This window comes from Nesterenkonia sphaerica, assembly GCF_005771565.1.
GTDB classification, from domain to species: Bacteria; Actinomycetota; Actinomycetes; order Actinomycetales; family Micrococcaceae; genus Nesterenkonia; species Nesterenkonia sphaerica.
Genome location: NZ_VAWA01000001.1, coordinates 227,018 through 283,602, shown reverse-complemented (window position 1 = coordinate 283,602; position 56,585 = coordinate 227,018). Strand labels below are relative to the sequence as shown.

The 56,585-nt window shown below is 63.9% G+C and carries 53 protein-coding genes and 2 tRNA genes (1 of these 55 cut by a window edge); 31 read left to right on the top strand and 24 right to left on the bottom strand.

The annotated features are described in order from the left end of the window. Positions 1-377: 377 nt before the first annotated feature. Together FEF27_RS01350 and FEF27_RS01345 are read left to right on the top strand one after the other, a co-directional pair. Positions 378-2,213 (top strand): DEAD/DEAH box helicase, encoded by a 1,836-nt coding sequence (locus tag FEF27_RS01350; RefSeq protein ID WP_243728907.1) that lies wholly within the window; start codon positions 378-380, stop codon positions 2,211-2,213. 125 nt (positions 2,214-2,338) lie between these two features. Then, complete coding sequence (locus FEF27_RS01345) at positions 2,339-2,815, top strand: pyridoxamine 5'-phosphate oxidase family protein (protein ID WP_138169008.1); 477 nt, start codon at positions 2,339-2,341, stop codon at positions 2,813-2,815. A 202-nt stretch (positions 2,816-3,017) separates the two neighbouring features. Here FEF27_RS01345 and FEF27_RS01340 read toward each other — a convergent pair whose 3' ends face one another. After that, a complete protein-coding gene (locus FEF27_RS01340) occupies positions 3,018-4,574 on the bottom strand; it encodes a TIGR01777 family oxidoreductase (protein ID WP_138169007.1) in 1,557 nt (518 codons plus the stop codon). 200 nt (positions 4,575-4,774) lie between these two features. On the opposite strand from FEF27_RS01340, the gene FEF27_RS01335 reads away from it, so the two are divergent. Then, a tRNA-Thr gene (locus tag FEF27_RS01335) sits at positions 4,775-4,849 on the top strand. A 203-nt stretch (positions 4,850-5,052) separates the two neighbouring features. Continuing rightward, a tRNA-Met gene (locus FEF27_RS01330) sits at positions 5,053-5,126 on the top strand. A 107-nt stretch (positions 5,127-5,233) separates the two neighbouring features. Here FEF27_RS01330 and FEF27_RS01325 read toward each other — a convergent pair. After that, entirely contained in the window at positions 5,234-5,533 is a 300-nt protein-coding gene (locus FEF27_RS01325) for a hypothetical protein (RefSeq protein WP_138169006.1), read from the bottom strand. A 273-nt stretch (positions 5,534-5,806) separates the two neighbouring features. Between FEF27_RS01325 and FEF27_RS01320 the strand changes: the two genes are divergently transcribed. Next, positions 5,807-6,649, top strand: coding sequence for a formate/nitrite transporter family protein (locus tag FEF27_RS01320; protein ID WP_138169069.1), 843 nt, complete (start codon positions 5,807-5,809; stop codon positions 6,647-6,649). 116 nt (positions 6,650-6,765) lie between these two features. On the opposite strand, the gene FEF27_RS01315 is transcribed toward FEF27_RS01320, so the two are convergent. After that, a complete protein-coding gene (locus FEF27_RS01315; protein ID WP_243728906.1) occupies positions 6,766-7,242 on the bottom strand; it encodes a winged helix-turn-helix domain-containing protein in 477 nt (158 codons plus the stop codon). 149 nt (positions 7,243-7,391) lie between these two features. Between FEF27_RS01315 and FEF27_RS01310 the strand changes: the two genes are divergently transcribed. Further along, positions 7,392-8,702 (top strand): ISL3 family transposase, encoded by a 1,311-nt coding sequence (locus tag FEF27_RS01310; RefSeq protein WP_138169004.1) that lies wholly within the window; start codon positions 7,392-7,394, stop codon positions 8,700-8,702. Here the strand turns inward: FEF27_RS01310 and FEF27_RS01305 are convergent. From FEF27_RS01305 to FEF27_RS01295, 3 genes are read right to left on the bottom strand one after another with little or no spacing between them, the layout of a single operon-like run. Beyond that, positions 8,682-8,954 (bottom strand): metal ABC transporter permease, encoded by a 273-nt coding sequence (locus FEF27_RS01305; RefSeq protein WP_243728936.1) that lies wholly within the window; start codon positions 8,952-8,954, stop codon positions 8,682-8,684. The genes FEF27_RS01310 and FEF27_RS01305 overlap by 21 nt on opposite strands. 12 nt (positions 8,955-8,966) lie before the next feature. Continuing rightward, positions 8,967-9,674: a metal ABC transporter ATP-binding protein gene (locus FEF27_RS01300; RefSeq protein WP_138169002.1), complete on the bottom strand. Its 708-nt coding sequence runs from the start codon at positions 9,672-9,674 to the stop codon at positions 8,967-8,969. 17 nt (positions 9,675-9,691) lie between these two features. Then, on the bottom strand, positions 9,692-10,678 hold the full coding sequence (locus FEF27_RS01295) for a metal ABC transporter substrate-binding protein (RefSeq protein WP_138169001.1): 987 nt from the start codon (positions 10,676-10,678) through the stop codon (positions 9,692-9,694). A gap of 139 nt (positions 10,679-10,817) precedes the next feature. Between FEF27_RS01295 and FEF27_RS01290 the strand changes: the two genes are divergently transcribed. Both FEF27_RS01290 and FEF27_RS01285 read left to right on the top strand, forming a co-directional pair. After that, positions 10,818-11,537 carry a hypothetical protein gene (locus tag FEF27_RS01290; RefSeq protein ID WP_138169000.1) on the top strand — a complete coding sequence of 240 codons (720 nt, stop codon included), beginning with the start codon at positions 10,818-10,820 and terminating at the stop codon, positions 11,535-11,537. After that, a complete protein-coding gene (locus FEF27_RS01285) occupies positions 11,537-12,133 on the top strand; it encodes an OmpA family protein (RefSeq protein WP_138168999.1) in 597 nt (198 codons plus the stop codon). Before FEF27_RS01290 ends, FEF27_RS01285 begins: the two co-directional genes overlap by 1 nt. 32 nt (positions 12,134-12,165) lie before the next feature. On the opposite strand, the gene FEF27_RS01280 is transcribed toward FEF27_RS01285, so the two are convergent. Next, positions 12,166-13,269, bottom strand: a complete 1,104-nt coding sequence (locus tag FEF27_RS01280; protein WP_243728901.1) for a diaminopropionate ammonia-lyase — start codon at positions 13,267-13,269, stop codon at positions 12,166-12,168. 108 nt (positions 13,270-13,377) lie between these two features. Between FEF27_RS01280 and FEF27_RS01275 the strand changes: the two genes are divergently transcribed. Further along, complete coding sequence (locus FEF27_RS01275; RefSeq protein ID WP_138168997.1) at positions 13,378-14,001, top strand: methyltransferase; 624 nt, start codon at positions 13,378-13,380, stop codon at positions 13,999-14,001. Positions 14,002-14,013: 12 nt separating this feature from the next. Here FEF27_RS01275 and FEF27_RS01270 read toward each other — a convergent pair whose 3' ends face one another. The 3 genes from FEF27_RS01270 to FEF27_RS01260 all read right to left on the bottom strand — a co-directional run bounded on the left by FEF27_RS01270 (position 14,014) and on the right by FEF27_RS01260 (position 16,081). Beyond that, complete coding sequence (locus tag FEF27_RS01270; RefSeq protein ID WP_138168996.1) at positions 14,014-14,250, bottom strand: CDGSH iron-sulfur domain-containing protein; 237 nt, start codon at positions 14,248-14,250, stop codon at positions 14,014-14,016. Further along, positions 14,247-15,188 carry an iron-containing redox enzyme family protein gene (locus FEF27_RS01265; RefSeq protein ID WP_208009559.1) on the bottom strand — a complete coding sequence of 314 codons (942 nt, stop codon included), beginning with the start codon at positions 15,186-15,188 and terminating at the stop codon, positions 14,247-14,249. The genes FEF27_RS01270 and FEF27_RS01265 overlap by 4 nt, the downstream gene beginning before the upstream one ends. 173 nt (positions 15,189-15,361) lie before the next feature. After that, positions 15,362-16,081, bottom strand: a complete 720-nt coding sequence (locus FEF27_RS01260; RefSeq protein ID WP_138168995.1) for a FadR/GntR family transcriptional regulator — start codon at positions 16,079-16,081, stop codon at positions 15,362-15,364. 202 nt (positions 16,082-16,283) lie between these two features. On the opposite strand from FEF27_RS01260, the gene eat reads away from it, so the two are divergent. The 7 genes from eat (at position 16,284) to FEF27_RS01225 (ending at position 23,829) form a co-directional block, all read left to right on the top strand. Beyond that, on the top strand, positions 16,284-17,717 hold the full coding sequence (gene eat / locus FEF27_RS01255; protein ID WP_138168994.1) for an ethanolamine permease: 1,434 nt from the start codon (positions 16,284-16,286) through the stop codon (positions 17,715-17,717). 82 nt (positions 17,718-17,799) lie between these two features. Then, the gene (locus tag FEF27_RS01250) at positions 17,800-19,146 is read left to right on the top strand and encodes a glutamine synthetase family protein (protein ID WP_138169067.1); all 1,347 of its coding nucleotides are present in this window, start codon (positions 17,800-17,802) and stop codon (positions 19,144-19,146) included. Then, a complete protein-coding gene (locus FEF27_RS01245) occupies positions 19,127-19,891 on the top strand; it encodes a gamma-glutamyl-gamma-aminobutyrate hydrolase family protein (protein WP_243728897.1) in 765 nt (254 codons plus the stop codon). The genes FEF27_RS01250 and FEF27_RS01245 overlap by 20 nt, the downstream gene beginning before the upstream one ends. Then, positions 19,888-21,246 carry an aldehyde dehydrogenase family protein gene (locus FEF27_RS01240; RefSeq protein WP_138168992.1) on the top strand — a complete coding sequence of 453 codons (1,359 nt, stop codon included), beginning with the start codon at positions 19,888-19,890 and terminating at the stop codon, positions 21,244-21,246. The genes FEF27_RS01245 and FEF27_RS01240 overlap by 4 nt, the downstream gene beginning before the upstream one ends. Before the next feature lie 61 nt (positions 21,247-21,307). Further along, positions 21,308-22,084 (top strand): 3-oxoacyl-ACP reductase, encoded by a 777-nt coding sequence (locus tag FEF27_RS01235; protein ID WP_138168991.1) that lies wholly within the window; start codon positions 21,308-21,310, stop codon positions 22,082-22,084. A 201-nt stretch (positions 22,085-22,285) separates the two neighbouring features. Beyond that, entirely contained in the window at positions 22,286-23,122 is an 837-nt protein-coding gene (locus FEF27_RS01230) for an alpha/beta fold hydrolase (RefSeq protein WP_138168990.1), read from the top strand. Continuing rightward, positions 23,119-23,829 (top strand): alpha/beta fold hydrolase, encoded by a 711-nt coding sequence (locus FEF27_RS01225; protein WP_138168989.1) that lies wholly within the window; start codon positions 23,119-23,121, stop codon positions 23,827-23,829. The genes FEF27_RS01230 and FEF27_RS01225 overlap by 4 nt, the downstream gene beginning before the upstream one ends. Positions 23,830-23,861: 32 nt before the next feature. Here FEF27_RS01225 and FEF27_RS01220 read toward each other — a convergent pair whose 3' ends face one another. Beyond that, positions 23,862-24,269 (bottom strand): hypothetical protein, encoded by a 408-nt coding sequence (locus FEF27_RS01220; protein ID WP_341805547.1) that lies wholly within the window; start codon positions 24,267-24,269, stop codon positions 23,862-23,864. 90 nt (positions 24,270-24,359) lie between these two features. Between FEF27_RS01220 and FEF27_RS01215 the strand changes: the two genes are divergently transcribed. From FEF27_RS01215 to FEF27_RS01205, 3 genes are all read left to right on the top strand, one after another. Then, positions 24,360-25,625 (top strand): phospholipase D-like domain-containing protein, encoded by a 1,266-nt coding sequence (locus tag FEF27_RS01215; RefSeq protein WP_138168988.1) that lies wholly within the window; start codon positions 24,360-24,362, stop codon positions 25,623-25,625. A 12-nt stretch (positions 25,626-25,637) separates the two neighbouring features. Next, positions 25,638-26,297: a cyclodeaminase/cyclohydrolase family protein gene (locus tag FEF27_RS01210; RefSeq protein ID WP_138168987.1), complete on the top strand. Its 660-nt coding sequence runs from the start codon at positions 25,638-25,640 to the stop codon at positions 26,295-26,297. 95 nt (positions 26,298-26,392) lie between these two features. Next, the gene (locus FEF27_RS01205) at positions 26,393-27,439 is read left to right on the top strand and encodes a universal stress protein (protein ID WP_243728896.1); all 1,047 of its coding nucleotides are present in this window, start codon (positions 26,393-26,395) and stop codon (positions 27,437-27,439) included. 59 nt (positions 27,440-27,498) lie between these two features. On the opposite strand, the gene FEF27_RS01200 is transcribed toward FEF27_RS01205, so the two are convergent. From FEF27_RS01200 to FEF27_RS01185, 4 genes are read right to left on the bottom strand one after another with little or no spacing between them, the layout of a single operon-like run. Next, positions 27,499-28,344, bottom strand: coding sequence for an alpha/beta fold hydrolase (locus FEF27_RS01200; RefSeq protein ID WP_208009557.1), 846 nt, complete (start codon positions 28,342-28,344; stop codon positions 27,499-27,501). A gap of 4 nt (positions 28,345-28,348) precedes the next feature. Next, a complete protein-coding gene (locus tag FEF27_RS01195; RefSeq protein ID WP_138168986.1) occupies positions 28,349-31,237 on the bottom strand; it encodes an FAD-binding and (Fe-S)-binding domain-containing protein in 2,889 nt (962 codons plus the stop codon). A gap of 14 nt (positions 31,238-31,251) precedes the next feature. After that, positions 31,252-32,829, bottom strand: coding sequence for a GMC family oxidoreductase (locus tag FEF27_RS01190; protein ID WP_138169063.1), 1,578 nt, complete (start codon positions 32,827-32,829; stop codon positions 31,252-31,254). A gap of 32 nt (positions 32,830-32,861) precedes the next feature. Then, complete coding sequence (locus FEF27_RS01185) at positions 32,862-33,443, bottom strand: hypothetical protein (RefSeq protein WP_138168985.1); 582 nt, start codon at positions 33,441-33,443, stop codon at positions 32,862-32,864. 199 nt (positions 33,444-33,642) lie between these two features. On the opposite strand from FEF27_RS01185, the gene FEF27_RS01180 reads away from it, so the two are divergent. Next, positions 33,643-34,395, top strand: a complete 753-nt coding sequence (locus FEF27_RS01180; RefSeq protein WP_138168984.1) for an IclR family transcriptional regulator — start codon at positions 33,643-33,645, stop codon at positions 34,393-34,395. 143 nt (positions 34,396-34,538) lie between these two features. Next, positions 34,539-34,868 carry a putative quinol monooxygenase gene (locus tag FEF27_RS01175; RefSeq protein ID WP_138168983.1) on the top strand — a complete coding sequence of 110 codons (330 nt, stop codon included), beginning with the start codon at positions 34,539-34,541 and terminating at the stop codon, positions 34,866-34,868. Positions 34,869-34,892: 24 nt separating this feature from the next. On the opposite strand, the gene FEF27_RS01170 is transcribed toward FEF27_RS01175, so the two are convergent. Next, a complete protein-coding gene (locus FEF27_RS01170) occupies positions 34,893-36,296 on the bottom strand; it encodes an APC family permease (RefSeq protein WP_341805568.1) in 1,404 nt (467 codons plus the stop codon). Positions 36,297-36,524: 228 nt separating this feature from the next. Between FEF27_RS01170 and FEF27_RS01165 the strand changes: the two genes are divergently transcribed. The 4 genes from FEF27_RS01165 (at position 36,525) to gabT (ending at position 41,203) form a co-directional block, all read left to right on the top strand. Continuing rightward, the gene (locus tag FEF27_RS01165) at positions 36,525-37,253 is read left to right on the top strand and encodes a GntR family transcriptional regulator (protein ID WP_138168982.1); all 729 of its coding nucleotides are present in this window, start codon (positions 36,525-36,527) and stop codon (positions 37,251-37,253) included. A 128-nt stretch (positions 37,254-37,381) separates the two neighbouring features. Continuing rightward, positions 37,382-38,575 carry a CaiB/BaiF CoA transferase family protein gene (locus FEF27_RS01160; RefSeq protein WP_138168981.1) on the top strand — a complete coding sequence of 398 codons (1,194 nt, stop codon included), beginning with the start codon at positions 37,382-37,384 and terminating at the stop codon, positions 38,573-38,575. Continuing rightward, positions 38,576-39,733, top strand: coding sequence for an acyl-CoA dehydrogenase family protein (locus FEF27_RS01155; RefSeq protein ID WP_138168980.1), 1,158 nt, complete (start codon positions 38,576-38,578; stop codon positions 39,731-39,733). A gap of 159 nt (positions 39,734-39,892) precedes the next feature. Continuing rightward, positions 39,893-41,203: a 4-aminobutyrate--2-oxoglutarate transaminase gene (gene gabT, locus FEF27_RS01150; RefSeq protein WP_138168979.1), complete on the top strand. Its 1,311-nt coding sequence runs from the start codon at positions 39,893-39,895 to the stop codon at positions 41,201-41,203. Between the two features lie 32 nt (positions 41,204-41,235). Here the strand turns inward: gabT and FEF27_RS01145 are convergent, their stop codons facing one another. Next, positions 41,236-42,045 carry an alpha/beta fold hydrolase gene (locus tag FEF27_RS01145; protein ID WP_243728891.1) on the bottom strand — a complete coding sequence of 270 codons (810 nt, stop codon included), beginning with the start codon at positions 42,043-42,045 and terminating at the stop codon, positions 41,236-41,238. Between the two features lie 144 nt (positions 42,046-42,189). On the opposite strand from FEF27_RS01145, the gene FEF27_RS01140 reads away from it, so the two are divergent. The 6 genes from FEF27_RS01140 to FEF27_RS01115 all read left to right on the top strand — a co-directional run bounded on the left by FEF27_RS01140 (position 42,190) and on the right by FEF27_RS01115 (position 48,200). Next, positions 42,190-42,924 carry a GntR family transcriptional regulator gene (locus FEF27_RS01140; RefSeq protein ID WP_138168977.1) on the top strand — a complete coding sequence of 245 codons (735 nt, stop codon included), beginning with the start codon at positions 42,190-42,192 and terminating at the stop codon, positions 42,922-42,924. A gap of 30 nt (positions 42,925-42,954) precedes the next feature. After that, positions 42,955-43,899: a 5-deoxy-glucuronate isomerase gene (gene iolB / locus FEF27_RS01135; protein WP_138168976.1), complete on the top strand. Its 945-nt coding sequence runs from the start codon at positions 42,955-42,957 to the stop codon at positions 43,897-43,899. An 18-nt stretch (positions 43,900-43,917) separates the two neighbouring features. Then, a complete protein-coding gene (locus FEF27_RS01130) occupies positions 43,918-44,925 on the top strand; it encodes a Gfo/Idh/MocA family oxidoreductase (RefSeq protein ID WP_424991659.1) in 1,008 nt (335 codons plus the stop codon). 195 nt (positions 44,926-45,120) lie between these two features. Beyond that, complete coding sequence (locus FEF27_RS01125) at positions 45,121-46,164, top strand: substrate-binding domain-containing protein (protein WP_138168975.1); 1,044 nt, start codon at positions 45,121-45,123, stop codon at positions 46,162-46,164. A gap of 19 nt (positions 46,165-46,183) precedes the next feature. Further along, positions 46,184-47,257, top strand: a complete 1,074-nt coding sequence (locus FEF27_RS01120; RefSeq protein ID WP_424991658.1) for an ABC transporter permease — start codon at positions 46,184-46,186, stop codon at positions 47,255-47,257. A 10-nt stretch (positions 47,258-47,267) separates the two neighbouring features. Continuing rightward, positions 47,268-48,200: an ATP-binding cassette domain-containing protein gene (locus FEF27_RS01115; protein ID WP_138168974.1), complete on the top strand. Its 933-nt coding sequence runs from the start codon at positions 47,268-47,270 to the stop codon at positions 48,198-48,200. 649 nt (positions 48,201-48,849) lie between these two features. Here the strand turns inward: FEF27_RS01115 and FEF27_RS01110 are convergent. From FEF27_RS01110 to iolD, 7 genes are all read right to left on the bottom strand, one after another. Continuing rightward, positions 48,850-49,857 carry a sugar phosphate isomerase/epimerase family protein gene (locus FEF27_RS01110; RefSeq protein WP_138168973.1) on the bottom strand — a complete coding sequence of 336 codons (1,008 nt, stop codon included), beginning with the start codon at positions 49,855-49,857 and terminating at the stop codon, positions 48,850-48,852. A gap of 13 nt (positions 49,858-49,870) precedes the next feature. Further along, entirely contained in the window at positions 49,871-51,061 is a 1,191-nt protein-coding gene (locus tag FEF27_RS01105) for a Gfo/Idh/MocA family protein (protein WP_138168972.1), read from the bottom strand. 66 nt (positions 51,062-51,127) lie between these two features. Then, positions 51,128-52,558 (bottom strand): sugar porter family MFS transporter, encoded by a 1,431-nt coding sequence (locus FEF27_RS01100; RefSeq protein WP_138168971.1) that lies wholly within the window; start codon positions 52,556-52,558, stop codon positions 51,128-51,130. A 42-nt stretch (positions 52,559-52,600) separates the two neighbouring features. Next, complete coding sequence (locus FEF27_RS01095; protein ID WP_138169059.1) at positions 52,601-53,500, bottom strand: sugar phosphate isomerase/epimerase family protein; 900 nt, start codon at positions 53,498-53,500, stop codon at positions 52,601-52,603. 30 nt (positions 53,501-53,530) lie between these two features. After that, complete coding sequence (locus tag FEF27_RS01090; protein WP_138168970.1) at positions 53,531-54,547, bottom strand: Gfo/Idh/MocA family protein; 1,017 nt, start codon at positions 54,545-54,547, stop codon at positions 53,531-53,533. Between the two features lie 99 nt (positions 54,548-54,646). Beyond that, positions 54,647-56,149, bottom strand: a complete 1,503-nt coding sequence (locus tag FEF27_RS01085) for a CoA-acylating methylmalonate-semialdehyde dehydrogenase (RefSeq protein ID WP_138168969.1) — start codon at positions 56,147-56,149, stop codon at positions 54,647-54,649. Next, positions 56,149-56,585: the 3' end of a 3D-(3,5/4)-trihydroxycyclohexane-1,2-dione acylhydrolase (decyclizing) gene (iolD, locus tag FEF27_RS01080; RefSeq protein WP_138168968.1), read on the bottom strand. Its footprint extends 1,555 nt past the window's final position; only the last 437 of its 1,992 coding nucleotides appear in the window; its start codon lies beyond the right edge, outside the window — the gene reads right to left on this strand; its stop codon occupies positions 56,149-56,151. Before iolD ends, FEF27_RS01085 begins: the two co-directional genes overlap by 1 nt.

The window sequence follows — 56,585 nt, the reverse complement described above, 5'->3', positions numbered from 1 at the left end:
GGGGCGAAGTGACCTCCCCCGCCCGGATCCTGCGCGCCAGTGGCCCCACTGTGCCCAGCTTTTCGAAATCCCGCCGCCGTAGCGTAGACTGGGTGAGCACACTCCGGATAATCCCGTTTATCTGTGCAGACTCCTGGCTCGCCCGGTCTCCGGTCGGTAGGTCCAGTTGAGCGTTGATTTCGTCACGGGTCGATTCCGGAAAACCCTCGTGGTCCGTCCCCGTGAACTGTCCAGCGTGATATCACATGATGAATCCTGCTGTGCCCCTGCACGGCTGCGCGAAGCGCCAGCCGTTCGAGCACCAGTGGTCTGAAGACTCATGCACTGTTGAGACAGGCGGCGGGGACGTCGCCGCACCAATGTGACAAGGAGTCACCGTGACCGAAACCACCCAACCTGATCTGCCACCATTCAGCGCCCTCGGACTCTCCCCACACGTGCTGGGCACCATCGAGAAGATGGGCTATGAGACCCCGTCCCCCATTCAGGCGGAGACCATTCCGCACCTCGTGGCGGGCCGGGACGTCGTCGGTCTCGCTCAGACCGGCACCGGCAAGACGGCAGCGTTTGCGCTGCCGGCCCTGACCCATATGGCAGAGGACCACGCCGCCGGAGACCTCGGCCCCCTGCCCAACACGCTGGTTCTGGCGCCCACCCGGGAACTGGCCATCCAGGTCGCAGAGGCGTTCTCCTCCTACTCGGCTCAGCTTGAAGGCATCTCGGTGCTGCCGATTTACGGCGGGGCCCCCTACGGTCCGCAGCTGCAGGGGCTTCGCCGAGGCGCGAACGTGATTGTGGGGACCCCAGGACGGGTCATCGATCACATGTCCAAAGGCTCACTGGACCTTAGCGAGGTCAAGCACCTGATCTTGGACGAGGCCGATGAGATGCTCCGCATGGGCTTCGCCGAGGAGGTCGACAAGATCCTCGCCCAGACCCCTGACAACAAGCAGGTGGCGCTGTTCTCAGCGACGATGCCCAAAGCCATTCGCAGGATCTCGGAGGACTACCTCAACGATCCGGTGGAGGTGTCGGTCAAGGCCAAGACCACCACAAGTGCGAACATTCGCCAACGGTTCGTCTTCATCAAACACCACGCCAAGCCCGAAGCTCTGGTCCGCATTCTGGAGACCGAACCGCACGATGCCGCGATCGTGTTCGTCCGGACCCGATCAGCCACTGAAGAGGTCGCCAATAAGCTCACCGCCCGTGGGTTCCGCGCCACCGCCATCAACGGGGACATCCCGCAGAACCTCCGGGAGAAGACGGTGGAGTCGCTCAAAGACGGACGGATCGACCTGCTCGTGGCCACCGACGTGGCTGCCCGTGGGCTGGACGTGGAACGCATCAGCCATGTCTTCAACTACGACATCCCTCTGGACACTGAGTCGTATGTGCACCGCATCGGCCGCACCGGCCGCGCCGGCCGTTCCGGGGAGGCCATCCTGTTCGTGACGCCCCGGGAGCGGCGCATGCTGCGGTCGATCGAGAAGGCCACACGCCAGCCGGTGGAGCAGATGAACCTGCCCACTGTCGCTGACGTCAACGCCTCCCGGCTGGACCGGTTCTCGGAGCGGATCACACAGACCCTGGCCACCGAGGATTTGGAGGACTACAGGGACCTGGTGACCAGCTATGTCGCTGAGCACAATACTCCGGCTGAGGATGTTGCGGCAGCACTGGTGGCGGTCGTCCACGACGGCCGGCCGCTGTTGTTGGATGAAAAGGCAGAGGATGAGCTGGCTCGCGCCGCACAGAACTTCGATCGGGAAGACCGCACCGCGCGTGATCGCGGCCCCCGAGACGGCGCTGCCCGGGAGCGGGCACCGCGTGCCAAGGGAGCCCCTGCCGTGGCGGGCCCCGGAAACGCCATGTACAAGATTGCTGTCGGCCGGCAAGCAGGTGTCGCCCCCGGCCACATCGTCGGCGCCATCGCTAATGAGGCAGGACTCTCGGCACGCCAAATTGGAAGCATCGACATCCGTCCCACGCATTCATTGGTGGAGCTTCCCGAGACGCTGACCAAGGACCAGTGGGCTGCGCTGTCAAAGACTCGGATCGGCGGTGAGTTGATCAGGCTGGAACGTGACTCGGGTCCGCACGGAACGTTCAGCGGTGGCAGGAAGAGCGACGCGGGAAAGCGCCGCACCGGGTTCGACAATGACCGACCCGCCAAGAAAGGCCCGAAGAAGCCGCGGTGGCGCGACCGATAGGGGCGTCACTGCCGAGGCCGTCCTGGGGAGTCCGTCGAGGCGCTCCAGGGCGCCTTTGGAGCTGCTGACCAGATGCGTCTGAGTACACTGCATCGGTACCCCAGCACCGAGGGAAAGGACCAGTGATGACTGACCTCACCGCTCAGGACCTCATCACCCGACTCAACGACATCGGCACGTGCATGTTCACCACGGTGGACTCCGCTCAGCGGCTGGTCTCCCGGCCCATGGCGGTGAGCCACATCGATGACCAGCATCAGCTATGGTTCTTCACCCCGGCCGGGTCTGAGAAGAACGAGGAGGTGCTCGGCGACGGGCACGTCAACCTTGCGTTCGTTGCTGACAAGACGTGGATCTCTGTCACCGGCACGGCCACTGTGGTCGACGACGCGCAGAAGAAGCTGGAGCTGAAGGACCTCGGGGCGCAAGCCTACTTCGCCGAGGGGGCAGAAGACCCCGAGGCTCGACTGCTCCGGGTGGAACCGGACAACGCTCACTATTGGGAGGGCCCCGGCAAGGCGGTGGCGCTGGTGAAGCTTGTGGCCTCTGCCGTATCCGAGGGCACGCCCCATATGGGGGACAAAGGCCGCGTCGGCCTCTGAACCACGGATCCCGTCGATCGGCGCAACATCCGGTAGGACACCGGCGTGACATACGCGGGAAGTCCCACCGGATGTTGCGTTTAAGCCACTTCTCGCGCCTGAAATGGGACATTCTATGGGACAACTGCGCATTGCCGCCCCTGACATCCCATTCCATGTAGCAGTGAACCAGCGGCCAGTCGCGTGACCGTGCGGGAGTCGTTCAGCTGCGGCCCAGACTGTGCCGCAGCGCGGTCTCCAGGTGCGGATGGCGGAAGCCGTAGCCTAGCTGCACCGCGCGCTCAGCGCTGACGTGCTGGTCAGCAAGCACAATCTCGTGGGCACCTTCGCTCCCCAGCAGGAGCTTCGGCCCGAAGGCCGGCACGGGAATAGCCGAAGGCCTGCGCAACACATTGCCCAGCGTGGTGGCGTACTCACGCGCGGTCACCGGGTGGGGCGCCACACCGTTGACCGGACCTTCAGCATCGGGGTTCAGCAGCAGGTGCACAATCAGTGCCGCCAGGTCATCGAGGCTGATCCAGCTCTGCACCTGATCCCGGCCCAGCGGGCCGCCGGCGCCGGCTGCGAAGAGCGGAAGCAGCTGCTGCAGCGCACCGCCGGAGGGGGACTGCACAATCCCGGTGCGGATCATGGCCACCCGCACACCAGACGCTTCGGCCCGGCGCGCCGCCTCTTCCCAGGCGTGACACACCCCTGCCAGGAAATCGGTGCCCACCGGGGTGGTCTCCTCCAGCACCGTCTTCCGGTGAGTTCGGTCAACCGGGCTTGCGCCGTACCATCCGATGGCCGAGCCGCTGATCAGCGCCCTGCCACGCCCGTCCTGGCGTTCCGCACGTGCGAGTGCATCGGCGATCACAGTGGTGCCCGCAATCCGGGAGTCGCGGACCCGGCGCTTGTGTTCAGCAGTGAAGCGGGAGGCCAGTGGGTGCCCAGCGAGGTGAATCACGGCGTCCACCTCAGCAAGTGCGACCTCGTCAATTCGCCCGCCCGCCGGGTCCCACCGGATGTCTGTACTGGCCCCAGGTCCGGCGCCGGGACTTCGGCTGGACTCGCCGCTGAGGTCCCGGCGCACCAGGCGCCGCACCTGAATGCCTGCTCCGCCGAGGAGGGCGCACACCTGGGTGCCGATCAACCCCGAGGCGCCGGAGACCGCCACCACACGGGGCACCTGTCGCGTGGGGGCGGGGCCGTCCTGGCGCGTGTATTGCTGCGTGGCGAGGGTTCCATGGCTCTGGTGGAAGGCCAGGTCCTCAGTGGTCTGCCGGGTGCGGAAGTCGAAGATGCGCCGCAGCTCGTCACTGAACAGCCTGTCGATGAGACTGCCCACCCCGTGGGGCAGCCGCGGAAGGAGGGGGAACTCGTAGGTGACCGTCTCCTGCAATATGGTCCCGGCGCCCTCGTCGCTGAACCGCCGGTCATGCTGCCAACGGCGCATCGGCCCGGAGACCATGACATCACTGAAGCTGCGACCCTGCTCAAAGTCCTCATGGCGTGAGGTCCAGGTCAGGCTGCTGGGTATCCGGAAGGGCAGCACGGTACTCAGCGACGCCGCGGCAGCGGCTGCACTCGTCCCCAGAAGTCCGGGGAGGTTCAGCCTGATGACTGAGCCTGCACCATTGACCGGTCCGCCGACGGGCTCCTCGACGACTGAACCTGCAAACGGAGGGTGGAGCCGTGTCAGCGCGCCGGGTCGGGTGTACCAGGTGAAAACGTCCTCACGTGGGAACGGCAGATACGTCTCGTACTGGAACTGGGGCATCAGAACTCCTGAAAGTCTCGCCGAGGACCCGTGACCGCAAGAAAGCGGTGGGCCAATTGGGAAGACCGTAGCACCGCCGCGCGAGTGTGCGCTGAAGACGCCTCTCCTTTGGGGGAGCCGGAGACCTTTCAGGACCTCGACGCAACGGCGGTGACGAATTTGAGGGAGAGTCGGCACCAGTGCTAATGTTTACTGCCGTTGCCCCAATAGCTCAGTGGTAGAGCGCAGTCTTGGTAAGACTGAGGTCCCGGGATCGATTCCCGGTTGGGGCTCCACCGTATGGCCCGCGGCACAGCAATCCTTCCCCCACCAGTGAGGTGCGAGGATCCTGCGCCCGGGCCATACTTGTCAGAAATGTGAGCGCCTACGCACCGCCTGAGGCGCTTTGACCAGGTGAAGCGCGTGTGGAAAAATAGCTCCTTGGACATTTCCGCACTGAAAGCTCCCTCCGGTGCTTCTCAAGGGCGGATATGGTCGTGGCGGTGTAGCTCAGCTGGTTAGAGCGCACGACTCATAATCGTGAGGTCGGGGGATCGAGCCCCCCCACCGCTACAGGGGAACTGTTCCCGCAACTATGACAATGGGTCTCCAGCTGGTACGCACCAGCAGGAGGCCCATTTCACATGCAGCGGCTTGTCTTCCCGTCCGGCGAGGGGCACTCAGGCGCCACCGAGGCCGTTGAGCAGGATCCAGAAGATACCTAGCCCGACCGCCGCCGCAAGCAGGCCCAAGCCGGTACCGAAGAGTGCGCGGACTGGGGTGGAGGCACCGGCCGGCACCATGGCCGGCAATGCAAGACCGCACACCGCACCGATGACCGCCATGGCCCCCATTTGTGCGGGGACGATCCAGTTGTCGGTGCTTGGGCCGTCCAAGAACGACGCCGCCACCGGGAGACTCAGGGCTCCCGCGCCGAGCAATATCGCCACGCCGATCACGCGTTGGAAGGTCTTGGCCATGATGTCCTCCTTGCGGAAGAGGCATAATCCCGGGCGTCACACGATTGGCGCCTGTGGTACCGCAACATTACTCCGGTCGGCACGCAATGACAGGTTCTCCCGGCCGACCCACCTCGACCACGCTGGTATTGATCTCACATACCTGGGCACGACTTGTGAGATGAGCGTTGCACCGACTTAATGGCGACACAATCCCCCGGAAACGCCGCCCAGACACTCTGGAAGGACTCGTCCCCGCATCCCGGGGTGGTTCTTCAGGAGGAAGAGAGTCCCATGTCCTATGTGAAACCTTCAGACTTGGCCGTCCGCATGATCGACGCCGGTGCCCAAAAATCATTCATGTCCACTCGCGACACCATCATCCGGGCCTATATGGGCGGAGCCATCCTCGGGCTCGCCGCCGCATTCGCCATCACTATCACTGCGCAGACCGGCAGCGCACTCGTGGGAGCGATGCTGTTCCCCGTCGGATTCGTGCTGCTTTACCTCATGGGTTTCGACCTACTCACCGGTGTCTTCACACTGGTCCCACTGGCGCTGTTGGACAAGCGCCGCGGAGTCACCGTGAAGTCCATGTTCCGCAATTGGGGTCTGGTGTTCCTCGGTAACTTCTTCGGGGCGTTCACCGTGGCGGTGCTCATGGCTATCTACTTCACGACCGGGTTCGCCACTCCACCCGATGCGGTAGGGGTGGCCCTGATGGAGATCGGCCACGGCAGAACCGTCGGATATGCAGAATACGGAGCAGCAGGCATGTTGACGCTGTTCGTCCGGGCCATTCTCTGCAATTGGATGGTCTCCACCGGCGTAGTGGCCGCCATGATGTCAGACAGTGTGCCAGGAAAAGTGATCGGCATGTGGCTGCCCATCATGCTTTTCTTCTACATGGGATTCGAGCACTCGATTGTGAACATGTTCCTCTTCCCCGTCGCTCTCCTGATGGGCGGAGATTTCACCGTCATCGACTACCTCATATGGAATGAGATCCCCACCGTTCTGGGGAACCTGATTGGGGGACTGACATTCGTGGGACTGACCATCTACATCACTCACCGGCGCACCCGGCCCAGCAGAGAAAACCCGGCGATGAACGAAGCACAGCCAGCAGGTGTCTGAACCGGTTCACCCCACCGCGCGGAACGGCCGACATGGATGACTATGTGGCGCCCGGGCCCGGGGTGGGGTTTCTGGCGTCCGCACCGGAGCCGCCCAAAGATGCTCTCCGAAAAGGTTCAGACCGCGAGCTTGTAGCCCCGCTTGACCACCGTCTGCACCACAGCAGGGGCCTGAAGCGATTTCCGGAGGCGCGAGACCAGCATCTCCAAAGCGCGTTCGCTGTCGCAGAGGGGCAACATCTCCAGCAGCTCTTCTCGGCTGAGGACCGTACCGTCCGCCATCACCAGTTCGCGCAGCAGAGCTAGGGGAGCCGGCGAGAGGCGCACAGGTGCGGTGGGAGTGTGCGGAAATCGCACCTGGTGTCCGCGGATCTCCATGGTGCCATGGGCAGTTTCAGCCCTGACGATGTGATGGGACTCCAAATGGTCACAGACCTTCTTGATCAGCGCACCAAGACGCCACCGGTGTGGAACAATCGCCTCCACGCCCGCCTCGGCTAAGGGGTGCGCGGTCACCGCACCTACTGCAGCGGTGAGGACATCCGTCTGAAGAGCAGCGATGAGTTCCTCGCGCTTGCCATACTGCTGGGCCACGCCGAGAAAAGCTTCCACTGCCGGCGCCGCGGTAAAGGGGCTCTTCGCAGATGAGGGTGTAGTAACCGCTGGCGTGGCGATGCGCAGATAGACGTCGAGGCCTTCCGAAGATGGAAGTTCTCACACTGCCCATCTAGAAAGACCTCGACGTGGCCAAGCCTACTTTCACCACCCCGGACATCGATAGTTTCTGCCTGGTCGATCAGCTCGGACTCACCATCACCGGCCAACGCCTCGAAGAACACCGAGCCGTGTTGGAATGCCGAGTCCTCCACCACGACCCCTGGTGCCGAGAATGCGGCGCCGAGGGCGTCTCCATCGGCACCGTGGTGCGCCGGCTGGCGCACGTTCCGCTGGGATGGCGGCCCACCACCCTCCTGGTTCGAGTGCGCCGCTACCGGTGCGCTGACTGCGCCCGAGTCTGGCGCCAAGACACCAGCAGCGCCGCCCCGCCCCGAGCGAAGCTCAGCCGCCCTGCGGTGCTCTGGGCGCTGAAATCACTGGTGATCGACCGCATGTCAGTCACCCGAATCGCCGCCGGACTCGGGGCCGCCTGGCACACCGTCAACGACGCGGTCCTCACCGCCGGAACCAAGCTGCTGATCAATGATCGGGCCCGGTTCCAGGGGGTCAAGGTCTTAGGAGTCGATGAGCACTGTTGGCGCCACACCGGTCGCGGCAGTCACTTCGTGACCGTGATCATCGATCTGACCCCGGTCCGCAACGGCACCGGGGCGGCACGGCTGCTCGACATGATCCCGGGCCGTTCCAAGCAGGTCTTCAAGACCTGGCTCGACGCCCAGAGCGCAGACTTCCGAGACGGGATCGCTGTGGTGGCCATGGACGGGTTCACCGGATTCAAGACCGCCGCCGCCGAAGAGCTGCCACAGGCGACCGCGGTGATGGACCCATTCCACGTGGTCGCCCTTGCAGGTGATGCGCTGGATCGGTGCCGCCAGCGGGTTCAACAGGACACCCTGGGGCACCGGGGACGTTCCGGTGACCCGCTCTACGGGACCCGGAGGACGCTGCGGACCGGCGCTGATCTGCTCACCGAGAAGCAGCATCAGCGGCTGCAGAAGGTCTTCACAGAGGATGAACATGTCGAGGTCGAAGCGACCTGGAGGATCTATCAGAAGATCGTCGCCGCTTACCGCAACCCCTCGAAGATCGAGGGCAAGAACCAGCTGGAGGATGTCATCGCTTCGCTGCGGCGGGCGGTGCCGCGCCGATTGCACGAGTTGATCAGTCTGGGTCGGACCTTCAATCGCAGGGCTGCGGACATCCTGGCCTACTTCGACAGGCCTGGCACTTCTAATGGGCCCACAGAAGCGATCAACGGCAGGCTCGAACACCTGCGGGGAACTGCCCTGGGGTTCCGGAATCTCGCTCATTACATCACCAGATCGTTGCTGGACACTGGCGGCTTCAGACCGTTGCTACACCCTCATCTGCGATGAGCCGGATAAGTCCCCTCCCCCTTGCCGGTTCGACATGCGCACGAGTGCCACAGCTGCAATCACGGTGAGCCCGAGGGCCCCGACAAGGGGGTGCACACCCGCCAGCAGGGCGAGGCCGACCCCGGAAAAAGCTACGTGGCCCATGCCGTCACCAATGAGGGACTGCCCGCGCTGCACGACGAAACTCCCGACGAGGGGCGCCGTAGCAGCAATCAGGGTGCAGGCAATCACTGCCCGCTGCATGAACTCCATCTCAAGCACGGCTCACGCCACCGCGCCCAAGGCAGAGGACACTTGTGGGGGGCCGGGGGCGGGTCTCACGTGTCCGTCACGAACTTCAAGCACCCGCCGCGCCAGGCCTTCGAATCCAGCTGGATCATGGCTGATATAGACCACGGCGAGACCCTCAATGCTGACCAGATGTTCCAAAGAATCCCGTAGCGCGGTTCTTGCCTCAGTGTCTACTCCACTGGTGGGTTCGTCGAGAAACAGCAGGCGCGGTGTGGTGACCAGGGAACGGGAGATCAATGCCCGTTGCTGCTGCCCGCCGGAGAGCTGGGAGAACCGGCGGCGACGCAGCTGCTGCAGTCCCATGAGGTCCATGACGTGCTCAATACGTTCCTCTTGCGTTGATGAAGCACGTCGCAGGGGCCGCAGCTGACCTGCCAATCCACTGCGGACGACTTCCTCAACGCTGATCGGCAGAGCAGCGGCAACTGCCACCTGCTGGGGCACGTAGCCGATCAAGGACCAGTGACGGAACCGGTGCACCTGCGTGCCGAACAGCCGGATGACACCGTGGGTGGGCTGGATCAGACCCAATGCCAAACGCGCCAGAGTGGACTTACCATTACCGTTGGGACCGACCAGGGCAGTGCACTCTCCTGCGCAAATGCTCAGTGAGATTCCGCTCAGGATGGGCTGGCGCTCGTAGGCAAATCCCACGCGGTCAAATTCCAGAACCGGGGTCATCGTGTGGCTCGACCCAGTCAATTGCAACCTAGCGCCGTGGCAAAGGTTTCCGCCTGGGCGCGCAGCAGAGCTGGATAGCCCTGTGCTTCGTGTTCCTCGACCACCACGTCAAGCGGGTAAATATCGAGTACTTCGGTTCCCGTTTCGCGGGCGACAGCTTCGGTATCAGCGCGGCCGTCCACCGGCTCGGCCAGCACGGACTCGAATCCGTTCTCCTCGATTTCCGTGACCAGTTTGGCCAGCTCACCACCGGATGCCCCGCCCTCACCAGAGGCAAGGCTGTCCACCGCATGTTGGGTGTGACCGTATGGTTCCAGGAGGTACCCGTAAGCAGCATGGCTGACGATCGCTTCGTCGAAACGGCAGTCCTGGTCGAGCAGTTCCTCGATGTCATCCCGGGTTCCCAGCAATGTTTCTCCAACGCCCCGGGCGTTGGCGCGGTATGTCCCGGCCTTATCAGGATCGGCGGCAGCAAAGGCTTCTCCGGTCTGCATAGCGACCTCTGCCATGATCCAGGGGTCGAACCATACATGCGGATCAAACACCGCCTCTGCGTGGGCATGCGCATTATCTTCGTCCTCATGAGCATGCGGGTCCGCGGAAGTGGCCGGTATTCGGTCGTCACCCGCGATCGCGCTGGTATTGACGATTTCCCCTCCGGCAGCAGCAGTGGTCTCCTCCACTTGGGCCTGGTAACCGATATCACCCAGATACAGCACCACGTCTGACCCCTCGATAGCTTGTCGCTGTCCCGGCGTGAGCTCCAGGTCGTGGGCCTCTGCGCTGCCTGAACCGAGGAATTCGACGTCGGCTTCGGGAGCGACCTGTTGGGCCACCCATGCCAACGGATAGACCGCCGCCACCGCGCTCACCGCCTCACCGCCGGGCTCTTCCGAACCGGGCTCTTCCGAACCGGGCTCCGCATCGAGGTAGTCGTTGTCGCCGCCACCGCACCCGCTGAGGGCAAGAGCCAGAACGGCAAGGCCGGGCAGGACCAAACGCATGAATCATCCTCTTTCACCACCGGAGACTGTTGATAATGCGTCTCAATATTATATGGAGTATCCGTAGTCACGCGCCGTGATACAACCTACAATCGAGCTGAGCGCAAGGCTCAGCAGCCACGGTGAGAGGTGGAGGGATATGAGACCGCGACGTTTGAACGCTTGGATGTCCACAGGGTGCGTGGCGGCGTTGCTGCTGAGCTCCTGCGGCATGTTCGATGACGCAGACGAGGACTCCCCCGAGGAAAATGAGGCGGAGGCCGGTGAGGATCAGGACGACGTCGAGGAAGCCTCAGACGCCACCGATGGTGCACCGGAGACGGAGACCCATGAGGATGGTGAGGAGCAGGCCTCAGCATCCGGGGAGATTGCTCAGGCCCAGGACGGCAGCCGGGCGGTCCCGCCAGAGGAGGCGATCGCGTCCATCGAGTATGAGCTCAGTGAGGATGACTCGGTCATTGTCAGCGTGGCGACCTTGGAGGAGACCGAGGAGTTCCTCCTGATGGAGGTCTATTACTGGCCGCAATTGGAGCGCAGCGGTGAGGGGCTGACCATCCACGCCATGCTCGGGGAACAGGCTTCGAACACACCGGGCCCGCTGCCGCGGATCTATGACCGGGAGAACCTGAAGATCTACCGGCCATTCCACCACAATGACACCACCGGGGCTTTCGGGTCACCTAGCGCCGGCGACGGGGAGGCCATCTACTGGTGGGGGTTCTTCCCCCTACTGGAGGACAGTGTGGACAGCGTTGACATCGAGTTCGCCAGCGAACGCCCCCGCCTCGAGGACGTCCCTTTCCCTGACGCCTCCGGTGAGACCGGCGACGGCCCCCAGGGTGAGGAGGACGGGAACTGATGGCAGCCAGGGTGCCACCGGCTCTGGGCGCGGCGGCGGTGCTGGTGCTGCTCCCAGCAGTTCCCGCCCTGGCGGACGAGATCCAGGAGCGGCACGTGTGGGAAGAGGTCGACCGGGGCGAATTTGATGCATCAGATGCCGAAGGGCACGTCACTCGCCTGGACCCGGAGGGACACATCACCCGTCTGGACCCGGAAGGGCACGTCGACACTCTCGAGGACACCCGAGAAGAAGGAGGAGAGACGGTTATCTCGCTGTCGACAGATGTGCTCTTCGACGCATATGAGTGGGAGGTTCCGGATTCGGCTGCACACCGCCTCGAGGAGCTGGTCGAGGATGTGCCCGATGGCGCCGCGGTGTCTGTGACCGGACACACTGATTCCCGGCCCACCGGGGACCACGTGGACTTCGACAATCAGGAGCTCTCTGAGAACCGGGCCGAGGCGGTCGCTGAGGTCCTTCAGGCGGTGCGGCCGGATTTGGACTTGGAGGTCTCCGGCGTCGCAGACCAGGAGCCTGCGGTCCGGGAGGTTGAGGACGAGCCGGAGACCTTCGCGCAGAACCGCAGGGTGGAGATCGCCTACGACAGTGGATGAGCGCTACCCCGAACGCGAGCGCGCCGTACGCCTCATTGCCGGCCCTTGGGGTTCGCGGCCGTACCCTCAGTGCTCAGCAGCACCACCACGGAGTCGTCGGACAGTCCGACCAGATGGCGCCGCTGCGGATCGGCAGCCACCTCGCGGAGAGCCGCCAAGGTCGCTGCGCCACAGGGGCCAGAATCCACCCCGAGAGCCCCGAGCTGCTTCACTGCGGCCAACGCCTGCTCCTCACCCACTGTCACCGCAGCGTCGACCCCCTCGCGCAGAACTGGCCACGCGATTCCGGAGACAGTGCCGCAATTCAGCCCCATCATCGAGGTCTCACCGGTGCCCACCGGGACCACTCGGCCGGTGTGCAGAGCGGTAGTCAGCGACGGCGCCACCACAGGTTCGGTGACCAGCAAGCTCGGGGCGTGCTGTGTGGAGCGGTAGTGGTGGACCACGGCCTGTGCCAGGGACCCCACCCCGGTGGGCACCACGACCATGTCCAGCCGTTCCAGGCCCCACTCGCTCAGCTGCGCATCCACCTCCTGAACCAGGGTGGAATACCCGTCCACGATCCATTGTGGGACGTCCTGGTAGCCCTCCCATGAAGTGTCCTGGATCAGCACCGTGTGCTCGCCGGCCTGGGCTGCGCAGTGGGCGACGACGTCGTCATAGGGCAGAGCCATTTCCACCAGTTCTGCGCCCTCGGAGACGATCGCCGCCTGCGCTTCCGCAGCGACTCCGGGCGGGATATAGATGGTGGCTGGAAGGCCCAACAATCGGGCGACGTGGGCGACCGCCCGGCCATGGTTTCCGTCTGTGGCCGCCACCAACGTAAGCGTCGCAGCAGCGCCCAGTTCCTCCCGCAGCCTCTCCAGGGGCAGGGCTTCCTCAACACCCAGGCGGCGGGATAACGCGCGGGCAATGGCGTAAGAGGCACCCAGAATCTTGAAAGCTGAGAGCCCCAGCCGCTGTGACTCGTCCTTGACCAGCACTTCCCCGACCCCGAGCTCGTCGGCCAGCGTCGGCACCGGAGTCAGCGGGGTGGGGGCGTAACCAGGCAGCGACCGATGGAAGGTGACCGGTGCCTCCCGCAGCGGCTGGGTCCGCCAGGAGCGGGCGGCGGGGTTGAAGTACGGGCTCGTCATCGCAGTGTTCATATGGCGCTCGATTCGATAGTCAGTCGTGACCGATGCTCTCATACTGGCGCTGACCCGGAGCCGGCCCGCAGCAGCCTGGGGGTGAGGTGAGCGAGAATGGAGACCATGCCTGAAGCCACCTTCTGCGAACTGACCATCTCCTATGACGAGCGGGTGCTGGAGCCCCGGTCATGGACCCAGGCACAATCGGCATGGGCGGCGGAGCTGTTGGCCGAGCTGCCGCCGGGACCGGTGCTGGAACTCTGCGCCGGCGCCGGGCACATCGGGCTCGCAGCGGTGCGCGAGACCCCACGAGAGCTGGTGATGGTCGACCTCAACCCGGCTGCCGAGCAATTCGCCCTGAAAAACGCCGCCGCCAACGGGATGGGCGCACAGGTGGAGTTCCGGCTCGCTCGGCTCGACGCCGCGGTGGCCCCGCAGGAGCAATTCGGCCTGATCATCGCAGATCCGCCGTGGGTGCGTTCGGCGGAGACCTCGAGGTTCCCTGCGGATCCTCTGCTGGCGATCGACGGCGGCGCCGACGGCCTGGCTTTGGCGCGCACGTGTGTGGATGTCATTGACCGCCACCTCTCCCAGGAGGGCTCCGGGCTGCTTCAGCTGGGCACCACCTCCCAGGCGGAGGCTGTGGCCGCCTATGCCGCCGACGAGCTGGACGGTTCCCTGCGGCTGTCGGAAACCCGGGTCTACGGCCGCGGTGTGCTGGTGCGGCTGGTGCGCTGACTCTGGAACAGGCTAGTCGCGGGAGCTTCTGCGCAGGAGCTTGTGGGTGCCGTCGCACCACGGCTTGATCATCGAGCCGCCGCACCGGCAGACCGCGCTCACCGGGCGGGTGGTCCGGTGAGCGTTGCCGTCCTCATCCTCAATGACGTGATCGCCACGCAGCAGCATCGGGCCGTCCGGGCAGAAGATCACATCGGGGTGCTCGACCTGCGGCTCCGGTTGCGGCCCCGGCTGAAACTCGCCGGTCATGCCGCCCACTCCTTCAGCATCCGTGCCGCGTAGCGGGCTTCAAGGTCCATGGAGGTCCATGCCCCGAAATAGACGTCATCATGCAGCTGTGGTTCCTCCTCCAAGAAAGCTCCGCAGATGGTGCGCACTGCCAGCTGCTCATGCACCGCATCCGCCTCGACGTGTTCGGTGTAGTACTCCACCATCGATGCCGGGAAGCCCAACCGTTGCAGCCCCGCCGCCATCCGCCGGGACGGCGCGGAGCTGGTGGTTTCGAAGGCGGCCAGAAAGCCCAGCGAGGCTGCCCGCAGGCGGCGGTTCAGCCCGAACAGTGACATCGCATTGTTCTCCTCCAGGATCTCCAGTGGCGCCTCATTGATATACGCCCCGTACTCGGAGTCCAGGCCGCTGTCTTCAATCCCGCGGCGGAACAGGTGGGCGTGCAGGCGCTGCGGGTCACCGGCGCCGTATTCGTCGAACTGCAGCTCCATCACCGCCGCCTTGACCCGGTCGGACAGCCGCGGGATCAGCCACGTGGTGTGGTCCGATTCCTTCAGGTGGTAGACCGTGCGGTGCCGCAGCAGCTGACACACCTGCTCCTTGGTGGCTTTGCGCTGCACGTGGCCCGAGAGCGAGGCTCCGTCAAAGTCGGCCACGAAGCCGAAGAAATCTTCTGCGAAGTTCCCCGGGGCCGGGAACTGCGGAATCCGGGCACGCAAAGTCTGCTCAAAATCTTGTTCGAGTTTCCGCCGGATGCTGAGCAGCAGGGGGTCCCATTCCAACTCTCCAGCGACGTCGTCGAACCCTCGGTAGTGCTGTTCGTAGAGCGCCCATAAGGTCAGGTGGGCATCCTGAGCGCTCTCAGCCTGCGGGGCCTGGGCGAGTGTGGAGGTGTCGGCGCTGCGCATGGCGGTCAGCACTGCGTGACTGAGTGCGCCCCGGGCATGTGGGGTCAGCACTGGCCACTGCCTGTCCGAGGCACCCACTGGGCAACGGTGGGTCCTGTGGCAGAATCCGGCATGACAGTCCTCATCTCAGGCGTACGGGCAACGGCTCAGTCGATTTTAGTGGCAGAGGCACCCGGCGACTGCCGTGGTCTTTTGTTGCACCATTGGCTGTGCCGGCTATCGGGTCATCCTTCGAGGAAGCCGCGCAGCAGAGCGGCAGTGCCCTCGAGGTGGTCGGCCATCAGCGTCCGTGCCTGTGCCGCGTCTCCGCGCAGGATGGCCCCGGTGATCGCCTCATGCTGCTGGTTGGAGTGCTCCAGGTTGGCTGGCAACAGCGGAATCTTATCCAGCAGCGCGCTGGTCCGGGCGCGCGTCTCCGCCACCGCGGTGATCAGCGTCGGAGAGCCGGTCAGTTCGGCCACCGCAATGTGGAACCGGGCATCCCGCGCGCGGTAGCTGCCCTGCTCGGCCGCCTGAAGGTCGGTCAGGCACGCTTGCAGGTGCTGCCGGGCTGAGGCGGGCAAGTCTGCCTGCGCGGCCACCTCTGCGGCAGCTGGCTCGATCACCGCACGGAAGGTCAGCACATCGCGGAGCTCCTCGGGATCGATGCGCCCTTCCTCCGCGCCGGTGGAGGCCGCGCTTTCCAGGATGTACGTCCCGCCGTAGCGTCCGCGACGCACCTCCAGGTAGCCGGCCTGCTGGAGTTCAGCCAGCGCCTCGCGGAGGGTAGCCCGGGAAACACCCAAGTGCGCCGCCAGGTCCCTCTCGGACGGCAGCTTCTGCCCCGGTGGAAACAGCCCGACCCGGATCGCCTGCAGCAGGTGCTCGATGGTCTCCTCAAACGTATTGCCCGAGCGCACGGGGCGCAGCACTGCGTAGGGGTGTCCAAATCCCTCGCTCGTCATCCAATGTCCTCCCGTCCCGCTCTCCCCCAGTCAACCACGGCCCGCGCTGCCCGGGTGGGGGACGACGCCGCAAGCGGTTGGCTCTTGACGGCTCTCATGTGAGATGCCACACTTCCAGACAACGCCATGGACTGAAACTAGTCCATTGGAGTTCTCTCCGTCGATCTCATCTGACAAACTCCTCTGACAAAGGTGGACCCCCATGCTTCGCAACAAGACCACAGCAGTCGTTGCCGATCAGAGCTACCTGGAGCACCGGCGGCTCAAATCAGGTGCCGCAGGGTGGATTCTCCTGGCGGGGCTGGGCGTCTCCTACGTCATTTCAGGAGACTTCGCTGGGTGGAACCTCGGACTGGCCCAGGGCGGTTGGGGAGGGATGCTCATCGCGTTCGTGCTGATGGGCCTGATGTACACCTGTATGGTCTTCGGCCTCGCCGAGCTCTCCTCCACTCTGCCCACCGCAGGTGCCGGATACGGCTTCGCCCGCCGCGCGCTGGGTCCACTGGGCGGCTTTGCCACGGGCGTGGCGGTGCTGATCGTCTTCGCCGTGGCACCGGCGGCCATCGCGACCTTCATCGGCGGCTACATTGAGGCCCTGGGGCTGTTCGGCATCACCAACTCCTGGCCGGTGTATCTGATCACCTACGCGATCTTCGTCGGCATCCACCTCTACGGTGTCGGCGAGGCGCTGAAACTGATGTTCGGCATTACCGTGATCGCCTTGCTGGCCCTGGCGGTGACCGTCTTCGCACTCGCCCCGCACTTCGACGCCGCCAACCTGTTCGACATCGTCCCCGAAGATGCAGCCGGTGCCAGCCGGTTCCTTCCCATGGGGTATGCCGGGGCGATGGCCGCACTGGTCTACGGCATCTGGTTCTTCCTCGCAGTGGAAGGCGTGCCCCTTGCTGCGGAGGAAACCACCAACCCGAAGCGGGATATGCCGCGCGGAATCATCGTCGCCATGGTGATCCTGCTGGCCACGGGGGCGCTGATGCTGGTCTTCGTTCCCGGAGCCGCAGGGTCGGAGCTGATGAGCACCTCGGACAATCCGCTGCCGGAGGCCATCCGAGCAGTCAGCGGATCTGAGAGCATCATGGCCAGCATCGTCAACTACGGCGGACTGGCTGGGCTGGTGGCCAGCTTCTTCTCCATCATCTACGCCTACTCCCGGCAGCTGTTCGCCCTCTCCCGCGCCGGGTACCTCCCCCGCTGGCTGTCGGTGACCGGACCCCGCAAAACCCCTTGGGTGGCGCTGATCGTGCCCGGAACCATCGGCTTTCTCCTCGCCGCCGCCACCGGTGATGGCGGGCTGCTGATCAATATCGCCGTCTTCGGCGCCACCGTCTCCTACGTGCTGCTGAACCTCTCGCACATCGTGCTGCGGGTGCGGGAACCACACCTGGAACGGGGCTACCGCACCCCCGGAGGGGTCTACACCACCGGAATCGCCTTGGTGCTGGCGCTGGTGGCGGTAGTGGCCACGTTCCTGGTCGATGTGCTCGCCGCCTCCATCACCGCCGGCGTCTTCCTCGCCTTCCTCGCATACTTCTGGTTCTACAGCCGCCACCGTCTGGTGGCCAATGCCCCGGAGGAGGAGTTCGCCCTGGTAGAAGACGCCCAAGCCAGACTGCACTAATCTTCCACTACACGCGCCATCACCTGCTAGCCAAGGATCTGATCCCGTGACCACACCACCCACGCATCCTCGCAACGACCGCATGCTCACCGTGGAGCAGCTGCGCCACGAGATCACCGGCGGGAAGATCGACACCGTGGTGCTGGCCTTCACCGATATGCAGGGCCGGCTCCAGGGCAAGCTGTGCCACGGCCAGTTCTTCTTGGACCACATGCTCGATGAGGGTGCCGAGGGATGCAACTACCTGCTGGCGGTGGATACGGAGATGAACACCCCGGCCGGTTTCGCGATCAGCAGCTGGGACTCCGGTTATGGGGACATGAGCTTCGCCATGGATCTGGACACCATCCGGTACATGCCCCACAATCCGGGCCAGGTGATGATCCAGTGCGACCTCGCCAGTCATGACGGTGAGCTGATCCCCATGTCGCCACGGACCATGCTGCGCACCCAGCTCCAACGGGCCCAGGAAATGGGATACCAGATGCTCACCGGGACAGAACTGGAGTTCTGCATCTACAACACCAGTTACGAGGACGCCTGGGAGGCCAACTACCAGAACCTCGACCCGGCCAATAAGTACAACGTGGACTACAACATCCTCGGCTCCCAGCGCGTGGAACCGCTGCTGAGACAGATCCGCAATTCCATGTACACAGCGGGAATGACCGTGGAAAGCGCCAAGGGCGAATGCAATCTCGGGCAGCACGAAATCGCCTTCCGATTCGCTGACGGCCTGGTCACCGCCGACAACCACGTGGTGTACAAACTCGCCTCCAAACAGATCGCTCATCAGCAGGGGAAGTCCATCACCTTTATGGCCAAACCCAATCAGCGTGAGGGCAGCTCCTGCCACATTCACATGTCGCTGCGCGGGCTCGACGGCGAGCTCAGCTTCTGGGACCGCGAGCGCGGCACCCGCAGCGCCACCTATGACTGGTTCATCGCCGGGGTGCTGAAGGGGATGCGAGAGCTCTCCATCTTCTACGCCCCGACCATCAATTCCTATAAGCGGTTCGCCAAGGGCAGCTTTGCCCCCACCGCGGTGGCCTGGGGCATCGACAACCGCTCCTGCGCGGTGCGATTGGTCGGCACCGGCCCCTCGGCGCGGATGGAGAACCGCCTCCCCGGCGGGGACGTGAACCCCTACCTGGCGCTTTCAGCAATGTTGGCCTCCGGCCTCTACGGCATCGAACACCAGCTGGAGCTGGAGCCGATGATGGAAGGCAACGCTTACGAATCCGGTGCGCAGGTCGTCCCTTCGGCCATGCGCGAGGCCCGCGACCTTCTGGAAGGCTCACAGTTGGCCCGCGAGCTGTTCGGGGCTGAGGTCGTGGAACACTACGTCCACTACGCGGATGTGGAGCTGGAGGCCTTCGAGGCCGCCGTCACCGACTGGGAGCTGCGCCGTGGTTTCGAACGCCTCTGAGGCCCCTCATCCTGCACAGTACCGGCCGCGCATCGGGCTGACCACCTACTACCAGGAGGGCTCGTGGGGGGTATGGAACTCCGTGGCGGCGATTATCCCAGGGTCCTACCTGGAGGCAGTCGCCGCAGCGGGCGGGACCCCATTGCTGCTCCCCCCCGTGGGCACCGACCCTTCGGTGCTGGAGTTACTCGACGGGCTGATCGTGGTCGGCGGGGTCGACGTCGATCCGAAGTTCTACGGCGCCGCGCGGCACCCCAAGACGTCCTCCCAGCCCGCACGCGATGAGCACGATATTGCGCTCACCCGCCGGGCCCTTGATCTGGGCCTGCCGCTGTTCGCCATCTGCCGGGGAGCCCAGATCCTCAATGTGGCCCTCGGGGGGACGTTGATCCAGCACCTGCCTGACGTTAACCCCGCCGCCCACCAGTATCAGCCGGAACCAGGCCGGTTCGGCACAGTGGAGTTCACCGTGGAGCCGAACAGCCGATGCGCCCAGCTGCTCGGCGGATCCGCAGAATCGCCCTGCTATCACCACCAAGCCCTGGACACCGTCGCCGAGCCTCTGGTGGTCACCGCCCGGGCAGCCGACGGCACCATCCAGGCGGTGGAACCCCTCACTGACAGCTGGGTCCTGGGTGTCCAGTTCCATCCCGAGGAGAACCGGAAAGATACCCGTCTCTTCGACGGATTTATTGACGTCGCCCGGCGTTTCGCCCACGACCGAAAGGACGCGCTGCTGCCATGACCAGCACCGAGATCATCAACCCGGCCACCGAAGAAGTCATCCAGACCGTCGAGCTGGCGGACGAAGCACAGACCGACGCCGCCATTGTGCGCGCCCAGCGAGCGTTCGAGACCTGGCGCGCGGTGGATCCGGGTGACCGAGCCCGCCTGCTGCGCCGCTTCGCCGACGCTGTGGACAACGACCTGGAGAACCTGGCGGAGCTGGAGGTCCGCAACGCCGGGCACACCATCTCCAACGCACGGTGGGAAGCTGGCAATGTCCGCGACGTGCTCACCTATTACTCCGGCGCCCCAGAACGCCTTTCGGGTCGCCAGATCCCGGCACCCGGAGGGATCAATGTCACCTTCCACGAGCCCCTGGGTGTCGTCGGGATCATCGTCCCTTGGAACTTCCCGATGCCCATCGCCGCCTGGGGTTTCGCCCCCGCACTTGCTGCTGGAAACACAGTGGTGCTCAAACCCGCCGAGCTCACCCCCCTGACCGCGCTGCGGCTGGGCGACCTGGCCCTTGAGGCTGGGCTCCCGGCGGGGGTGCTGACCATCCTTCCGGGAAAAGGCTCGGTGGTCGGGCAGCGCTTCGTGACCCACCCCCGTGTGCGCAAAGTGGTGTTCACCGGTTCCACAGCAGTGGGCAAATCCATCATGGCAGGGTGTGCAGACCAGGTGAAACGGATCACCTTGGAACTCGGGGGGAAGAACTCCAATATCGTCTTCGCCGACGCCGACCTCGAACAGGCTGCCACCGCCGCACCCGGTGGGGCGTTCGACAACGCCGGCCAGGACTGTTGCGCCCGCTCCCGGGTGCTGGTGCAACGTTCGGTGATGGACCGTTTTCTGGAACTGCTTGAACCTGCGGTGCAGGCCTTCAGCTGCGGGGACCCCCGGGATCCGGAGACCCAGATGGGGCCGCTGGTCTCCGCCGGCCACCGGGATTCGGTCGCCTCCTTCATCGGCCAGGACACGCCGGTGGCGTTCCGAGGCTCCGCGCCCTCAGGCCCAGGGTTCTGGTTCCCTCCCACTGTGGTCACTCCGGCCACCGACTCCCGGGTCTTCCATGAGGAAATATTCGGGCCGGTGATTGCCGTAGTGCCTTTCGATGATGAGGCTGATGCGGTCTGCTTGGCCAATGCCACCGACTACGGGCTCTCCGGTTCACTCTGGACCCGCGACGTCGGGCGCGCCCTGCGCGTCTCCCGCGGGGTGGAAGCCGGAAATCTCTCCGTCAACACCCACGCCTCAGTGCGGTACTGGACTCCATTTGGTGGATTCAAACAGTCCGGCTTCGGCCGGGAGCTGGGGCCCGACGCCGTCGAAGCCTTCACCGAGACCAAGAACGTCTTCATATCCCACACTTGACCCGCTCCGCTCACGCCCCGCAACATCGACCAGCACAGAAACCAAGACTAAGGAGACTCCCATGGAGGTCAACGCTCGCCGACTGGTGGACCGCAGCGCAGTCATCACTGGTGGTGCCAGTGGCATCGGGCTGGCCACAGCTCGCCGGATGGCGGCCGAAGGCGCCAAGGTGGTCATTGCCGATATCGACCCGGCCACAGGAGAAGCCGCAGCCTCCGAGGTCGGCGGGTTGTTCGTCAAGGTCGATGTCACCTCCGCTGAACAGGTAGAGAACCTCTACGCCGAGACGCACCAGCGGTTCGGCAGGGTAGACATCGCCTTCAACAATGCCGGCATCTCTCCTGCTGACGATGCCTCCATCCTGGAGACGGGCCTCGAGGCATGGCGGAAGGTGCAGGAGGTGAACCTGACCTCTGTCTATCTGTGCTGCAAGTACGCCCTTCCTTATATGCAGCAGCAGGGGAAGGGGTCCATCATCAATACGGCCTCCTTCGTCGCGGTCATGGGGGCGGCCAGCTCGCAGATCTCCTACAGCGCCTCCAAGGGCGGGGTGCTCTCCATGAGCCGTGAACTCGGTGTGGAGTTCGCCCGGCAGGGCATTCGGGTCAACGCACTGTGCCCGGGGCCGGTGAATACCCCGCTGTTGCAGGAGCTCTTCGCCAAGGATCCGGACCAGGCCGCCCGGCGCCTGGTACACGTGCCCATGGGGCGGTTCGCCGAACCGGAGGAGCTGGCTGCCGCGGCGGCGTTCCTCGCCAGCGACGACTCCTCCTTCATGACCGCCTCCACGTTCCTGGTCGACGGCGGAATCTCGGGAGCGTACACCACTCCGCAGTGATCGGCACCAGAGACACGGGTTGACTCTCGTTGCTCGCGGGCGCTGCGATGCTGTGCTGGGCAACGGGACAGCGGGCAGCGGACATGAAACCCGATTTTCGGACGTTAGCAGGACTTCTATTCGGACGTTAGCATGACTTCTATTAGGACAATGGCAGGATTCGGACCAGGTGGAGTGACGGGCCGCTGACCGCCCCACCACATGGAAGAGGCCAACGTGCCGCCGAGGAAAATGCTCAGCGCAACACCCCAGGACCGGCGTGTGCAGGTGGGGGGTCACACGGTGGATGTCCGGGGCACCTTCGCACCGGAGCGTCCGGCTGTGGTGCTGGTCCATGGGATCGGGATGTCGGGCGAGTATTTTCTGCCCTTCGCTGAGGTGCTCGCCGCTGATTTCGACGTCTACGCGGTGGACCTGCCCGGTTATGGCAGCACGCCCAACCCCTCGCGCGCTCTGACCATCCCGGAGTTGGGCGAGGTGGTCGCCGGGCTGTGCGCGGCGTTGGGTCTGCAGTCACCAGTTCTGGTGGGTCATTCCATGGGGTGCCAGATCGTGACGCACACGCTCGCCAACCACCCCCGCCTCAGCGCCGGCTACGTGCTGATCGGTCCCCCCGCCGACCCGGCTGCGCGCAGCTTCGGCGGCCACGCATGGCGCCTGTTCCGAGACACCCTGGCCGAACCTTTCACCACCAATGCAGTAGTGTTCCGCAATTACCTGCGCATGGGCCCGCTCCGATACTTCCGGACTGCGCGGTATATGCTCGCCGATCGCCCGGAGGAGACCATCCTGCGCTGCCCGGTGCCGGGACTGATAGTCCGCGGGAGACGTGATCCCATCGCTGCTGCCTCCTGGGTGCGCCAGCTGGCCCGGCTGGCCCCGCAGGCCAGGGTGCGCGAGGTTCCCGGCGGCCCACACGCGCTGCAGCACCATCAGCCGCAGGCGCTGGCGAAAGCCTGTGCACCGTTCCTGACCGCCGTGACACGACCCGGTGACGGATCCACTGCGTCGCCCCCGGAGAAGTGGCCAACTCCATGACCATCCGCCTCCCGCAGCACCTCTCCGAGGCCGGTGCCAATCTTGTCGCCTGGGTGCGGGACTACAGCTACGCCCTCCGCTGGCAAGCCAACGGCGTGGTGCGCTCACCGGATCCTGCAGCCTATCGGCTGCCCGGCGCTGGCGAGCCGGCAGTCGTTCTGCTGCCCGGGATCTACGAAACCTGGGCTTTCATGCTGCCGGTGGCAGACGCCCTCCGCTCCCAGGGCTACGATGTGCGCGCCGTCGTCGAACTGGGATACAACGGCGGCACCATCACAGACATGGCGAACCTGGTCCAGCAGCACCTGCGCGAGTACAGGATCGGGGAGTGCATCCTGGTCGCCCACAGCAAAGGCGGACTCATCGGCAAACACCTGCTCAGCAGCCACAATGAGGCTGGCCTGATCCGCGGGCTGGTGGCGCTGAACACTCCGTTCGAAGGCTCACCGCTGGCCCAGCTGCTGCCGGTGCCAGCAATCCGCGCCTTCCTGCCGCGTTCAGCCGAGCTGAACGCTCTCAGAGCTCTTCACCACGTTCATGCCGACATCGTGTCCATCTACGGGCGGTTTGACCCGCACATCCCCGGTGGCAGCCACCTCCCCGGGGCGCACAATATCCAACTGGACACCCGCGGGCACTTCCTGCCACTGGGGGACCCGGCTGTCCATGAGGCGATACTCCGCGGGGTCGGGCTGCTGACCCGGTGATCGGACACCGGTGATTGGAGACTGCGCCCGAGTCAGTCCTTCGAGCGCTTGGCCACCAGCGCAATGGCAATGGCCGCCAGCCAAATGTCCTTGGCCAGGGGTGTGCCGTCCTGGGAAGGCCGCACGCCGTCGGACTCAGTCATATCGTCATTGCGGAAGTACATGCTGAGCATCCCCGCGGAGAACCCACCCAGCGCCAAGCCGGCCAGCCGGTTGCTGACAAAGGGAGTCAGCAGCGCAGTCCCCAGGGCGATCTCTCCCCAGGCCAGGGCTTTGCCGAAGGTTTCCGGCGGCAGCTTCTCCACCGCCGGCACACCTGTGGCGGCCATGCCCTGCAGGCCTTCTGCTGAATCACGGTCCAATTTCAATTTGCTGATCCCCGCATTGAGGATGAAGGCACCAGGAAGAGTGCGCAGGGCCAGTGTGGAAAGGTTCATCATGTTCTCCGACCTAGGTTGAACGCATGTCTCCTCCGTCAACCCTGCAAGGCGGCGCATCATTCCTCCTGTGGCGCACATTAGGCTGGGGCTATGAGCCGTTCCCGCATCAGCAGGCGCTTCAAGCCCCGCAAGAGTTCACGAAAGACGCTGAGCCTGGCTGTGGCAGGCACCGCAGCAGGGATGCCGCTGACCGCGGCAGTCTCGGTGGTCACTTTGGACCTGTTGAAGGAAAGCAAACGCAAGCAACGCGACGCGCCGCGGCCCGGGACCTTCGAATCACAGGTGGAAGAGTCGCCGCTGACCATCTATACCGACGGTGACGCCCTCTACGGGGACATGCTGCAGGCCATTGATGCGGCCGAGCACTCCATTCTGATGAAGACTTACATCTGGAAGAACGACGAGGTGGGCCAGAAGTTCATAGATGCGTTCAACGCAGCTGCCCGCCGCGGCGTCGATGTCTTCATCATTTATGACGGGTTTGCCAACCTGGTGGTGCCACCGTCCTTCTACCGTCAGCTCAGCGGCGACATTCACCTCCACCGCATGCCCGCTGCAGGAAGAAGCTTCTGGAAGGCGCCGCTGCGCTCTACCGGATTCAACCACTCCAAAATCTTGGTGGTCGACGACGAGGTCGGGTTCGTCGGCGGGTACAACATTGGCAGTCTCTACGCCAAGAAGTGGCGGGATACTCACCTGCGTGCCGCCGGCCCGGCGGTCTGGGGGCTGCGGCAGACCATTGCCCGGCTCTGGAATGAGAACCGCGACCCCGCCGAGCAGGTGCCGTGGACACCCCCGCACAGCTGGAACCCCACCGTGCGGGTGGTGGCCAACATGCCGGTGGACCTGGTCTACCCGGTGCGGAATATGTACCTCAAAGCCATTGAGCGGGCACAAAAACGCATCTGGATCTCCACGCCGTACTTCATTCCCGACCAACAGATTCTCCGAGCCCTCATCCTCGCAGCCCAACGCGGCGTCGATGTCCAAGTGATGGTGCCCAAGGAGTCGAATCACGTCATCGCCGACTGGGTCTCCCGAGGGTTTTTCGGCCCGATGCTCAAGGCCGGCATCACCATCCTGCTCTTCACCAGCAGCATGATGCACTCCAAGACCGCCACCATTGATGGCGAATGGTCCACTATCGGCACCGCCAACATCGACCGGCTGTCCCTGTCCTTCAACTACGAGTCCAATATTGAGGTCGTGGACCCCGGGTTCGCCGCCGAAATGGAGAAGGTCTTCCGTAGCGATCGGGAGCACTGTGAGGAAGTCAACCCTGAGAGGTGGAACTCGCGGCGCCGCATGGCCCGAGTGACGGAATTCGCGCTCAAACCGTTCCGTCCGGTGCTCTGAGAGACTGGCACCATGACCACCTCTGCACAGCACACCACCCAAGAGTCGACAGTCGCGGCGTGGACGCACGCCCTCGGAGAGCCCATCGGCGCTCCCGGTGGCGGGGCCGGAGCCGGCGTCATGCTCGCCATTGCGGCGTCGCTGACCTCCATGGTGGCCGGGTACACCGAGCCGAAAGCTGACCAGGACCAACAGCTCCACGGTGTGCTCACCAGGGCCCAAAAACGGCGGGAACTGGCGCTGCAGCTGGCTGATGACGACGCCGCCGCTTCCCAGGCCTTCGGAGCAGCGTTCAAGCGGGAGCGGGGCACAGAGCGTGACAAGGCGATCCGCCAGGCCTCCGTGGAGGCAGCCGAATCCTCCGCGACACTGGGCGAACACGCCGTCGCCGCCATCGATGACCTCACCTGGCTCTCCGAGCACGGCAACCGCGCCCTGATCGCAGATGTGGTGGTGGCCTTCGGCGCGCTGCGCGCCGCTGTGGCAGGCGCGCGGACCAATGTCAGCTTTGACCTGGGTACCCTGCGTGCCTCCGGACTGAACATGGATGAGATCCGGAAGCAGCACCCGGACCTGTGGGCCACGGTTCACCGGTTCGACGACGCACTGGCCCGCATCGATGCCGCCACCCGCGCGATCGATGATCGGGCCGCCCCCACCAACGAACGCTGAGAGCCGAAGCTCCACCTCGGCCCTCACCACAAGTCTCATCCGGGAATGGGCCGAAGACTCTACCCCGCACCCCTGGCTGAGTCGTATGGTTAGGTATGGCACACAATCAGGAATCGGGCGAAGAATACACACCAGGGGTCCTCGTGGGACTCGACGGCTCAGCCGGTGCTGAGCGTGCTTTCTCTGTGGCATTGATGGTGGCGCAGAAGCGCGGTTGGCCGCTGCGCCTGGTCGAGGCCTTCACCAGGCCGGTGATGGTCGATGACTACAACGCCCAGGCTATTGAGTACTACCTGCACGGTGCCGCTGAGGAGGTCCAGGCTCGGCTTGACCGTTATGCCGAGCGAGCCTCCGATGCGGGGGTCACCGCCACCACCCGCACCTTTGACGGCGATGCCAGTAAGGTGCTTGTCGAGGAAAGCGAGACCGCGCACCTGGCTGTGGTGGGCAAACGCGGACGCAATCGTTTCGCCGGCCGAGTCTTGGGCAGCGTCTCAGCAAAGCTCGCCGCCCATGCCCACTGCCCGACTCTGGTAGTCCCCGAGAAGTGGGTCAGCGAGTCAGCCGAGGTGCTGCTGGCACCAGCTCAGCACGTGGCCAGTGGGGATGCGGCCGAACAGGAACCTCTGACCGTGCTGGAACAGTCCGCCCCGGCGCAGGATCACCGCCGGTCCTTCCGCAACGTCGCCGATGAGCTCAACTTCGATTCCGAGATCGTCGTCGGCGTCGATGTCCGTGCACCCGCCACTGAGATCGCCCATCTGGCTGCTGAGGCTGCGGCGCTGACGGAGCGCCCACTGACCCTGGTGGCGGCAGAGACGCTCAACGCCCAAGGGTGGTACCCAGACGCTGAGCAGCATCACACCGAGTTGGCGAATGTGCGCCGCGGATACATCGAGCACCTAGAAGGGATCGCTGCCGAGCTGTCGGAAAAGACGCCCGACGTCCCTGTGCGGTGGCAGTTTTTCCACGGCTCTGCCGCCGGGGTGCTGGCAGAAGCCTCCCGCACGGCGGCGCTGATCACCGTCGGCACGCGCGGTCACGGTGGCTTCACCGGATTGCTGTTGGGGTCGGTCAGCCAGGCGGTGCTCAACCGCTCCACTTGCCCTGTACTGGTGATTCCGACCTCCCCCGAAGTATGAGTGAACCCGTAGGCGGCCCGGGTTGCCGCCAGCCAGGTGGTGTGCGCGCCCTGTCCCGATCACCCTGCCCTCCGCACGTGGTCGCTGAGTGCGGGCACGACGACGTCCCACACCTGCGGCGGAGGGACCTCGTGACCGATGCCGTCGAGCCTCACGAGAGTGGAATCGGGGATCATCCGGGCGAGCGCCTCCCCGTGCGGCAGCGGGAACAGGGGGTCAGTGTCGCTGTGGAAGATAAGTGTGGGCGCCGTGATCAACGAGGGGTCGGTCTCACCAGTGGCCTCCACCAGGAAGTGGTTCCTCATTGAGGATTCCATGTTCCGACTGCGCCGGGCTTCCTCCGTGGCGATCGCGCGAAAACGCTCCTCGTCAAAGCCGAACGAACCTGCATAGGGACGTTCCGCCTCCACGCGGTAGTCGACCACGGCTAAGGTGTCCGTCCAGTCCTCCACCTCCGGAAGGGCACTCTCCGCCGCGACCAGCGAGGCCGCCGGTGCAGGGAGGTCCCCCGGCTCCCCTCCGGCTGGTGAGGACTCGATGAGCGTGAGAGTCCGCACGCGTGCAGCAGCATAGACACCGAGGTACTGTGCAATCCCGCCGCCCATCGACAGGCCCACCATGTGTGCCGACTCGAGCCCAAGCGCATCGAGTATCCGCAGCGGATCGGTCGCCAAATCGCGACCGGTGTAGTCTGGCCGAGCTGGTGGGCTCGTGGTCGACTCCCCTGTGTCCCGTTGGTCGTACCTGATGACGTACAGCCCTTCTCCGGCGAGAGCCTCACAGAGCTCCCGTGGCCACCAGTCCTTCGACTGCGTGGCACCAGCGATGAGCACAACCGGCGGGTTGCCCCGGTCCCCGAACTCTTCGACTGCTAACGAGACATCATCAAAGGTGATGATATTCACCCCTTCACCCTTGCGCATCGTCAGGCTCAAGCGCGGAGCTCAGCAGGTCAAGAATATGCCGATACGGCATACCGGTGGCACGCGTCATTCCGATCTCGCAGGTGCGGTTGGTCGAGGCATGCGCAGCGGAGCCGACGGCCTGCACCTCTGCGGCCTGAGCGTGGGTGGCTGAAGCTGTCAGCTCCGGATGGAGCATCCCCCGGTCACCAGCGAAGGCACAGCAGCCCCACTCCACCGGCACGTGCACTTTCTGGGCCACAGCTTCGGCCACAGTCATTAGTGCTGAATTTATTCCCAGTCGAGTGGAGGAACACGTGGGGTGCAGCGTCACCGAGGGCAGCCGGGGTGCGGACAAGAGTCCCCGGGCACGCACCTCTGGCAGGATCCGCTGCGCCGCGAAAGTTACTGCGTCAACCACCTCCAAGGAGTCTCCGCTCTCATCTGACCCGGCCAGGAGTTCCCGGAGACCCTCGGTGCACGAGCTGGCGTCACTGACGACAGGCAGCCGACCCGCTTCTGAGGCGTCCCACACAGCGGCGTACACTTTCCGTCTCATATGCTCATAACCGGCGCTGAGTCCCTTGGACTTCCAGGGGGTCCCGCAGCACAGTGCGGGCATCGACTCCGGGGTACGCACCCGCAGGCCCGCTGCAGCACAGAGACGCCGGAACGCCTGGGAGACTCCGGCCGCCCCAACCTCACCGTCGCTGGGGCTTGCGCCGAACATGGTGTGCGTACAGCTGGAGAACCAGACCACCTGTGCTGACTCGTCACGGACAATCTCACGACGACGCCCCCCAGCGGGCAGGTCAGCGCTCCAGCGCGGCACGACCTCCGCGCCCAGCACACGGCGGGCAAGCTGGGAACCCGTTCGCGGCAGCGCCGGGGGCAGGCGATCAGCCACAGTCAGCGCCACCGCGCCGGCCCGAGTCGCGGCATCCCATCCTGCCGCCACCGTTTTCCCCACGCCCTGCTGAACTCTCGGCTTGGCCTCGGCACGCAGCCGGCGAACCAGCTCCCCGGTATTGATGAACACCGGGCAGGCTGTTTCACACATACCGTCCACTGCGCAGGTCTCCACGCCGTCGTACTGGTACTCACGCTGAAGTGTCGCAGCCAGGGCGGAGTCTCCGGCCTGCTCTGCCCGGGCGATCTCACGGCGCAGGACAATACGCTCCCGAGGGGTCAGCGTCAGCTGACGGCTCGGGCACACCGGCTCGCAATAGCCGCATTCCACGCACCGGTCGACCTCAGCCTCCACCACCGGAGAGGTCTTCAGGTGCTTCAGGTGGGCGTGGGGGTCCTCGGTGAGAAGCACCCCCGGGTTGAGGATCCCCTCCGGATCGGCGAGCGCCTTGACCTGCTGCATCACTGCGTAGAGCTCGTCACCGACCTGGCGGCGCACGAAGGGAGCCATAATACGTCCGGTGCCGTGTTCGGCCTTCAGGGTTCCCCCACGGGCCAGCACACATTCCACCATGTCCTCAGTGAACTGTGCGTAGCGCTCCACACCTGCGGTGGAGCCCTCACTGAAGGATTCGGTGACCATGAAGTGGATATTGCCGTCTTTGGCGTGTCCGAAGATCACCGCATCCCGGTAGCCGTGAACGGCAAAGAGCTCGGTCAGCGCCTCACAGGTCTCCCCAAGACGCTCCACGGGTACGGCGATGTCTTCCAGGAGGGCAGTGGTGCCCTGAGGCCTGTTGCCTGCTACTGCGGTAAAGAGACCCTTCCGGGTCCTCCATAACGCGGCTCGCTGATCCGGATCGGTGGTCAGCTGCGCCGGAACCGTCAGTGGGAGCCTGTTCCAGAGGGGGGCCGCTGATGCTAGCCGGTCCGCCAGCGCCTGTTCGTCGGGCTCGCGGAACTCCACCAGCAGCGCACAGTGCTCGTCCACTGTCACCTTGCGGAGCACTTCCGGGACTTTCGGGTCCTCTTGGGAGACGCGCAGACTCGTGGCGTCCATCAGCTCCACGGTGGCGAGCTTGGCGCTGACCAGCTCCGGGAGGCTGGCAGTCGCCGAGTCCAGGTCAGGGTAGATGAGGAGCCCGGTGGCCACATGCGGTTTGATGGGCACAGTGCGGTAGGTGGCTTCGGCGAGGAAGGCAATAGTGCCTTCGCTGCCGACCACCAGGTGCTCCAGTATCCGCACCGGCTCCGTGTGGTCCAGGAAGGAGTTCAACCCGTACCCCATAGTGTTCTTCAGTGAGTGCAGCTGCTGGATACGCGCTACCGACTGTGGCTCTGCGCGCAGCTGATCCCGCAGTGCCGCCAGCCCTGCATGCAGCGCTGGCTCATCGCCCGCCAGGTGCGCATCTGCCAGAGGGGATGCGGTGTCGACCACCGTTCCACTGGCGAGGACCAACACTGATGAGTCCAACGTCTGGTACGTATTGGTCTCGATCCCGCAGGCCATTCCTGAGGAGTTATTGGCCACTACTCCGCCGATGGTGCAGGCGATCTCACTGGCCGGATCGGGTCCCAGTTGACGTCCGAAGCGCAGCAGACGCGCATTCACCTGTCTCAGGACCGCGCCCGGCCCGCAGCGGACTTTCGCGCCCTCATCGAGGACCTCGATCGAAGCGAAGTGACGGCGGACATCCACAAGCAGCTGATCCGTCACCGCCTGCCCAGACAGGCTCGTGCCCCCGGAGCGGAAGGTCACGGCACGTCCGGTGTGGCGGGCTGCCGCAAAAAGCTGGGCCACCTCTGCTGTGGAGCTGGGCCGCACCACCGCCTCCGGTGTGAGCAGATAGTGCGAGGCATCGTGTGCCGCAGCTAAGCGGTCGCTGGCCCGCACGCCGACCTCGCCGGCTGCGCTGCGCAGCGTCTCGACGAGGTCGGCGGGAGTCTCCTTCACAGTGGAGGAGGCAGTGGCGGCCCAACGGCTCATGGCATACTGCCCGCTCAGATCCGCTGGGCTTTGAGCTCTGCAGCGATGTACTCCGCTTGACGGATGGCCAGGGCCACAATCGTCAGGGTGGGGTTTGCCGCAGCACCGCTGGTGAAGGTCGAACCGTCCGAGACGAAGAGGTTCCGGACATCATGGGCCCGGCCCCAACGGTCCACCACTCCGTCCTCGGCCCGTTCGCTCATCCGCGCGGTGCCCAGGTTGTGGGTGGCCGGATAGGGAGGTGTCCGGTGGGTCGACTGTGCACCCACAGCCTGGTAGACCTTCTCCCCTGCCGTGTAGGCATGTTCACGCATGGCCACGTCATTGGGGTGATCGTCGTAGTGCACGTTGGGCACCGGCAGGCCATTGACATCCTTGACCGTGGTGTTCAGGGTGACACGGTTGGTCTCCTGAGGCATATCCTCCCCGACTATCCACATCCCCGCAGATTTGGCGTAGGCATCAAGCAGTCTGGCGAAGTCCGGGCCCCACGCGCCGGGCTCCACAAACGCCGCCATGAACGCCGGCCCCAGCGAGATGGTCTCCATGTAGTAACCGCCGGCGAAGCCCCGGTCAGGGTCATGGAGCGATTCGTCACCGATGATGCCTGCCATGGTCTCCCCACGGTACATGCGCACCGGCTTATCGAAGTGCCCCCAGACGGTGCCAGTGAGGTGACGCATGTAATTGCGTCCGACCTGCCCGGAGGAGTTGGCCAGCCCATCAGGGAACCTCGGCGTCGCCGACAGCAGCAGCAGCCGGGCGGTTTCAATGGAGTTCGCCGCCAGGCAGACCACTTTGGCCGCTTGGCGGTGCAAGTTCCCTTCCTTGTCGAGGTAGAGCACGGCATCAGCCCTGCCCTGGGCGTCGTGCGTGATCTGCACAGCGTGGGACTCCGGGCGCAGATCCAACAGCCCGGTTGCCTCCGCCCGCGGTATCTCACGGACCAGCGGGGACCACTTGGAGCGGTTCTTGTCGCCCTGGAAATTGAACCCATCCTGGATGGAAGCTGGCCGACCGTCGTATTCCTCGGCATTGGTGGCATAGGGACCGGTGGCGTAGAACCTGTAGCCGACACGTTCGGCGCCGTTGGCGAACACTTTGTAGTTGTTGTTCGCCGGTAGGGGCGGACGCCCGTGAAGGTGGGTGGAGCCCATCGCCTTCTCGGCGCGGTCGTAGTAGGGGGCGAGGTCCTGGAGCCCAATCGGCCAGTCCAGGAGGTTGGCGTCGTCGACCCGTCCGTAGACACTGCGTACCTTGAACTCATGCTCCTTGAACCTAGGGGTGGCCCCGGACCAGTGGGTGGGTGTGCCGCCGACGGCCTTGACAACCCATGCCGGGAGGTTGGGGAAGTCACGTGCTATTCGCCAGGAACCTGAGGTGGTGCGCGGATCGAGCCAGGCCATCTGGTTGAACGCTTCCCACTCGTCATTGACGTAGTCGTCCTGAGTCAAGTAGGGCCCCGCCTCAAGGACCACCACAGGGATGCCCTGCGCGGTGAGCTCATAGGCCAGGGTGCCGCCCCCGGCCCCTGACCCGATGATCACCACCGCGTCGTCGTTCTGATCAATACTGTGCTGCGTGACGCTCATACCGGGCGAGCGGTGCTGGTCAGCCGACGGCATTATTTCTTCACCTCTTCCATATCCGAGCTGGTGGTGCCCGGCTGATTCGTGCTGTCCGGTGTGTGGTCCTGGGCCGCAGGGCGCGGGGCACCGGTTGCGCCCGGTGCCATCTCCGGCATGGTTTCACCTGCGGGGAATTCGATTCTGGGGTCCGGAAGCCAGTCGAGATCATTGAAGCCCCGGTGGAGATAGCCTCCCTTGTCGAAGGATGGCCCCTCATAGCCCAGGGCTTCCCACACTTCTGCATCGTCGTAGAGGTTCAGCACCGCAGTACGGCGCACAAAGCCGAAGAACTCAGTGCCCTCCACGCGACGGAGCACTTTCAACGCAGCCTCATCAGCCAGGGCGCGGAAGTCGCCGTCGGCCAACTGGTTCAGGGACAGCAGCCCCTGCGTCAGGGCCACTCGGAACCACGTCTCGTTCTGAGCTTCGGTGAGGATGGTGTCCGCAGTGCGTTCATAGGGGCCGTCCGGGACACCGGCGTGGGGGAAGGCAACACGCAACACCCGGATGAGTGCATGACGGGCCTCGTCTGTCATCTCTGTGGCGTTGAGTGAGGGGTACTTGGCGGGAAAGACCATGGGGCGCTCCTTGGGCAGTTCAACCTCGTCGGCAGGCCTGCGGCCACCATGGCCTCCGGCGATGCCGGGGCTGCCGCGCAGTCATTCAGTGACCACGCCTTGACGCTATGTGATCTGCGACACTTTTAGACAGCAGCGTTCTCGTCCGGTGAGAACGTAGTGTGTGCAGTGGGGGAATAGAGGCCACGAGGAGGTCCTGATGCCTGGGCAGTCGTTGATCAGCAGGACATTCGCCGTGCTGGAGTCCGTCGCTGCCTCCGGCAGCGCCACGGCCAGAGAGGTGTCCCACCAGCTTGAGATACCTCTGCCGAGTGTCTACCGGCTGCTGAATGAGCTCACCGCGCATCAGTACCTGGTCCACCTGAAGGCCGAGGGACGGTTTGAGTTGGGACCGAAGTGCTTTGACCTGGGCCTGTCATTCCGGCAGCGTCTGCTGGCGCCGTCTCCTATCCGCCAAGCCACCACAGAACTGCACCGAACGCTGCAGGCGGCGTCCTATTTCGCTATGTACCGCGGGGCGGACATTGTTCTCACGTACCTGTCCGATTGTGACAAGCACCCGCGGCTGCGCCCCCTCCGGTTCGGTTTTCATGAGGCTGCCCATGCCACCGCATTTGGCAAGATATTGCTTTCCGGCATGACCCGGGAGCAGCGCAGTTCCTACCTGGAAGCCCGGGGCATGCCGATGCTCACCCCCTACACCATGACTCGCCAGGAGCTGTTGCACGCGCATTTGGAGACGGTCTCCACACGTGGTGTCGCGTGGGAGCATGAGGAGTTTCTGCCCAGGACCACCTGCGCTGCGGTGCCGGTCCGGAATGGGACCGGCATGTGCGTGGGCTCGCTGGCGGTCAGCATGCCCACGGCAAAAGTACTGGGGAGGGAGTCCCAGATTGAGACGGCATTGCGTGAATATGCAGGGCGGTGCAGCCGTTTCCTGCGCGCGGGCTGACCTAGGTTTCTCATCTTGTGAGAAGGCCACTAGGAAAGCGCTCAGGATACGGTCAGACTTGCTCACACCCGGTTGTTCCCGCGCGAGGCGGCTCAGCGTGCAGCGCCTGACCCGCCTGGCAGCACACATGAGAGAGGAAGAACATGATTTTCATTGTCGTGAAATTCGAGGTCAAGCCGGAACTTGCCGACCAGTGGCCAGAGATTACGCGCGAGTTCACCGAGGCGACCCGGGCTGAGCCGGGAAATAAGTGGTTCGAGTGGTCCCGCAGTCTGGAGAACCCGCACGAGTATGTGCTGGTGGAAGCCTTCGACGACGACGGCGCAGCACCACACGTGAACTCAGAGCACTTCAAGAATGCCACCGCCGAGGGCGGGCCCATGCATCAAGCACTGGCCTCCACCCCGAAGATCATCTCCCGGCAGATAGACGGCGAGGGGTGGGAGGAGATGGGCGAGATGCAGGTGCGTTAGCTCAGCCTGCGCGCGCCCTGACGGTCAGTCCTGGGCACGCCGTGCGGCAAGCCTGGTGAGCAAGGCCTGTTCAGCCCCTGGCCCTGGCTTGATGCCCCCTGGAATCCGGAGCAAGAAGACCAGTCCCAGCAGCCACCACGCGCCGAACATGATGTAGGGCTCCACTGTCAGGCCCGCAGGCATCCCGGGCAGATACAGCAGGAACATCGCCGCCGTGAGGACCAGCGCCAGCACCCCGACCACGAGACCTCCGAGGTTGCTGGAATGACCTCCGACCCGCATGGGCCGGGCCATCTGCGGTTCGCGCCGGCGCAGGACCAGGAAGACCACGGCCACCAGGATGTAGGTGATCACGATCGACGGTGAGCCGGAGTCCACCAGCCACACCATCATCACCTCTCCGAAGAACGGGGCAATCACAGATATCCCGCCGATGAAGAGCAACGCATTGACCGGTGTGCGGTGCTTGGGGTGCAGCTTGGCGAACCACTGCGGGAGCATTCCCGAGTTCGCCATGGCCCAGATCAGCCTGGAGGCGCCAATGATGAAGGCGTTCCATGACGTCAGCAGGCCCGCCAGACCCCCGGCCACCACCACGTTGCTCCAGAAGGTGTTCCCGGCCAGGGCACCCATCGCGTCGGCGGTGGCCAGATCAAAATCGCCCATCTCGGAGGCGGGCAGAGCCACTGAGGTGGTGAGCACGATGGCGATGTAGAAGGCACCTGCCATCAGCACCGAGAGCACCACCAGCATCCCGATTTTCCGGGGTGAGACTTTCACCTCTTCTGCTGACTGCGGGATGACGTCGAACCCGACGAACAGGAATGGCACGACTACCAGGACTGCGATGATGCCCGCACTGCCCCCGGTGAACAGCGGTTCTGCATGGCGCGGTTCACCGTTGAACAGCGCCAGCGCAATAAGCGCGAGCGCCATGGTGACCACGAAGATGACCACCGACGTCTGGAAGAAGCTGGCGGGCTTGATGCCGATGATGTTCAAAGCGATCAGCAGGACACCGGTGACCACACCAATCAGGGCCCAAATCAGGTTGACCTCGAAACCGGCGACAGTCCACAGCGGAATCGAGTTCACCTGCGGGATGATGTACGCGACGGTGCGGGGGATGGCCACCGCTTCAAAGGCAACCACAGCAATGTATCCGCCGACGATTCCCCATGACCCGATGAAGGCCAGGCGCGGATCCAGTCCGCGCAGCAGATAGTTGTGCTCACCGCCGGCCAAGGGCATCGCCGAGACCAATTCGGCATACACCAGGCCCACCAGCGCCATGATGGCCGCTCCGATGATGAACGCCACCACCGTGCCCATGGTGCCTGCCCCGATGAGCCAGCCGCTGGTCAGCGTCACCCACCCGAAGCCGATCATGGCTCCGAACCCGATGAACAGCACTTCCAACCACCCCAGAGACCTCTTGAAGCGGCCCTCCTGCGGAGGTNAACCACCCCAGAGACCTCTTGAAGCGGCCCTCCTGCGGAGGTGTGTGACCGGGCAGTTGATGCGTCATCGCTTGCTCCTTATGAGCTCAGCAGTGGGGAAGCTGTGACGCATCCTACAACCAGAACGGCGGCCTTCTCGGCTCGCCGCGCACAATGGCTCAGAGTGGCGCCGAGTACGGCAAGTTAGACTCCCCTCATGAGTAGCATGCAACCGGTGACCACGAGTGCGTCACTGACCACGCAGGTCACAGACATGCTCAGAGCGGCGGTCACCTCGGGAGAGATGCGCCCCGGAGAACACTATTCGGCCATCGGACTCGCTGAGAAGTTGGGGGTCTCCCGCACTCCAGTGCGCGAGGCGCTGCAGCTGCTGGAGAAAGAAGGCATTGTCCGGATTGAGAAGAATCGCGGAGTCCGAGTCATCCAGATGTCGCTGGATGAGATTGTGCAGATCTTCCAGATTCGCATCATCTTGGAACCACCGGCGGCTGCACGGGGCGCCGAAGCGGCCACTGATGAAGATCTGGCACATATCCAGGAGTTGCACGGCAAGATCCTGGAAGCCGCTGCCGCCGGAGACGGAACGCAGACGCTACAAGCCGATAAGGAATTTCATCTGTTCCTGCTGAGCCTGGCCGGCAATGCGCGGCTGACCGCCCTCGACCGCGAACTGCGCAACCTGGTGCTCACCCGCGGATTGGTGACCATCCCCACCTCCCGCAGCGGCCAGGACTTAGCGGATGATCGCCGTGACATTATCGACGCTCTGCTGCGCCGCGACTCCGCGGCAGTAGCCCAGGCAGTGCGCGAGCACGTCACCAGGACAGCGAAACTGCTGATCACCGGTGTCAGCTCCACCACCCCGGGCTTGTCCGCCGAGGAGTACCTGCGAAAAATCGATCAGCTCGCCAGGCACTGCAGCTAACTCTGTGGGCCTGCCGGCCCACCCCCACCTCTTTTCAAACACCTCTTGACAACCACCCCTTTACAAACGTGGACCCCCCACTTAGAGTTGCATGCAACATGCGACAGCCATCCTGAGGAGGTCAGCTCATGTCGCCATCGAGGGGCCCGCAGCCACTGGAAGGCATCCGCGTCGCTGATTTCTCCCGTGTGCTGGCTGGACCGCTGTGCACCATGCAGCTGGCCGACTTCGGCGCTGAGGTCATCAAGATCGAGAGCCCCGCTGGCGACGACACCCGCGCCTGGGTGCCGCCGGTGGACGCCGACGGCACCGGCACCTACTTCTCCAGCGTCAACCGGAACAAGAAATCCGTCATTGCGGATCTCAAGACCCCAGAAGGACTCAGCTACGCCCGCAATCTGATCGCTGAGTGCGACGTCGTGGTGGAAAATTTTCGACCGGGGGTGATGGCGAAGTTCGGACTGGACTACCCGAGTTTGCAGCCGAGCCAGCCGGGCCTGGTGTACTGTTCGATCTCCGGCTTCGGTCCCGGCGCCGGGGCGGCCATGCCCGGTTACGATCTGCTGGTCCAAGCGCTGGGCGGATTGATGAGCATTACCGGCAGCCCGGAATCGGAGCCGAGCAAAGTAGGGGTGGCGCTGGTGGACGTCCTCACCGGACAAAACGCACTGGCCGGCATCCTGATGGCGCTGCGTGTGCGTGATGCCACCGGTGTGGGGCAAGAGGTGACGGTCAATCTGCTTTCCTCCGCGCTAGCGGCTCTGGTCAACCAGGGCACAGCCACCTTGGCCACCGGAGTCTCCCCGCAGCGGCTCGGCAACGCCCACCCCAGCATCTCGCCGTATGAGACGTTCCGCACCGCAGAGGGGACACTGGCGCTGGCAGTGGGCAATGACCGCCAATTCGCTGACCTCCTGCGCGTCCTAGGACTGCATGATCTCCTCAGTGACACCCGCTTCACCACCAATGAGCTCCGCGTGGCCCACCGGGAGGAACTGCGCCCCCTCCTGGAAACCGCACTGGTGTGCGAAACCGCCAAGCACTGGCAGAAGAAGCTACTGGCAGTGGGGGTGCCCGCCGGCAAAGTCAATAGTGTGGGCGAGGCCCTTAGCCTGGCAGAGTCGCTGGGGCTTCAGCCGCATACGGTCATCACAGACGCGGCGACCGGCCGTGAGTCCCAGCAGCTGACCAACCCGATCCGGCTCTCTGGCGCAGCCCCGGAATACCTTAACCCTCCGCCGCGGCTGGGCGAACACCAGGACGCCCCCTTCTCACCCCGGCATCCCTCCCAGCCCTCCCCCACTCCCGCGAAAGGCTCGTAAATGGACCACAGTGATCTGATCGGTTTCGATGCTCTCCTCTCCGAACAGGAGCGCACCCTGCAGCAGGAGATCCGCACCCTTGTGGAGACCTCCATTAAGCCGCGCATCGCCCAGTGGTACGAGGATGCAGTCTTTCCGCTGGAAATTGTGCCCCAGATGGCCGACCTGGGGCTGTTGGGCATGCACCTGCAGGGGTACGGGTGTGCCGGTCGCAGCGCCGTGGAGTATGGCCTGGCCGCCGCAGAGCTCGAGGCAGGGGACTCCGGGCTGCGCACCTTCGTCTCCGTGCAGGGATCCCTGGCGATGAGCGCAATCTACAAGCACGGTTCGGAGGAGCAGAAACAGCAATGGCTGCCGGGAATGGCCGCCGGAGAGGTCATCGGGTGCTTCGGGCTCACCGAACCCAGCGCCGGATCGGACCCCTCTGCCATGAAGACCTTCGCCCGCCGAGACGGGGACGACTGGGTCATCAGCGGCTCCAAACGGTGGATCGGTCTGGCCTCTGTGGCCCAGGTCGCGGTCATCTGGGCACAGACCGACGACGGCGTGCGGGGGTTCATTGTGCCCACTGACAGTGCGGGCTTCACCGCCACGCCCATCGAGCCGAAACTGTCCATGCGCGCCTCGATCCAGTGCGATATTGAGCTCGACAACCTGCGCGTTCCGGCCGAGGCGATGCTCCCCCACGCCAAGGGACTGCGCGGACCCTTCGAGTGCCTGAATGAGGCCCGCTACGGGATCATCTGGGGCGCAATGGGCGCTGCACGTGACGCGTGGCAGGTGGCCTTGGACTATTCGAACCAGCGTCTGCAGTTCGACAAACCACTCTCCGGATACCAATTCACCCAAGGCAAGCTGGTCGACATGGCCCTGGAGATCAACAAGGGACTGCTGCTGGCCCTGCACCTGGGCCGGCGCAAGGATGCCGGGGAGTTAATGCACCACCAGATATCGGTGGGCAAGCTCAACAACTGCCGCGAGGCCATCGAGATCGCCCGCGAGTGCCGCGCCATTTTGGGTGGCAACGGCGTCACTCTGGAGTACTCCCCGCTGCGCCACGCGAACAACCTGGAATCTGTGCGCACCTACGAAGGCACCGATGAAGTGCACACCCTGATCTTGGGCAATAAAATCACCGGCACTCCAGCGTTCCGGTAATCCGGTCCCTCGCACTCCTCTCCTCATGCCCATCAGACATATCTCTGGTGAATATTAGGCATTCGACAGCATGGCCGCGGTGCACCAGGATCAGAGATAGACACCGCGATTTCCCCCGCAGTACGTACTGCTCACTCTCATCACCTAGGAGCTGCACCCATGGAACAGACACGCCACCTGGTCACCGAATTGCCTGGCCCCAAGGCCCGTCAGTTGATGGAACGGCAGCAGGCTGTGGTGGCCCGAGGAGTCTCCACCATGATGCCGACCTTCGCCGTGCGCGCCCACGACGGGATCATCGAAGACGTTGACGGTAACCGCCTGATCGATCTTGCCGCCGGTATCGCCGTCACCAGTGTGGGCGCCAGCGCCCCGAAGGTGGTCGAGGCTGTGCAGCAGCAGGTGGCAGAGTTCACCCATACCTGTTTCATGGTCACCCCCTATGAGGGATATGTGGCCGTGGCCGAGAAGCTGGCTGAGCTGACTCCGGTCCTCGGACCAGTCCGCTCGGCGCTGTTCAACTCCGGTGCTGAAGCGGTGGAGAACGCGGTGAAGATCGCCCGGTCCTACACCGGGAAGCAGGCAGTGGCCGCCTTTGACCACGCCTACCACGGCCGGACCTCGCTGACGATGTCGCTGACCGCGAAGTCAATGCCCTATAAGCATTCCTTCGGCCCCTTCGCCCCGGAGGTCTACCGGGTGCCGGGCTCCTACCCCTACCGGGATCAGCTGGAGGGGCCGCAGGCCGCTGCACGAGCCATCGAACAGTTGGAAACACAGATCGGTGCGGAAAATCTGGCGGCAGTGATCATGGAGCCGATTCAGGGTGAGGGCGGGTTTATTGTCCCCGCAGCCGGATTCCTTCCGGCAATCGTCCAGTGGTGCCGGGAGAACGACGTCGTATTCATCGCCGATGAGATCCAGACCGGGTTCGCCCGCACCGGGAGGTGGTTTGCCTCCGAGTATGAGGAGATTGCGCCCGATCTCATCACCACAGCCAAGGGGATCGCCGGGGGGATGCCCCTGTCTGCGGTGACCGGCCGCGCTGAGATCATGGATGCTGCTCACCCCAGTGGTCTCGGCGGCACCTACGGCGGGAACCCGGTCGCCTGCGCAGCTGCTCTGGGTTCCATGGAAACGATCGCTGAACACGACTTGGCCGCGGCGGCCCTGCAGATCGAGCGCGTAGCCCGCGGCTACCTGGAACGGGCCCAGGAGACCGATCCCCGCATCGGTGACATTCGCGGACGCGGGGCAATGCTGGCATTCGAACTGGTGAACCCCGAGACCCGCGCCCCGGATGCTGCGCTGACCGCGGCAGTCGCGGCAGCGGCACGCCAAGCCGGGGTCATCGCTCTGACCTGCGGGACCTATGGCAACGTCATCCGGCTGCTGCCTCCGCTGACCATCAGTGACGACCTGCTGACCGAGGGCTTGGGCGTCATCCTCGACGCCTTGGCCCACGCCTAAGGGCGCACTCGGACCGAATCCTCAGCGAGCAGTTAACGTCTCAGATAGCTGCGGAGTGTGCCGATCAGGATCTCCGGCTGCTCTTCTGGGATGAAATGCCCGCACTCGGGGATCGGCTCGCCGAATGCCTCCGGAGCAAACGGTTTCCAGATGTCGACCAGGTCCCTGCCCGCCACCAGTCCGTGATCGCCCCACAGCACTTGGACAGACAGCGGCACCGTGGCACCTGCGTCGAAATCTTCGCCGTCGTGGGCGACGTCGAGCTCAAAGGCCCGGTAGTCGTCGAAACCTGCCCGCAGTGCCCCTGGGCGGGAGAACGCCCTGACGTAGTCGGGTATGACCGCTTCCAGCCGCGCACGCTGGTAGGTCCACCGTTCGAAGAAGAAGCGCAGGTACTCGTCGATCCGCGGGCCCACGAGCAGCTCCGGCAAATCCTCCTGCATATGGAAGAACCAGTGCCAGTATCCCTGTGCCATGGCGGTAGTTCCCTCGCGGTGCATGTAGAGGGTCGGGGCAATGTCGAGCAGCGTCAGATGGGTCAGCATCTCGGGGTGATCCAGCGCGAACCGGTGTCCGACCCGTGCACCGCGGTCGTGCCCGATGAGCCGGAACGAGCTGTACCCCAGGTGCTCCACCAGTTGCCGCACGTCCTGGGCCATCGTCTTCTTGTCGTACCCGCCGCGCGGCTTGTCCGTCAGCCCGTACCCCCGCAGGTCCGGGGCCACCACACGGTAATCCTCGGCCAGGGCGGGAATCACCGCCTCCCAGCACTGAGACGTCTGTGGCCAACCATGCAGAAGGACCACAAGTGGCGCAGAGCCGCCGGTATCGGAATAGCTCATCGTGAGGTTCTTCAAGCGTGTGACCTGGGCCATGGGCCCATCCAACCACAAGGCCGACCTGAAAAAACTTAGAGTGCCGGGCCGCCTATCTTTCATTACTCGAAATGTCATGACAAACTGTCATATAAGGCAAAGGAGAGCACCATGACCGAACTCGACATCACAATTGACCGCTCCTCCCCCATTCCGCTGTACCACCAGGTGGCCTCAGCCTTCGACAAAGCCATCCGCGAGGGGGTCCTGCCTCCAGAGACCAAGCTCGAAAACGAAATCTCCCTGGCCAAGCGGTACAACCTGTCCCGGCCGACCATGCGGCAGGCCATGGACCAGCTCGTCCGCGACGGCTTGGTGGTCCGCCGGCGCGGTGTGGGAACGCAGGTCATCGGCCCTCCGGTGCGGCGCAACCTGAGGCTCTCCAGCCTGTACAACGACCTGCAGGACGAGGGCGCGGCGCCACAGACGCGTGTGCTTTCCCTCGAGACTGTCACCGCCCCCGAACCTATCCGCGAGAAGCTGGGGCTGGGCGACGGCGCAGAGGTGTATCACCTCAGGCGCCTCCGGTTGGTGGACGGGCGCCCTCTGGCGCTGATGGAGAACTGGCTGCCGGTGACCTTGGCCCAGCTGACTCGGGAGGACTTGGAAGCTGACGGGCTGTACAACCTGTTGAGACGCGCCGGGGTGGACTTCCGCATGGCGCACCAGCGGGTGGGGGCCGCCGTCGCCGATGAGGAACAGGCCTCACAGCTCAAGGTCGAGGCGGGCTCTGCCCTGGTGGTGATGGAGCGGACCGCTCTGGCCAGCAGCGGCGCACCCATCGAGTGCGGACGCCATGTTTATCGCGCCGACCGCTACGCCTTCGATATCACCCTGATGAACTGATTCAACACCGCGCGAAAGGCAGGTTCTTCCATGTCCGCTGACGTTCCAGCACGCAGACACGACCCCACCGAAGATCCGTGGGTCCACCGCTTCGGCACTGCAGGTTCGGCAGGATGGTCGGTCAACCTCGGGACTCCGGACTCCGCTGTGCGGGCTCCCGGGTGGACGCACACCGGACTGCGGGTCGCCGACCTGGCCGCAGGGGAGTCCATTGAGCTCGAGGCTCAGCAGGAAGAGCGCATCATGATTCCGCTGGCAGGGTCCTTCGACGCCGTCGTCGAGGAAGACACCTACGCCTTGTCCGGCCGCAGGTCGGTCTTCCACGGCCCCAGTGATGTGCTCTACACCGGCATCCGCACTGCTGTGACCCTGTCCTCCGCAGACGGCGGGCGCGTGGCCGTGGCCTCCGCACCAGCAGAAGCCAGTTATCCGGTGCGCCACCTGCGCAAAGAAGACGTTCCGGTAGAGCTTCGTGGAGCTGGGGTGGCTTCCCGCCAAGTGCACAATTTCGGCACCCCGGCCGCACTGGAGGCCGACCGTTTCATCGTCTGCGAGGTGCTCACCCCGGCGGGGAATTGGTCCTCCTACCCGCCGCACAAGCATGACGAGGAGAAGGACGGCGAGACCTCCCTGGAAGAGATCTATTACTTCGAGATGCAGGCTGAAGCTGGCTCGCCAGTGCCTTCCCCGCAGGACGGCGGGCCCGATGTGATGGGATATCAGCGGGTCTATGCCTCCGATAACCGTCCGATCGATGTGACTGCGGAGGTCCGCAGCGGCGATGTGGTGCTGGTCCCCTATGGCTGGCACGGGCCAGCGATGACCCCGCCCGGTTATGACATGTACTACCTCAACGTCATGGCGGGCCCGGGCCCAGTGCGGCAATGGCTGATCAGCGATGATCCGCACCACGGGTGGATCCGCAAGACCTGGGACAGCCAGGAGATCGATCCCCGCCTACCGTTCACCGGCTGAGACGCACAGGGGTTTTCAGTGGCGGCCCGCACTGTGATTGGACTGATCGGCGTTGGACGCATCGGTACCATGCACGCTCACAATCTCAGCGCTCTCGCTGGCGATGGCGTGGAGGTTATCCTCGTCGACAGTGACTCCACACGGGCTCGTGACGTCGCCCGGACGCTGGGATGCCGTGTGGCTGAAGACGTCGATGCGCTCTTCTATGCCGCTCCAGATGGGGTGGTCATCGCCGTGGGGACTCAGCAGCACGCACCGCTGATCCTGAAGGCCGCTGAAACCGGCATCCCGGTGTTCTGCGAGAAGCCCGTCGCGGAGTCGGTGGCTGCTTCACTTCCTGTCCTGGATGCCATCCAGCGGCACGGGGCAACTGTGCAGATCGGCCACCAGCGGCGCCTCGACCCCGGTTATTTGGCGGCGCGGCAGGCCCTGCGGAGCGGGCAGCTGGGGTGGCTGCACAGCGTACGCGCGATCACCGCCGATATGACGCCCCCACCGGCGGAATTCCTGGCCACCTCCGGCGGCATCTTCAGAGATTGTTCCGTGCACGATTTCGACATCCTGCAGTGGCTCACCGGTCAGCCGATCGTGGAAGTCTATGCCCGCGGCTCGAACAAGGGCGATCCGGCCATCAGCGCTGTCGGCGACGTCGACACCGCAGTGGCGGTGGTGACCTTCCAGGACGGCACCCTGGCCACGGTCTCTGCGACTCGCTATAACGGGGCCGGGCATGATGTGCGACTGGAACTGCAGGGCTCCCGCGGCACCGTGCACGTGGGACTCGACGAGTCCTACGCGGGGGTCTCAGCAGAACCTGGATTTGCCTTCCCCACCGCAGCGCCGCACCACACCTTTCACGAGCGCTTCGCGGCCGCATACCAGGCTGAAATGCGTGCCTTTGTGGAGCTTGTCCGTGGCGAGGGGCCCAACCCCTGCCCGGCTACTGAGGCAATTGACGCCGCGCGCGTGGCCGACGCCGCCCAGGAGTCTTTGGCCACCGGTCGGGCAACCTTGGTGCGCCGATAATCCGCTCTGCTTCCCTCTCTACTACCCAAATGACAGGCTACGGGCGTGTCTTCTGCCGTTCTAGAACTCGCGGCCCTTCGATTTTGTACATATGTCCTGACATCCTATTGACTTTGTGATACCAATCACTCAATATGGGAGCTACCTGGGCACCGGCGACTGGACCGCCGAAGCCATGAGCCTTAAGGAGAGACCATGTACCCTGCATCTCGCACCGCAGACCCTCACCCCCACAACACTTCCGGCCGCCGCGCCCGTACAGGAACCGCACTGACCGCCGTGCTCGGCGTCGCGGCACTGCTACTGACTGCCTGTTCCGATGCTGGCGGTCGAGCAGACGCCGGTGGCGACGACCCTGACCGGGCCGGCGGCGTCGACACGGAAGAGCGCACGGTCTACCTCATCACCCACGCCGTGGAGGGTGACACGTTCTGGGACTATGTTCGGCGCGGAGCCGAGGAGGCAGCTGCCAAGGACAATATTAACCTGGTCTACAACTCCCACCGCGAAGGAGCTCAACAAGCGGAGCTCATCCAGTCCGCCATTGACGCCGGAGCCGACGGAATCGCTGTGACAATGGCCAAGCCCGACGCCATGACCCCCGCTGTGCAGCGCGCACTGGACGCGGATGTTCCAGTGGTCTCACTCAACGCTGGCGAGGAGGAAGCCTTCGACGCGGGGGCCTTTGCTCACTTTGGTCAGAACGAAGCGGTGGCCGGCGCAGCAGTCGGTGAATACCTCGAGGAAGAAGGTATTGAACACCCCATCTGCGTGATCCAGGAGCAGGGCCACGTCGGCCTGGAGGCTCGCTGTGACGGCATCCGTGACGTTCTTCCAGATACGGAAAACCTCTACGTGGAGGGCTCTGATATGACCCAGGTCGCCGCCACAGTGCGAGCAAAAGTGGACTCAGCCGGTGGAGCAGACGCCATCATCGGCCTGGGCGGACCGTTCACTATGACCATTCTCGACGAGGTGCAGTCCGCGGGCTCAGACATCACCGTGGGCTCATTTGACCTCAACGCGGAGATCGCCGAAGCAGTGGTCGATGGCGATATCCTCTTCGCCGTCGACCAGCAGCCTTGGCTGCAGGGGTACCTGGCAGTGGATTCGCTGTGGCTGAACTTCAACGGTGGGTTTGAGCCCGGCGGCGGACAGCCAGTGCTGACCGGGCCCAGCATTGTCGACTCCGAAAACGCGGAGGCTGTGCTGGAGTACGCCGAAGAGGGCCTGCGCTGAGCGCGGGAAGGACTCCGTCATGACGACCTCCACCACTGCAAACACCATGACTAAGTCACCGCCATCGGCTCCGCAGGAGACCGATGAACGGGTCAGCAAGCGCGGCCTGTTCGGCACCCTAATGGCTCGCCCCGAGGTGGGCGCCGCCGTCGGCGCGATGGCCGTCTTTATCTTCTTCGCAATGGTGGCGCCGCCGTTCACCACTGCTGGAGGGATCTCCACAGTGCTCTACGGTGCCTCCACTATCGGCATCATGGTCGTGGGCGTCTCGCTGCTGATGATCGGTGGCGAATTCGATCTCTCCACTGGCGTCGCTGTCATCTCATCGGCACTGGTCGCCTCACTCTTCAGCTGGTACTTTGCCACCAACATCTGGGTGGGCGTCGCGCTGGCACTGATCGCGTCACTCGGCGTCGGCGCCATCAATGGGCTGATCTTCATCAAGACCAAACTTCCCAGCTTTATCGTGACTCTGGCGATGTTCTTAATGCTCACCGGGCTGAATCTGGCGCTGACCCGGATGATCGGCGGCTCAGTTTCCTCCCCGCCGATCTCCAACATGGACGGGTTCAGCTCAGCCCAGGCCATTTTTGCCTCATCGGTGACGATCTTCGGGGTCAACTTCAGGATCACCATCTTTTACTGGATCCTGCTGGTGGCGGTTGCCTCGTTCATTCTCTTGCGCACCAAGATCGGCAACTGGATTTTCGCCGTCGGTGGCGATCAGAACGCTGCCCGGGCCGTTGGCGTCCCGGTCACGGCGACCAAGATCGGACTGTTTATGGGCGTGGGCTTCTGCGCGTGGGTACTGGGGATGCATCAGCTCTTCGCCTTCAGCACAGTGCAGTCCGGAGAAGGCATCGGCAATGAGTTCCTGTACATCATCGGTGCGGTGATCGGCGGCTGCCTGCTCACGGGTGGGTACGGCTCGGCCATTGGTGGAGCCCTGGGAGCGTTGATCTTCGGAATGGCCTCCCGCGGCATCATCTACGCCGAGTGGAACCCCGACTGGTTCCGCTTCTTCCTGGGCCTGATGCTGCTGTTGGCCACCATCGTGAACCTGATGGTCCGTCGCCGGGTCGAGAAGAAGTAAGGAGGCTGTTATGTCTGCAACAACGCACGAACCCGTTGATGGGCACACTGACGACGCTGCCGAGCGCTCACAAGAACCGGATTCCGCTTCGGCCGCGCAGTCGCCCCTGGTCAGCTTGGAGTCAGTCGGGAAGCGGTACGGAAATATCATCGCGCTGAGGGACATCACCATGGATGTCCATGCAGGGCAGGTGACCTGCGTGCTCGGAGACAATGGAGCAGGAAAGTCAACGCTGATCAAGATCATCGCGGGCCTGCACCAACACACCGAAGGCGTCATGCGTGTACACGGGGAGGAGACCACTTTCGACTCGCCCCGGGACGCACTGGAACTGGGCATCGCCACGGTGTATCAGGACCTCGCGGTGGTACCTCTGATGCCCGTATGGAGAAACTTCTTCCTGGGCTCAGAGCTGACCACCGGGTGGGGCCCGCTGAAACGGCTTGACGTGAACGCAATGAAACGCATCGCTAAGCAGGAGCTCTTTGAAATGGGCATCGATTTGCGTGACGTCGACCAGCCCATCGGAACGCTCTCCGGTGGCGAGCGCCAATGTGTGGCTATCGCCCGCGCGGTCTACTTTGGCGCCAAGGTCCTTATCCTCGACGAACCCACAGCCGCACTGGGAGTGAAGCAGTCCGGCGTGGTGCTGCGGTACATAATGCAGGCCAAGCAGCGCGGCCTCGGGGTCGTCTTTATCACCCACAACCCTCATCACGCCTACCCCGTGGGTGATCGATTTATGGTACTCAAACGCGGGCGTTCCCTGGGCTATCACCGCAAAGAAAAGATCAGCATCGACGATCTTACTGCCCAGATGGCAGGCGGAGCCGAGCTCCAAGAACTCAGCCATGAGCTGGCACAGCTCGGCGGCCATACCGCTGAACTGAAGCAAGTCGAGGCCGACGTTGCGGAGTCCCTAGGGCGCTCTACGACACGCTGATACTGCCGTTACCAAAGGTGGGGTGGCCCAGCGCTGACTCGGCCACTCCACCCTTACGAGTACCGATCACAGGCTCAGTTGTCGACCATTCCGACTCATCGCTGAAAATAGAGGGTAGCAGCGGGCTGAAGCCTCCGATGTGCAGCAATCGGGGGCTGTCGTCGAACCAGCTTGCCGAAGCTCAGAGTGGTTTCGCGAAAATGCGCCAGCCCTCCACTGGGAGGTGCGGTGGGGCCGGTGGATGTTGCCAGGAAGGCCGAAGCCGGGCAAGACGCCGGTGAGCTTGTGTTTGCCAATGATCTTCGCCCAACACCGGTTGGCGGTGTACTTCCTCTCTTGCTGCGACTTTGACGTACTCATCGGTGACGAAGTCGTGGCTATACTTCCGGTGCTGTTTCTCACCCACCAGATCAGTGATGGTCCGGGACTGTGGTGGTTTCAGGGAGCCCTACTGCAGCGGCGGTCTTGAACGCGGTGAGCCCGTCCCTAGGAACCGCCTCCCGACGCCTATCCAGCCATCGCTGCGTCGGCCCGACTCATCTTCCCTGCCGCGCACACTTAATCGCGGAGAACCACCATCTCACTTGGCTACGGGGCGCGCCAGTAACAGGCCAACACCCACTTAGTGGTGGTCAGGCAATGGGCTGGCTCAGCCCTGGCGGGGGATATCAGCCAGGTCGGCTGCTTCAAGTAGCACAACTGCTGCCTGCTGCACGCCCTCCACAGCTCCCAGTGAAGTATCTTCATGCTCGATATGGCAAGCTATATCCGGGTCCACTGCATGTAGCGCAGTCAGGAAACGTGCCCAGTAGTCAGCACCGTGGCCGCGACCCAAAGCTACGAAGTCCCAGGCTGAGCGCTGGGGCCACTCGTTCACCCACTCCTCGGCACCTATCTGAGTGCGCTGCTCCTCAGGCGAGAGTCTGCGGAAACTGTTGTCCAAGACCCCGCACCAAGCTGCCTCCGGATTAATGCGCACGTCCTTGGCCGCTGCGTGCACCACGTGGGCACCCAACCGCTCGACCACGTGCACCGGGTCCATCTGCTGCCAGAACAGGTGGCTGGCATCCAGCTCCACACCAATGTGGGAGGTGCCCGCGCGTTCAACCAACTCCAGGAAACTGGGCGGGTTGAATACCAGGTTCTGCGGATGCAGCTCAATGGCGACTTTCACCCCATGGTCGCCTGCAAGCTGGTCAATTTCCTGCCAGAAGGGCACCGCGAGTTCCCATTGGTATTCGAGCACGTCCAGGGCCCGTGAAGACCAGGCATTGACCACCCAGCTGGGCTGCCTGGTATGCGGCTCCGAACCAGGCAGACCCGACATGGTCACGACACGTGACTGTCCCAGGGCACCAGCAACGCGGATACTCCGGCGCAAATCCGCGGCGTGAGCGACGCCTGTGCGCTGATCCGGGTGCAACGGGTTGCCGTTGCAGTTCAGCCCCTGCAGTGACACGCCGGTGCCGTCAAAAATGCTCAGCCAGTCCTTCCCCACTGCGGGGTCTTTGTCAATCTCTTTCACCGGGATGTGCGCCGCGGGAAGGAAGCCACCGGTGTTGAGCTCGACGGCATCGAGCCCAGTGTCGGCCACCACGCGAAGCGCATCGGCGAGGCTCCTGTCGTGCAAGGGCGCCGTGTACAGACCTAAGTGCATTGCCCGCTTCCTCTCAGTTGACTTCCACCGCAACCCCACCGGCAGCTGCCGAGGCGGTCACGGCTTCTATGATTTCCATATTGCGCAGCCCCTCATCGAACGACGCGTTGCGTGCCCAGGAGTCTTGCTCCGCAAGGCCCACCACCTCTTCCAGGAAGGCCCGGGCTTGGAAGACGAACCCGTCATTTTGGCCAAACCCGATCCCCGGTGCGGACAGGGGAAACCCCTCCGCCACATACGGCTGGCCCGGACCCAGCTTGACTGTCCTGAAACCGTTGTACCGAGGCAAACGGTTATCAGGCAGATGGAGTTGAATCTCTGCAGGGGTCTCCTGGTCCCAGATGGCTGAGCCGTTGCGGCAGGCGATTTCCACGCGCAGACCGTTGGGGTGGCCTGGGGTGACTCGAGAGGCCTCCAGCGTCCCTGCCCCATGAGCGAATTCTGCGGTGAAGCCGGCCCAATCATCATTGGTGACCGGTTCCGTCTCGCTGGAGACTTCGGTGAGACCGTGGCCGACGGTGGAGCCCACCGGCAGCGGCCGGTGCGTGATCGCTGTGCGGAACTTGGCTCCAGCCACACTGCAGATGGGACCGGCGAGATATTCGGCGGCATAGAGCAGGTGGCTGCCCACATCAGCCAACGCCCCCGAACCTGGTGCTCCGCGGAATCTCCATGTCATAGGCGCCTGCGGTGAGCAGGCATAGTCAGCGTAGTACCTGCCACTGAGGTGGAAGACCTCACCTAATGTGCCGTCGGTGACGAGCTGACCCAGCGCTGCGAGACCGGGGGCGCGGCGGAAGGTGAATCCGATGCGCACCACCGTGTCGGCAGACCGTGCCGCCTCCGCCATCACCTGGGCGTCGCCGAGGGAGTCGCTCAGCGGCTTTTCACACAGCACGTGCTTGCCCGCGTTGATCAGTTCCTCAACGATTTCACGGTGCAGGTGGTTGGCGACCACCACCGAGACCACGTGCACATCGTCAGCTGCCAGAAGCCGCCGCCAGTCAGTTTCTACACGCTCATAGCCATACCGACCGGCTACTTGGGTGGCGAGGGGCTCGTAGAGATCAGCGATGGCGACGAGCCGGACGTCTGCGTGGTCGAAGGGGCGGCGGACGGTGGTTGCGGCACGCCAGGCTGCCGCATGAGCCGCACCTGCCATTCCGGCGCCAATGACTGCGATGCCGAGCCTGTGCTGGGTCATTGCGACACTTCCTTTCTTCTTGGTGCCGGGCGGTCGCCCGAGCCACATCACCTAATAGAGCTCAGCTCAGCCACGCGCCGGAGACTTCCGTACGGTCGGCACGGTGCCAGTGCGGAAGCGTTCCTCAATCTGTTCAAGACTGCGACCTTTGGTCTCCGGAACCTTGAGCCAGGTAAAGGTCAAGGCGAGGAGACAGATCACTGCGAAACCAGCAAAGAGCATCCCTACACCGAGTGATTCGAGAAGAACCGGGAAGCTCAGTGCCACCACGCCATTGCCGAACCAAAGCGCGGTTGTCGCGAGGCCCATTGCGGCGGCTCGAACGCCGAGCGGGAATATCTCTCCCAGCATGACCCAGACGATAGAACCCCAGCTGGCTTGGAAGACGAAGACGTAGACGGCGATGCAGGTCAGGGTCAAGATACCGACGAGGCCTGAATCGTCTGCTTCCGTCACTAGAAGGTTCGTCGCAGCAAGTGCACCCAAGCTGATAGCCGTTCCGGTGGCACCGATGAGCAGCAATGGTTTTCGCCCGATCCGGTCGGCGCAGAGCAAAGCCACTGTCACGGCCAGGATGTTCACGATGCCGAAGATTAAATTTGAGGCGATGGCTGCCTGATCAGTGAAGCCGACGTTCTGCAACGTCGTGGGAGCGTAGTACATGATGGTGTTGATACCCATCACCTGCTGGAACAGTGCTAGTCCTAATCCGATGAGCAGGACAGGCTTGACCCAAGGCTGAAAGAGGGCTTTGAGCCCCTTTCCTGCCCCGGCTTCCGCCTCTGCCTGCTGAACTGCATGGATCTCCTCGAGCTCACGCCGGGCTTCGTCCGGGGTGCGGTCGTAGCTCAAGATTTTCTGAGCTTCTTCTTCTCGACCGCTCTTCACCAGCCAGCGAGGGGTCTCCCAGACGAAGAAGAGCCCCAGTGCGAACAGTATGGAAGGGATTACCGAGAGGCCGAGCATCCACCTCCAGGATTCGATCGGAGCAAAGGCAACGCCGATGATGAATCCGAGGAACTGTCCGGATACGATCGCCAGGGCATAAAAGGCGGTGACTTTACCTCTGATCTTGGCCGGCGCAATCTCTGAAAGGTATACAGGCAGTGTCACCGCCGCCAAACCTGCACCTAAACCAACCACAAGCCTGAACAGAAATAGGACTTCCGTATTCGGCGCAAAGGCCATGCCAAGAGGGGCTATGACAAAGACCACTGCCGTGGCGATCAGGACCGACCTGCGGCCGTATTTATCAGAGATTCGTCCGCCGAAGGCTGCGCCCAAGACTGCACCAATGATCAGGCCGGTGACGACCCAACCCTCTGCCCAACTTGTGAGCTCAAGATCCCGGCGCAAGTACACCAGCGCCGCTGAGATGACACCGGTGTCATATCCCCAGTTCAGGCCTCCGAGGGCGCCAAATATATAAATCAGGGACGAACGTCGCTTGCGGGTCTTAGCTGCGGGATGTGCAGCTGCGGACACGTGAGTAGACATAGGGGTACTCCTCAATCACTCCGGGAGTGGTCAGGGTTGCGTTCAGGATTGTGTGGCCCCAGAGGCCCCACGCCGCGCAGCCTCGGTCCAAGTCCGCATCTGATCCAATTGGTATTTGGTGACCGCTTCGTGGTTTTCGTTCTCGGCGAAGACGCAGGTGACCATGACGGAGTCCTCGCGATCGAGGAAACCATTGCGCTGAAGTTCAGCGAAGAAGTTCTCCCAATCCACGTCTCCGTCACCGATCTTCAGGTGCTGATGCACCCGGGCCGTGGTTTCAGGCGGGTTCGTGATGTACCGCAGGCCGCCGGAGCGGCGGTGGTCAAATGTGTCAGCGACGTGCACTACGCGCAGCCGCTGGCCGACCTGGTCGAGAATTTCATTCATGGGGTCTTCCATGTGAAATGAATGAGCACCGACGTAGACGAAGCTCAGGTTCGGTGAGTTCACGCCCCGGATCACCCGCCAAGCGTCGACTCCCCGTTCCACAAAGTCGTCTGGGTGCGGATCAATGGCCACATTGATCCCTTCCCGCTCAATAAGCGGCACCAACTCCTCCATAGAGCGGTAGAAGGAGGCTGCCGACTGTTCCGGTCTCTCCGGTCGGCCGGAGAACTCGGTATTCATTTGCTCCACCCCAAGATCGACCGCGATCTGAATGGCGCGCTTCCAGTTGCGGACTGCCGCTTCGCGCTCACTCTCATCCGGGGAGGACCACCGTTGGACGGGCAGGATGGACGATATCCCGACCCCCGCGTTCTTACAGGCCTTACCGAAGGAACGCAACAGATCGTCGTCGACCGTCGGATGACGGAAGAACGGGATGAAATCAGCGTGCGGGGTCATCTGAATCCACTCGAAGCCCAGCTCAGCAGCAACCTTCGGAAACTCCAATAGTGAATGCGTGTGATGGAACGGGACGGGGTCAAAAGTAAATTTCATCATCTCTCCTGGTAGCCAGCGATGGAGTCGTCAGGCATAGAGGGCGGGCTTGTGCGCCATGTCCACAGAGGTGATCTCCCCAGATTGCTGGGCGGAGACTCCTGCACCGCATACCGCTGCGGTCGCGTACCCGTCCCACGCGGAAGGCCCTACCGGCACCCCGGTGGCGACGGAGTTGACCCATTGCTGGATTTCCTCGTCGTAAGCCTCAACGAACCGCGTGTGATATGTCTGGTCGATTGCGGAGCCGGTACGTGACTCGGCAATGACTGTGGGTCCGGCTGATTCGCCGATCTTGACCACGCCTTCCTCAAACACTGCTTGGGTCAGCACCTGATACCCCAGCTTCGCATTGACAAAGATCTCCACAGTCGCCAACAGCCCTGACGAGGTCTGTATGGTGACCAATTGTGGGTCGCGGACTAGCTCCGTGCCTTTCGAGGTATGCCGGCCCGTCCGTACCGCGACGTTGGAGATCTCTTCGCCGGAGAAGAACCGTACGGCGTCGAATTCGTGGACCACTGAGTCATGGATGACCATCTCATTGGTGAACGTTTCCGGCACGGAGGCGTTGCGGTGCTGATGGTGCAGCATCAGAAGCTCCCCGTAAGTGCCGGCATCAATAATGTTCTTCAGCTGCCGGTACCCGGCGTCGAAGCGGCGCATAAACCCGACCTGCACTAAGCGCTGCCCAGCAGCAACTTCAGCTTCCACGACCCGCAGCGAGGACTCGGGGCCGGGAGTCAGAGGCTTTTCGCACATGACCGGGATGCCTGCGTCGATAAGCTGAAGCAACGCCTCTTCGTGCAGAAAACCTGGAGTGGCCAGAACGACCGCCTCGGCGGCCCCGGCCTTGATCAGATCTTCCACGCTGGAGAAAGTGCGGGCAGGAGACGCCATGTCGGCGGCTGCCTGGGCCCGCTCCTGGTCTATGTCCACCACCGCACTGACGGTCGCACCAGCGGTGCGGCGAGCAAGACGCTGTACGTGATCGGCTCCCATTAGCCCGGCGCCTACAACGGCTACGTGAAGATTTTGGGTCGACATGATGCTCCTGGTTCAGGCTTGATGGGGTCGATGGTGACGCTACTCACTGTAGGTCACATCACACGCTTTGTCCAGACATTAGGACTACCTGTCCATTGGTCAGGCGTTGGTAGGGAAGTTCATCGACGCGCCGGATTCATCGTTCTGGGCGGGCCAGCGCTGGGTGACAACCTTGCCGCGGGTGTAGAAACGCACCCCGTCAGGGCCGTAGATGTGGTGGTCGCCGAACAGGGAATCCTTCCAGCCGCCGAAGGAGTGCTGGGCCGCGGGCACCGGAACCGGCACATTGACACCGATCATGCCCACTGTGACCCGGCGCTGGAAGGTTCGTGCCGCATTGCCGGAGCCGGTGAAGATCGCGGTGCCATTACCATAGGGGTTCGCGTTGATCACCCGGATAGCCTCCTCAAGAGTCTCGACCCGCACCACTGCCAGGACCGGGCCGAAGATCTCCTCCTCGTAGGCGGTCATAGTGTCTTTGACCTGGTCCAGCACTGTGGGGCCTACGAAGAACCCGTCTTCATGACCTTCGACCACCAGATCGCGGCCGTCCACCACCACTGCGGCACCGTCCTGCTGCGCCTCGGTCACAATGCGCCGGACGCGGTCCTGCGAGGCCGGAGTGATCAGCGGACCCATATCCACACCGTCAGAGGTGCCATCACCCACGGTGATAGCGCGAGCGCGATCCCCGACCCGGGCAACCAGCTCTTCAGCGGCGTCGCCCACGGCAACAGCCACGGAGATGGCCATGCAGCGCTCACCGGCGGACCCGAAGGCCGCCGCGGAGAGGTGATCAGCTGCCAGGTCCAGGTCCGCATCAGGCATCACCACGGCGTGGTTCTTCGCCCCACCGAGGGCCTGGACCCGTTTGCCGTGCCGGGTGCCGGTCTCGTAGACATGTCGGGCGATCGGGGTGGAGCCGACAAAGGAGATCGCGTCCACCAGCTCATGTGTGAGCAGCCCATTGACGGTGTCCTTATCCCCGTGGAGCACCTGGAAAACACCGTCGGGCAACCCGGCCTCTTTCCACAGCTGGGCAAGCAGCAGCGATGCTGAGGGGTCGCGCTCCGAAGGCTTGAGCACAAAGGCATTGCCGGTGGCGATGGCCAATGGCGCCATCCACAGCGGAACCATGACGGGGAAGTTGAACGGGGTAATTCCCGCGACCACGCCCAGCGGCTGCCGGAAGGAGAACACGTCAATTCCGGAGGCCGTCTGGTCGGTGAATTCACCCTTCAAGGTCTGCGGAAGGGCGCAGGCGAACTCCACCACTTCCAGACCGCGGCCGACCTCTCCGGCCGCGTCGGAGAGCACCTTTCCGTGCTCGGCGGTGATGATGGCGGCAAGTTCGTCCGTGTGGGCGTGCACCAGCTCACGGAACTTGAACAGCACAGCCATACGCTTGGACAGCGAGACCTCCGCCCAGGTGTCGGCGGCGGCGCGGGCAGCTTCCAGAGTGTGCTGCAGGTCCTGCTCGTCAGCCAGGTGGAGGCTGCCGCTGACAGCTCCGGTGGCCGGGTTGTAGACGTCTTGGCGGCGTTCACCGTGCCCGGCCTCGGCCCGGCCGTTGATCCAGTGAGTGATAGCTGTGGTGGTCATCAGAGGTTTCCTTCCACGTGGTCTTCGGCGGGGCCAAGGAGCAGGCGTTGCCGGGATTTGTGTTCTTGGTAGGTGGTGTAGGCGGTTTGGGTGGACTCCAGGTCCGAGACTTCAGCGACCGGGACGTCCCACCAGGACTCAGAGTCGGGAGCGTCCAGATACAGGTCAGAATTGATGTGGATCAGCACCGGACCCGAGCCCTCCGGACGTGCTTTGGCTTCGGCGACTGCATCCGCCAGCCGGTCGATGGCATCTGCGCCCGGTTCCACGCGCAGCACGGTGACGCCGAGAGACTCGGCATTGGCGGCAATGTCCACCGGCAGCGGTTCGCCTTGTTCGAAGTTGTGGGTCTGTTCTTCCAGGTACCGGTACTTGGTGCCGAAGCGCTGGGATCCTAGGGACTCGGAAAGGGCGCCAATCGAGGCGAAGCCGTGAT

Coding starts and splice junctions, on each gene's coding strand:
- FEF27_RS01260 (WP_138168995.1), bottom strand. CDS start 16,081: ATGACGAGCGAGGGATTTGGACACCCCTACGCAGTGCTGCGCCCCGTG.
- FEF27_RS01160 (WP_138168981.1), top strand. CDS start 37,382: ATGTCGCCATCGAGGGGCCCGCAGCCACTGGAAGGCATCCGCGTCGCT.
- FEF27_RS01105 (WP_138168972.1), bottom strand. CDS start 51,061: ATGACCCAGCACAGGCTCGGCATCGCAGTCATTGGCGCCGGAATGGCA.
- FEF27_RS01095 (WP_138169059.1), bottom strand. CDS start 53,500: ATGAAATTTACTTTTGACCCCGTCCCGTTCCATCACACGCATTCACTA.
- FEF27_RS01290 (WP_138169000.1), top strand. CDS start 10,818: ATGAGACCGCGACGTTTGAACGCTTGGATGTCCACAGGGTGCGTGGCG.
- gabT (WP_138168979.1), top strand. CDS start 39,893: ATGGAACAGACACGCCACCTGGTCACCGAATTGCCTGGCCCCAAGGCC.
- FEF27_RS01340 (WP_138169007.1), bottom strand. CDS start 4,574: ATGCCCCAGTTCCAGTACGAGACGTATCTGCCGTTCCCACGTGAGGAC.
- FEF27_RS01305 (WP_243728936.1), bottom strand. CDS start 8,954: ATGGAGTTCATGCAGCGGGCAGTGATTGCCTGCACCCTGATTGCTGCT.
- FEF27_RS01285 (WP_138168999.1), top strand. CDS start 11,537: ATGGCAGCCAGGGTGCCACCGGCTCTGGGCGCGGCGGCGGTGCTGGTG.
- FEF27_RS01215 (WP_138168988.1), top strand. CDS start 24,360: ATGAGCCGTTCCCGCATCAGCAGGCGCTTCAAGCCCCGCAAGAGTTCA.
- FEF27_RS01145 (WP_243728891.1), bottom strand. CDS start 42,045: ATGAGCTATTCCGATACCGGCGGCTCTGCGCCACTTGTGGTCCTTCTG.
- FEF27_RS01190 (WP_138169063.1), bottom strand. CDS start 32,829: ATGAGCGTCACGCAGCACAGTATTGATCAGAACGACGACGCGGTGGTG.
- FEF27_RS01140 (WP_138168977.1), top strand. CDS start 42,190: ATGACCGAACTCGACATCACAATTGACCGCTCCTCCCCCATTCCGCTG.
- FEF27_RS01180 (WP_138168984.1), top strand. CDS start 33,643: ATGCCTGGGCAGTCGTTGATCAGCAGGACATTCGCCGTGCTGGAGTCC.
- FEF27_RS01320 (WP_138169069.1), top strand. CDS start 5,807: ATGTCCTATGTGAAACCTTCAGACTTGGCCGTCCGCATGATCGACGCC.
- FEF27_RS01205 (WP_243728896.1), top strand. CDS start 26,393: ATGGCACACAATCAGGAATCGGGCGAAGAATACACACCAGGGGTCCTC.
- FEF27_RS01165 (WP_138168982.1), top strand. CDS start 36,525: ATGAGTAGCATGCAACCGGTGACCACGAGTGCGTCACTGACCACGCAG.
- FEF27_RS01110 (WP_138168973.1), bottom strand. CDS start 49,857: ATGCACTTAGGTCTGTACACGGCGCCCTTGCACGACAGGAGCCTCGCC.
- FEF27_RS01195 (WP_138168986.1), bottom strand. CDS start 31,237: ATGAGCCGTTGGGCCGCCACTGCCTCCTCCACTGTGAAGGAGACTCCC.
- FEF27_RS01250 (WP_138169067.1), top strand. CDS start 17,800: ATGCTCACCGTGGAGCAGCTGCGCCACGAGATCACCGGCGGGAAGATC.
- eat (WP_138168994.1), top strand. CDS start 16,284: ATGCTTCGCAACAAGACCACAGCAGTCGTTGCCGATCAGAGCTACCTG.
- FEF27_RS01300 (WP_138169002.1), bottom strand. CDS start 9,674: ATGACCCCGGTTCTGGAATTTGACCGCGTGGGATTTGCCTACGAGCGC.
- FEF27_RS01345 (WP_138169008.1), top strand. CDS start 2,339: ATGACTGACCTCACCGCTCAGGACCTCATCACCCGACTCAACGACATC.
- FEF27_RS01325 (WP_138169006.1), bottom strand. CDS start 5,533: ATGGCCAAGACCTTCCAACGCGTGATCGGCGTGGCGATATTGCTCGGC.
- FEF27_RS01175 (WP_138168983.1), top strand. CDS start 34,539: ATGATTTTCATTGTCGTGAAATTCGAGGTCAAGCCGGAACTTGCCGAC.
- FEF27_RS01230 (WP_138168990.1), top strand. CDS start 22,286: ATGGAAGAGGCCAACGTGCCGCCGAGGAAAATGCTCAGCGCAACACCC.
- FEF27_RS01270 (WP_138168996.1), bottom strand. CDS start 14,250: ATGACCGGCGAGTTTCAGCCGGGGCCGCAACCGGAGCCGCAGGTCGAG.
- FEF27_RS01120 (WP_424991658.1), top strand. CDS start 46,184: ATGACGACCTCCACCACTGCAAACACCATGACTAAGTCACCGCCATCG.
- FEF27_RS01280 (WP_243728901.1), bottom strand. CDS start 13,269: ATGACGAGCCCGTACTTCAACCCCGCCGCCCGCTCCTGGCGGACCCAG.
- FEF27_RS01235 (WP_138168991.1), top strand. CDS start 21,308: ATGGAGGTCAACGCTCGCCGACTGGTGGACCGCAGCGCAGTCATCACT.
- FEF27_RS01115 (WP_138168974.1), top strand. CDS start 47,268: ATGTCTGCAACAACGCACGAACCCGTTGATGGGCACACTGACGACGCT.
- FEF27_RS01090 (WP_138168970.1), bottom strand. CDS start 54,547: ATGTCGACCCAAAATCTTCACGTAGCCGTTGTAGGCGCCGGGCTAATG.
- FEF27_RS01085 (WP_138168969.1), bottom strand. CDS start 56,149: ATGACCACCACAGCTATCACTCACTGGATCAACGGCCGGGCCGAGGCC.
- FEF27_RS01155 (WP_138168980.1), top strand. CDS start 38,576: ATGGACCACAGTGATCTGATCGGTTTCGATGCTCTCCTCTCCGAACAG.
- iolB (WP_138168976.1), top strand. CDS start 42,955: ATGTCCGCTGACGTTCCAGCACGCAGACACGACCCCACCGAAGATCCG.
- FEF27_RS01100 (WP_138168971.1), bottom strand. CDS start 52,558: ATGTCTACTCACGTGTCCGCAGCTGCACATCCCGCAGCTAAGACCCGC.
- FEF27_RS01220 (WP_341805547.1), bottom strand. CDS start 24,269: ATGATGAACCTTTCCACACTGGCCCTGCGCACTCTTCCTGGTGCCTTC.
- FEF27_RS01275 (WP_138168997.1), top strand. CDS start 13,378: ATGGAGACCATGCCTGAAGCCACCTTCTGCGAACTGACCATCTCCTAT.
- FEF27_RS01125 (WP_138168975.1), top strand. CDS start 45,121: ATGTACCCTGCATCTCGCACCGCAGACCCTCACCCCCACAACACTTCC.
- FEF27_RS01240 (WP_138168992.1), top strand. CDS start 19,888: ATGACCAGCACCGAGATCATCAACCCGGCCACCGAAGAAGTCATCCAG.
- FEF27_RS01210 (WP_138168987.1), top strand. CDS start 25,638: ATGACCACCTCTGCACAGCACACCACCCAAGAGTCGACAGTCGCGGCG.
- FEF27_RS01185 (WP_138168985.1), bottom strand. CDS start 33,443: ATGGTCTTTCCCGCCAAGTACCCCTCACTCAACGCCACAGAGATGACA.
- FEF27_RS01295 (WP_138169001.1), bottom strand. CDS start 10,678: ATGCGTTTGGTCCTGCCCGGCCTTGCCGTTCTGGCTCTTGCCCTCAGC.
- FEF27_RS01225 (WP_138168989.1), top strand. CDS start 23,119: ATGACCATCCGCCTCCCGCAGCACCTCTCCGAGGCCGGTGCCAATCTT.